The 56968-nt window shown below is 71.5% G+C and carries 51 protein-coding genes and 1 pseudogene (1 of these 52 cut by a window edge); 39 read left to right on the top strand and 13 right to left on the bottom strand.

The genetic code is table 11. The features are described 5' to 3' along the window. Window positions 1–104 precede the first annotated feature (104 nt). Window positions 105–1289, top strand: coding sequence for a molecular chaperone DnaJ (dnaJ, locus tag ACWCPY_RS20815; protein ID WP_451266983.1), 1185 nt, complete (start codon window positions 105–107; stop codon window positions 1287–1289). A 1-nt stretch (window position 1290) separates the two neighbouring features. Next, window positions 1291–1737 (top strand): heat shock protein transcriptional repressor HspR, encoded by a 447-nt coding sequence (locus ACWCPY_RS20820; RefSeq protein ID WP_072487850.1) that lies wholly within the window; start codon window positions 1291–1293, stop codon window positions 1735–1737. Window positions 1738–1899: 162 nt separating this feature from the next. Here the strand turns inward: ACWCPY_RS20820 and ACWCPY_RS20825 are convergent, their stop codons facing one another. Further along, window positions 1900–2886, bottom strand: a complete 987-nt coding sequence (locus tag ACWCPY_RS20825; RefSeq protein WP_451266986.1) for a helix-turn-helix transcriptional regulator — start codon at window positions 2884–2886, stop codon at window positions 1900–1902. A 128-nt stretch (window positions 2887–3014) separates the two neighbouring features. On the opposite strand from ACWCPY_RS20825, the gene ACWCPY_RS20830 reads away from it, so the two are divergent. Together ACWCPY_RS20830 and ACWCPY_RS20835 are read left to right on the top strand one after the other, a co-directional pair. Beyond that, complete coding sequence (locus tag ACWCPY_RS20830) at window positions 3015–3350, top strand: hypothetical protein (protein WP_451266988.1); 336 nt, start codon at window positions 3015–3017, stop codon at window positions 3348–3350. Further along, the gene (locus tag ACWCPY_RS20835; RefSeq protein WP_072487853.1) at window positions 3347–3667 is read left to right on the top strand and encodes a Rieske (2Fe-2S) protein; all 321 of its coding nucleotides are present in this window, start codon (window positions 3347–3349) and stop codon (window positions 3665–3667) included. Before ACWCPY_RS20830 ends, ACWCPY_RS20835 begins: the two co-directional genes overlap by 4 nt. 146 nt (window positions 3668–3813) lie before the next feature. Here ACWCPY_RS20835 and ACWCPY_RS20840 read toward each other — a convergent pair whose 3' ends face one another. Beyond that, window positions 3814–4218 (bottom strand): pyridoxamine 5'-phosphate oxidase family protein, encoded by a 405-nt coding sequence (locus ACWCPY_RS20840; protein WP_451266990.1) that lies wholly within the window; start codon window positions 4216–4218, stop codon window positions 3814–3816. A 249-nt stretch (window positions 4219–4467) separates the two neighbouring features. Between ACWCPY_RS20840 and clpB the strand changes: the two genes are divergently transcribed. The 3 genes from clpB to ACWCPY_RS20855 all read left to right on the top strand — a co-directional run bounded on the left by clpB (window position 4468) and on the right by ACWCPY_RS20855 (window position 9335). After that, the gene (gene clpB / locus ACWCPY_RS20845; protein WP_451266992.1) at window positions 4468–7089 is read left to right on the top strand and encodes an ATP-dependent chaperone ClpB; all 2622 of its coding nucleotides are present in this window, start codon (window positions 4468–4470) and stop codon (window positions 7087–7089) included. A 363-nt stretch (window positions 7090–7452) separates the two neighbouring features. Then, a complete protein-coding gene (locus ACWCPY_RS20850) occupies window positions 7453–8706 on the top strand; it encodes an MFS transporter (protein ID WP_451266994.1) in 1254 nt (417 codons plus the stop codon). Between the two features lie 68 nt (window positions 8707–8774). Further along, window positions 8775–9335, top strand: a complete 561-nt coding sequence (locus ACWCPY_RS20855; protein ID WP_451266996.1) for a YbjN domain-containing protein — start codon at window positions 8775–8777, stop codon at window positions 9333–9335. 72 nt (window positions 9336–9407) lie between these two features. On the opposite strand, the gene ACWCPY_RS20860 is transcribed toward ACWCPY_RS20855, so the two are convergent. Next, window positions 9408–10586 carry a pyridoxal phosphate-dependent aminotransferase gene (locus tag ACWCPY_RS20860; protein WP_451266998.1) on the bottom strand — a complete coding sequence of 393 codons (1179 nt, stop codon included), beginning with the start codon at window positions 10584–10586 and terminating at the stop codon, window positions 9408–9410. A gap of 726 nt (window positions 10587–11312) precedes the next feature. Here ACWCPY_RS20860 and ACWCPY_RS20865 point away from each other — a divergent pair. The 15 genes from ACWCPY_RS20865 (at window position 11313) to ACWCPY_RS20935 (ending at window position 27627) form a co-directional block, all read left to right on the top strand. After that, entirely contained in the window at window positions 11313–11855 is a 543-nt protein-coding gene (locus ACWCPY_RS20865; protein WP_451267000.1) for a DUF2617 family protein, read from the top strand. 63 nt (window positions 11856–11918) lie between these two features. Beyond that, window positions 11919–13517, top strand: coding sequence for a polyamine aminopropyltransferase (locus ACWCPY_RS20870; protein ID WP_451267002.1), 1599 nt, complete (start codon window positions 11919–11921; stop codon window positions 13515–13517). 158 nt (window positions 13518–13675) lie between these two features. Beyond that, window positions 13676–14623, top strand: a complete 948-nt coding sequence (locus tag ACWCPY_RS20875) for a carbon monoxide dehydrogenase (RefSeq protein ID WP_451267004.1) — start codon at window positions 13676–13678, stop codon at window positions 14621–14623. An 85-nt stretch (window positions 14624–14708) separates the two neighbouring features. Continuing rightward, window positions 14709–15509: an aldose epimerase family protein gene (locus tag ACWCPY_RS20880; protein WP_451267005.1), complete on the top strand. Its 801-nt coding sequence runs from the start codon at window positions 14709–14711 to the stop codon at window positions 15507–15509. A 41-nt stretch (window positions 15510–15550) separates the two neighbouring features. Further along, window positions 15551–16090 (top strand): orotate phosphoribosyltransferase, encoded by a 540-nt coding sequence (gene pyrE / locus ACWCPY_RS20885; RefSeq protein WP_266731675.1) that lies wholly within the window; start codon window positions 15551–15553, stop codon window positions 16088–16090. A 225-nt stretch (window positions 16091–16315) separates the two neighbouring features. Beyond that, complete coding sequence (gene fbaA / locus ACWCPY_RS20890; RefSeq protein ID WP_451267007.1) at window positions 16316–17338, top strand: class II fructose-bisphosphate aldolase; 1023 nt, start codon at window positions 16316–16318, stop codon at window positions 17336–17338. A 90-nt stretch (window positions 17339–17428) separates the two neighbouring features. Beyond that, on the top strand, window positions 17429–18604 hold the full coding sequence (locus ACWCPY_RS20895) for a MalY/PatB family protein (RefSeq protein WP_451267009.1): 1176 nt from the start codon (window positions 17429–17431) through the stop codon (window positions 18602–18604). 418 nt (window positions 18605–19022) lie between these two features. Then, window positions 19023–20549: an MFS transporter gene (locus ACWCPY_RS20900; RefSeq protein ID WP_451267011.1), complete on the top strand. Its 1527-nt coding sequence runs from the start codon at window positions 19023–19025 to the stop codon at window positions 20547–20549. A gap of 56 nt (window positions 20550–20605) precedes the next feature. Further along, a complete protein-coding gene (locus ACWCPY_RS20905; protein WP_072487865.1) occupies window positions 20606–21019 on the top strand; it encodes a DUF3151 domain-containing protein in 414 nt (137 codons plus the stop codon). Window positions 21020–21171: 152 nt separating this feature from the next. Next, on the top strand, window positions 21172–22020 hold the full coding sequence (locus tag ACWCPY_RS20910) for a tryptophan 2,3-dioxygenase family protein (RefSeq protein WP_451267013.1): 849 nt from the start codon (window positions 21172–21174) through the stop codon (window positions 22018–22020). Continuing rightward, the gene (gene kynU, locus ACWCPY_RS20915; protein WP_451267015.1) at window positions 22013–23224 is read left to right on the top strand and encodes a kynureninase; all 1212 of its coding nucleotides are present in this window, start codon (window positions 22013–22015) and stop codon (window positions 23222–23224) included. Before ACWCPY_RS20910 ends, kynU begins: the two co-directional genes overlap by 8 nt. Window positions 23225–23349: 125 nt before the next feature. Beyond that, the gene (locus ACWCPY_RS20920; protein ID WP_451267017.1) at window positions 23350–24225 is read left to right on the top strand and encodes an alpha/beta hydrolase family protein; all 876 of its coding nucleotides are present in this window, start codon (window positions 23350–23352) and stop codon (window positions 24223–24225) included. A 118-nt stretch (window positions 24226–24343) separates the two neighbouring features. Beyond that, window positions 24344–25672, top strand: a complete 1329-nt coding sequence (locus tag ACWCPY_RS20925; RefSeq protein ID WP_451267019.1) for a sensor histidine kinase — start codon at window positions 24344–24346, stop codon at window positions 25670–25672. Continuing rightward, window positions 25669–26346 (top strand): response regulator, encoded by a 678-nt coding sequence (locus tag ACWCPY_RS20930; protein ID WP_451267021.1) that lies wholly within the window; start codon window positions 25669–25671, stop codon window positions 26344–26346. Before ACWCPY_RS20925 ends, ACWCPY_RS20930 begins: the two co-directional genes overlap by 4 nt. A gap of 51 nt (window positions 26347–26397) precedes the next feature. Beyond that, entirely contained in the window at window positions 26398–27627 is a 1230-nt protein-coding gene (locus ACWCPY_RS20935; protein ID WP_451267023.1) for a cytochrome P450, read from the top strand. A 45-nt stretch (window positions 27628–27672) separates the two neighbouring features. Here the strand turns inward: ACWCPY_RS20935 and ACWCPY_RS20940 are convergent, their stop codons facing one another. The 3 genes from ACWCPY_RS20940 to ACWCPY_RS20950 form a co-directional block, all read right to left on the bottom strand. After that, a complete protein-coding gene (locus ACWCPY_RS20940; RefSeq protein ID WP_451267025.1) occupies window positions 27673–28002 on the bottom strand; it encodes a hypothetical protein in 330 nt (109 codons plus the stop codon). 68 nt (window positions 28003–28070) lie between these two features. Continuing rightward, entirely contained in the window at window positions 28071–29705 is a 1635-nt protein-coding gene (locus ACWCPY_RS20945) for an ABC transporter permease (RefSeq protein ID WP_451267027.1), read from the bottom strand. Further along, a complete protein-coding gene (locus ACWCPY_RS20950; RefSeq protein ID WP_451267029.1) occupies window positions 29702–30634 on the bottom strand; it encodes an ABC transporter ATP-binding protein in 933 nt (310 codons plus the stop codon). The genes ACWCPY_RS20945 and ACWCPY_RS20950 overlap by 4 nt, the downstream gene beginning before the upstream one ends. 101 nt (window positions 30635–30735) lie before the next feature. On the opposite strand from ACWCPY_RS20950, the gene ACWCPY_RS20955 reads away from it, so the two are divergent. Further along, window positions 30736–31299: a GbsR/MarR family transcriptional regulator gene (locus ACWCPY_RS20955; protein WP_451267031.1), complete on the top strand. Its 564-nt coding sequence runs from the start codon at window positions 30736–30738 to the stop codon at window positions 31297–31299. 190 nt (window positions 31300–31489) lie between these two features. Here the strand turns inward: ACWCPY_RS20955 and ACWCPY_RS20960 are convergent, their stop codons facing one another. Next, window positions 31490–32347 (bottom strand): diacylglycerol kinase family protein, encoded by an 858-nt coding sequence (locus ACWCPY_RS20960; RefSeq protein WP_451267033.1) that lies wholly within the window; start codon window positions 32345–32347, stop codon window positions 31490–31492. 186 nt (window positions 32348–32533) lie between these two features. Here ACWCPY_RS20960 and ACWCPY_RS20965 point away from each other — a divergent pair, with 186 nt between their 5' ends. The 3 genes from ACWCPY_RS20965 to ACWCPY_RS20975 all read left to right on the top strand — a co-directional run bounded on the left by ACWCPY_RS20965 (window position 32534) and on the right by ACWCPY_RS20975 (window position 36120). Next, entirely contained in the window at window positions 32534–33817 is a 1284-nt protein-coding gene (locus ACWCPY_RS20965) for an adenylosuccinate synthase (RefSeq protein ID WP_329197109.1), read from the top strand. A gap of 257 nt (window positions 33818–34074) precedes the next feature. After that, a complete protein-coding gene (locus ACWCPY_RS20970) occupies window positions 34075–34926 on the top strand; it encodes a glycoside hydrolase family 19 protein (protein ID WP_451267035.1) in 852 nt (283 codons plus the stop codon). Between the two features lie 306 nt (window positions 34927–35232). Beyond that, a complete protein-coding gene (locus ACWCPY_RS20975; protein WP_329820295.1) occupies window positions 35233–36120 on the top strand; it encodes a glycoside hydrolase family 19 protein in 888 nt (295 codons plus the stop codon). An 84-nt stretch (window positions 36121–36204) separates the two neighbouring features. On the opposite strand, the gene ACWCPY_RS20980 is transcribed toward ACWCPY_RS20975, so the two are convergent. Then, window positions 36205–37683, bottom strand: a complete 1479-nt coding sequence (locus tag ACWCPY_RS20980; RefSeq protein WP_451267182.1) for a helix-turn-helix domain-containing protein — start codon at window positions 37681–37683, stop codon at window positions 36205–36207. A gap of 336 nt (window positions 37684–38019) precedes the next feature. On the opposite strand from ACWCPY_RS20980, the gene dnaN reads away from it, so the two are divergent. The 4 genes from dnaN (at window position 38020) to ACWCPY_RS21000 (ending at window position 41668) form a co-directional block, all read left to right on the top strand. Then, the gene (dnaN, locus tag ACWCPY_RS20985; protein ID WP_451267037.1) at window positions 38020–39153 is read left to right on the top strand and encodes a DNA polymerase III subunit beta; all 1134 of its coding nucleotides are present in this window, start codon (window positions 38020–38022) and stop codon (window positions 39151–39153) included. 8 nt (window positions 39154–39161) lie between these two features. Then, window positions 39162–39992: a phosphotransferase family protein gene (locus ACWCPY_RS20990; protein WP_451267039.1), complete on the top strand. Its 831-nt coding sequence runs from the start codon at window positions 39162–39164 to the stop codon at window positions 39990–39992. Window positions 39993–40142: 150 nt separating this feature from the next. Next, on the top strand, window positions 40143–41075 hold the full coding sequence (locus ACWCPY_RS20995) for a CPBP family intramembrane glutamic endopeptidase (RefSeq protein WP_451267041.1): 933 nt from the start codon (window positions 40143–40145) through the stop codon (window positions 41073–41075). A 131-nt stretch (window positions 41076–41206) separates the two neighbouring features. Beyond that, complete coding sequence (locus ACWCPY_RS21000) at window positions 41207–41668, top strand: GNAT family N-acetyltransferase (RefSeq protein WP_451267043.1); 462 nt, start codon at window positions 41207–41209, stop codon at window positions 41666–41668. Window positions 41669–41826: 158 nt separating this feature from the next. Here ACWCPY_RS21000 and ACWCPY_RS21005 read toward each other — a convergent pair whose 3' ends face one another. The 4 genes and pseudogenes from ACWCPY_RS21005 to ACWCPY_RS21020 all read right to left on the bottom strand — a co-directional run bounded on the left by ACWCPY_RS21005 (window position 41827) and on the right by ACWCPY_RS21020 (window position 46242). Continuing rightward, complete coding sequence (locus ACWCPY_RS21005; protein WP_451267045.1) at window positions 41827–43815, bottom strand: Ig-like domain repeat protein; 1989 nt, start codon at window positions 43813–43815, stop codon at window positions 41827–41829. A gap of 141 nt (window positions 43816–43956) precedes the next feature. Further along, entirely contained in the window at window positions 43957–44193 is a 237-nt protein-coding gene (locus tag ACWCPY_RS21010; RefSeq protein WP_451267047.1) for a DUF397 domain-containing protein, read from the bottom strand. Beyond that, window positions 44190–44279, bottom strand: a pseudogene (locus ACWCPY_RS21015) (transcriptional regulator); the annotation flags it as partial. The pseudogene ACWCPY_RS21015 and the gene ACWCPY_RS21010, both read right to left, overlap by 4 nt. A 97-nt stretch (window positions 44280–44376) precedes the next feature. Continuing rightward, window positions 44377–46242, bottom strand: a complete 1866-nt coding sequence (locus tag ACWCPY_RS21020) for a serine/threonine-protein kinase (RefSeq protein ID WP_451267049.1) — start codon at window positions 46240–46242, stop codon at window positions 44377–44379. A 259-nt stretch (window positions 46243–46501) separates the two neighbouring features. Here ACWCPY_RS21020 and ACWCPY_RS21025 point away from each other — a divergent pair, with 259 nt between their 5' ends. The 3 genes from ACWCPY_RS21025 to ACWCPY_RS21035 all read left to right on the top strand — a co-directional run bounded on the left by ACWCPY_RS21025 (window position 46502) and on the right by ACWCPY_RS21035 (window position 49562). Continuing rightward, window positions 46502–47866, top strand: a complete 1365-nt coding sequence (locus ACWCPY_RS21025; protein ID WP_329820303.1) for an aspartate aminotransferase family protein — start codon at window positions 46502–46504, stop codon at window positions 47864–47866. A gap of 162 nt (window positions 47867–48028) precedes the next feature. Next, complete coding sequence (locus tag ACWCPY_RS21030) at window positions 48029–48784, top strand: GntR family transcriptional regulator (RefSeq protein ID WP_451267051.1); 756 nt, start codon at window positions 48029–48031, stop codon at window positions 48782–48784. A gap of 127 nt (window positions 48785–48911) precedes the next feature. Beyond that, entirely contained in the window at window positions 48912–49562 is a 651-nt protein-coding gene (locus ACWCPY_RS21035; protein ID WP_451267184.1) for a hypothetical protein, read from the top strand. Window positions 49563–49655: 93 nt separating this feature from the next. Here the strand turns inward: ACWCPY_RS21035 and ACWCPY_RS21040 are convergent, their stop codons facing one another. Continuing rightward, on the bottom strand, window positions 49656–50417 hold the full coding sequence (locus ACWCPY_RS21040; RefSeq protein WP_451267053.1) for an SLATT domain-containing protein: 762 nt from the start codon (window positions 50415–50417) through the stop codon (window positions 49656–49658). A 357-nt stretch (window positions 50418–50774) separates the two neighbouring features. Here ACWCPY_RS21040 and ACWCPY_RS21045 point away from each other — a divergent pair, with 357 nt between their 5' ends. The 6 genes from ACWCPY_RS21045 to ACWCPY_RS21070 form a co-directional block, all read left to right on the top strand. Then, complete coding sequence (locus tag ACWCPY_RS21045; protein WP_072487886.1) at window positions 50775–51110, top strand: YbaB/EbfC family nucleoid-associated protein; 336 nt, start codon at window positions 50775–50777, stop codon at window positions 51108–51110. An 82-nt stretch (window positions 51111–51192) separates the two neighbouring features. After that, complete coding sequence (gene recR / locus ACWCPY_RS21050; protein ID WP_072487887.1) at window positions 51193–51792, top strand: recombination mediator RecR; 600 nt, start codon at window positions 51193–51195, stop codon at window positions 51790–51792. A gap of 131 nt (window positions 51793–51923) precedes the next feature. After that, a complete protein-coding gene (locus ACWCPY_RS21055) occupies window positions 51924–52583 on the top strand; it encodes a DUF5063 domain-containing protein (protein WP_451267056.1) in 660 nt (219 codons plus the stop codon). A 101-nt stretch (window positions 52584–52684) separates the two neighbouring features. Next, complete coding sequence (locus tag ACWCPY_RS21060; RefSeq protein ID WP_451267058.1) at window positions 52685–54802, top strand: LamG-like jellyroll fold domain-containing protein; 2118 nt, start codon at window positions 52685–52687, stop codon at window positions 54800–54802. A 320-nt stretch (window positions 54803–55122) separates the two neighbouring features. Beyond that, on the top strand, window positions 55123–56394 hold the full coding sequence (locus tag ACWCPY_RS21065) for an aspartate kinase (protein WP_072487889.1): 1272 nt from the start codon (window positions 55123–55125) through the stop codon (window positions 56392–56394). Further along, window positions 56391–56968 carry the 5' portion of an aspartate-semialdehyde dehydrogenase gene (locus tag ACWCPY_RS21070; RefSeq protein ID WP_451267061.1) on the top strand. Its footprint extends 487 nt past the window's final position, so 578 of the gene's 1065 nt are visible here — the first part of the coding sequence; its start codon is at window positions 56391–56393; its stop codon lies off the right edge, out of view. Before ACWCPY_RS21065 ends, ACWCPY_RS21070 begins: the two co-directional genes overlap by 4 nt.

Consider the following 56968-nt stretch of genomic DNA (forward strand, 5'->3'; position numbering starts at 1 on the left):
GTGTTTTTTAGTGTGGGGCTGTTGACATGAGCCCAACCCCGGCCGGCATCCCCCCGGCCCCCGGGGCCGGTCGCATGGCCGATCGTCCGGAAGGAGGGACGTCGATGAGCACGAAGGACTTCGTCGAGAAGGACTACTACAAGGTCCTCGGCGTCCCCAAGGACGCCACCGACGCCGAGATCAAGAAGGCGTACCGGAAGCTCGCCCGCGAGTTCCACCCGGACGCCAACAAGGGTGACGACAAGGCGGAGGAGCGCTTCAAGGAGATCTCCGAAGCGAACGACGTCCTCGGTGACAGCAAGAAGCGCAAGGAGTACGACGAGGCGCGCGCCCTCTTCGGCAACGGCGGCTTCAGGGCCGGACCCGGAGGCGCGGGAGGCAACTTCAACTTCGACCTCGGCGACCTCTTCGGAGGCGGCCAGGGCGGTGGCCAGGGCGGCGGAGCCGGCGGTTTCGGCGGCGGCGGTCTGGGCGATGTCTTCGGCGGCCTGTTCAACCGGGGCGGTACGGGGACACGGGTGCAGCCGCGCCGCGGCCAGGACATCGAGTCCGAGGTGACGCTCAGCTTCACCGAGGCGGTCGACGGGGCCACGGTCCCGCTGCGGATGTCCAGCCAGGCTCCCTGCAAGGCGTGTTCCGGCACCGGCGACAAGAACGGCACCCCCAGGGTCTGCCCGACCTGTCTCGGCACCGGCCAGGTCTCGCGCGGAACCGGCGGCGGCTTCTCGCTCACCGACCCCTGCGTGGACTGCAAGGGCCGGGGCCTCATCGCCCAGGACCCCTGTGACGTCTGCAAGGGCAGCGGACGGGCGAAGTCCTCCCGGACCATGCAGGTCAGGATTCCGGCGGGCGTCTCCGACGGCCAGCGGATCCGGCTGCGCGGCAAGGGCGGTCCGGGCGAGCGCGGTGGACCGGCCGGCGATCTGTATGTCGTGGTCCACGTCGGCGCCCACCCGGTCTTCGGCCGCAAGGGCGACAACCTCACGGTCACCGTGCCCGTCGACTTCACGGAGGCGGCGCTCGGCGGCGAGGTGAAGGTGCCCACGCTCGGCGGACCGCCGGTCACCCTGAAGCTGCCCGTGGGCACCCCCAACGGGCGCACGATGCGCGCCCGCGGCAAGGGCGCGGTACGCAAGGACGGCACCCGGGGCGACCTGCTGGTCACCGTCGAGGTGGCGGTCCCCAAGGGCCTCAGCGACGAGGCCAGGGACGCACTGGAGGCCTACCGGAAGGCGACCGCGGGCCAGGACCCGCGGGCGGAACTGTTCCAGGCGGCGAAGGGAGCTTGAGGTGGACGGCCGACGACGTAATCCGTACGAACTGACCGATGAATCCCCGGTGTACGTGATCTCGATCGCGGCCCAGCTCTCGGGCCTGCATCCGCAGACGCTGCGCCAGTACGACCGCCTCGGCCTGGTCTCGCCCGACCGCACGGCCGGGCGCGGCAGGCGCTACTCGGCCCGCGACATCGAGCTGCTGCGCACCGTGCAGCAGCTGTCGCAGGACGAGGGCATCAACCTCGCCGGCATCAAGCGCATCATCGAGCTGGAGAACCAGGTCGCCGCGCTCCAGCAGCGCGTCGCCGAGCTCTCGGCGGCCGTGGACGGCGCGGCACAGGCGATGCAGCAGCGCGAGGCCCAGGTCCACGCCTCGTACCGGCGTGATCTGGTGCCGTATCAGGACGTGCAGCAGACCAGCGCGTTGGTGGTCTGGCGGCCGAAGCGTCCGAAGGACTGAGCGGGGCGGGCGGCCGGGCCGGGCGCGGCTGACGCCCGGTGGACCGCCCGCCCGCGCGCAGAAGGGCCGGGGAGCCGACTCACGGGTCGGTTCCCCGGCCCTTTGCCGTACACCGACGCGAAGACGAGAAGACGAGAAGCCGCTCGCGGGGCGGGCGGGGCCTCAGCTCTGCTCCTCTTCCAGGATTCCCGACCGGGCTATCAGATAGCCGAGCTGGGCCCGGCTGTTGCTGCCGAGCGCGGCGGCGAGTTTGGCGACGTGGGCCCGGCAGGTGCGGACGTTCATGCCGAGACGGCGGGCGATGGAGTCGTCCACGTGGCCCTCCACGAGGAGCTGGGCGATGGAGCGCTGGACCCCGCTGATGCCCAGGGAGGTCGGTTCGTACTTGACCTCCTCACGCAGTGGAGCCGCTCTGGTCCAGAAGTGCTCGAACACGTTGGCCAGGTACTGCACGAGCCCGGGGTGGCGCAGTTCCAGGGCGACCTGGTCGTCGTCGCTGGCCGGGATGAAGGCGACGGTCCGGTCGAACACGATCAGGCGGCCGATGAGCTCTTCGAGCGTGCGTATCTCCACGTTGTCGTCGGTCATGCGTTCCGCGTACGCGAGTGTGCTGGGGCTGTGGCGCGCGGTGTGCTGGTAGAGGGTGCGCATGCTGACGCCGCGGTGGATCACGGACAGGCCGCGTTCCAGCGACTTGCTGAGACGATGCTCGGTCCGGCCGCCGCCGGGCTGGACGGTGAGCACTTCGGTGCGGCACTCTGCGGTGGCGAGATCGAGGGCCGCGTTGATCCGGTTCCCGCCCTCCAGCACGGTGATGGCGTGGGTGCTGGGCGGCCCCAGAGTGCTGATGTCCATGAACGGCTCGAACGACTCCGTCAGTTCGACCGAGTGCCGGCGCCGTTCCAGGATCTCGCGCTCGATGGGATGCAGATGTTGCGCAAGAGCGGTGGACGGCGGAACGGGCCGGAGCCAGGCCGCGTCGTCCGGATCGGGATGCAGCAGCGCGAACTCCATCAGGCAGGGCGCCGGTTCCACTTCGGCGCGGGCGATGCGTCCCAGCCGCAAAGCGCTGGCGTAAAGGTGTGCTCCCGCGTCGCACAGTTCGGTGATCCCGTGAGAATGTGTCGGCTTTGTGTTGCTTGTGGTCATATCGTCACCCCCCAGGTTCCTGAACATGCAGGAACATGATGCATCTACTCAGTGGTGCTGGCGTGCCCAGGTGAGACATCGTCTTAGGTGCGGGGGAGAAGAATCCACAAGTGAGGACGAAGCCGACTATGTATAAGCGAATGCATCGCTCGGCGCTTGCCGTCTCGTTCGTCGCGGCCCTGGGCATCGGGCTGCTGGGCGGCAGCGACATTGGCTGGAGCGAGGACAGTGTTGCCGGTGGCGACATCGGGTGGGCTGTCCAGGCCGCGGCCGACGGTGACATCGGGTGGCCGGTCGCACCTGCCAAGTCGTCCGACATCGGGTGGGTCGTCCAGGCCGCGGCCGACGGTGACATCGGGTGGCCGGTCGCGCCCGGCAAGTCGTCCGACATCGGCTGGGTCTCGCCCACCGACATCGGCTGGGTCTCGCCCACCGGCTCCGCCGCGGCCCGCACAGGCGCATGACCATCCCGCCGGACGACCGGACCTTCCGGCGAGAGATGGCCACGGCCTACCGATCAGGCTGGCATTTCATCGATCTCGTCACTGCCATCCCCCACTGTGGCGACTCGTTGATGGTCACTCTGTTCGGCGACCCCATCGTTGTCGCACGTGAAGAAGACGACGAAGTACGTGCCTACCGTTGCCTGCGCAAGCCGCGTGGAGCCCCGCAGCCCGTTCGCTGTGCGATTCGGTACGACATGATTTTCGTCAACCTCGACCGGCGGGACCACCAGCTGTTCGAGCCAGAGACTATCTCCGCCACCCCCCGCAGTGCCTGAGCGATCCCCCGTCGTTCCATGTCGCTCAGTCACTCCCCCACACAACGGCGCCATCGTGACCTGAACACGATGGCGCCGTTGTGCTTTTCCCGGCCGTGCCCGCCGCGCCCTTCCCGGCCCGGCGCGATCCCCGGCCGACGGGCCGCTCAGGCCCTGCCGAGCGCCCGGTCCACGGTGATCTCGATGACGATCCGGTCCGGGTTGGGCTTCGGCGTGCGCTCGTAGCGTTCCGTGTAGCGGCGTACCGCGTCGGCCACCGCCTCCGGCTCCGTGCGCACCGTCGCGCGCCCCTCCAGCGTCGCCCAGCGCCGCCCGTCGATCTGGCAGACCGCGACCCGTACGCCGTCCGGGCCCGCGGCCAGGACGTTGGCGGCCTTCCGGGTGTTCTTGCCGGTGATGACGCGCGCCAGCCTCGTCTCGGGGTCGTACGTCACGCCCACCGGCACCACGTGCGGTGTGCCGTCGGGGCGGGGCGTGGTCAGGGTGCACACATGGCGTGCGCGCCAGAAGGCGAGGTACTCGGGGCCGGGGTTCGTCACGTCTACTGCCATGGGGACAGCGTAGGCAGCGCGGACGCGGCGCCGGCCGCGCCGTGGGCCCGCTGCGGTGGCGGAGGGCCGGTGCGGCCGGTTCACTCGAAGCACCGGGACAAGGGGCGGGACTGGCGCGGACAGCTCCCGGCATCAAGTTGAGTGGAGTAGACTCAACATTGGCTTGAGTGGAATAGACTCAACTTTATGCACGTTGACTAAGTCAGTGTTGTGGAGAGGGCAAGTCGCCGCAAGGAGGAGAAAGCGCACGTGGACGCCGAGCTGACCAACAAGAGCCGGGACGCCATCAACGCGGCCACCAGCAGGGCCGTGAAGGACGGGCACCCCGATCTGACCCCCGGGCACCTGCTGCTCGCGCTGCTCGCGGGCGAGGACAACGCGAACATCACCGATCTGCTCGCCGCCGTCGAGGCCGACCAGATCGCCGTACGCACCGAGACCGAGCGGCTGCTGGGCGCGCTGCCCAGCGTCACCGGGTCGACCGTCGCCCCGCCGCAGCCCAACCGCGAGCTGCTCGCCGTCATCGCCGATGCCGCGCAGCGCGCGAAGGAGCTCGGCGACGACTACATCTCCACCGAGCACCTGCTGATCGGCATCGCCGCCGAGGGCGGCCGCGCCGGTGAGATCCTCGGTGGGCAGGGGGCCAGTGCGAAGAAGCTGCTGGACGCATTCGAGAAGAGCAGGGGAGGGCGCCGGGTGACCACACCCGACCCGGAGGGGCAGTACAAGGCGCTGGAGAAGTTCGGTACGGACTTCACCGCGGCCGCACGCGAGGGCAAGCTCGACCCGGTCATCGGGCGCGACCAGGAGATCCGTCGCGTCGTGCAGGTCCTGTCCCGCCGCACCAAGAACAACCCCGTGCTCATCGGTGAGCCCGGCGTCGGCAAGACGGCCGTCGTCGAGGGCCTCGCCCAGCGCATCGTCAAGGGCGACGTCCCGGAGTCCCTGAAGAACAAGCGGCTCGTCTCGCTCGACCTCGGCGCGATGGTGGCGGGTGCCAAGTACCGCGGTGAGTTCGAGGAGCGACTGAAGACCGTCCTTTCCGAGATCAAGGACAGCGACGGGCAGATCATCACCTTCATCGACGAGCTGCACACCGTCGTCGGCGCGGGCGCCGGCGGCGACTCCGCCATGGACGCCGGCAACATGCTCAAGCCGATGCTGGCCCGCGGCGAGCTGCGCATGGTCGGCGCGACGACGCTCGACGAGTACCGCGAGCGGATCGAGAAGGACCCCGCCCTGGAACGCCGCTTCCAGCAGGTGCTGGTGGCCGAGCCGAGCGTCGAGGACACCATCGCGATCCTGCGCGGGCTCAAGGGCCGCTACGAGGCCCACCACAAGGTCTCCATCGCGGACTCCGCGCTGGTGGCCGCCGCGACCCTGTCCGACCGCTACATCACCTCCCGCTTCCTCCCCGACAAGGCCATCGACCTGGTCGACGAGGCGGCGTCCCGGCTGCGCATGGAGATCGACTCCTCGCCCGTCGAGATCGACGAGCTCCAGCGCGCCGTCGACCGCCTCCACATGGAGGAGCTGGCCCTCAAGAACGAGACCGACCCCGGTTCCCGGCAGCGCCTGGAGAAGCTCCGCCGCGACCTCGCCGACAAGGAGGAGGAGCTGCGCGGCCTCAACGCCCGCTGGGAGAAGGAGAAGCAGGGCCTCAACCGCGTCGGTGAGCTGAAGGAGCGCCTCGACGAGCTGCACGGCCAGGCCGAACGCGCCCAGCGCGACGGCGACTTCGACACCGCGTCCAAGCTTCTGTACGGGGAGATCCCGGGCCTGGAACGGGAGTTGGAGGTGGCGTCGGAGGCGGAGCAGGAAGCGGCCAAGGACACGATGGTCAAGGAGGAGGTCGGCCCGGACGACATCGCCGACGTCGTCGGCTCCTGGACCGGCATCCCCGCCGGACGCCTGCTGGAGGGCGAGACCCAGAAGCTGCTGCGCATGGAGGACGAGCTCGGCAGGCGCCTCATCGGGCAGAGCGAGGCCGTGCGTGCGGTGTCGGACGCGGTACGCCGTACCCGCGCCGGAATCGCCGACCCCGACCGGCCCACCGGATCGTTCCTCTTCCTCGGCCCGACCGGTGTCGGCAAGACGGAGCTGGCGAAGGCCCTCGCCGACTTCCTGTTCGACGACGAGCGGGCCATGGTCCGCGTCGACATGAGCGAGTACGGCGAGAAGCACAGCGTGGCGCGGCTCGTCGGCGCCCCGCCCGGATACGTCGGCTACGAGGAGGGCGGCCAGCTCACCGAGGCGGTCCGCCGCCGCCCGTACAGCGTGGTGCTGCTGGACGAGGTCGAGAAGGCCCACCCCGAGGTCTTCGACATCCTGCTCCAGGTCCTCGACGACGGCCGGCTCACCGACGGACAGGGCCGGACGGTGGACTTCCGCAACACCATCCTGATCCTGACCTCCAACCTCGGCAGCCAGTTCCTGGTCGACCCGCTGACCAAGCCCGAGGAGAAGAAGCGCCAGGTCCTGGAGGTCGTCCGGGCCTCCTTCAAGCCGGAGTTCCTCAACCGGCTCGACGACCTGGTGGTCTTCTCCGCGCTCTCCGGTGACGAGCTGGCGCACATCGCCCAGCTCCAGATCGACCGGCTCGCCGGCCGTCTGGCCGACCGCCGGCTCATCCTCGACGTCACGCCCGAGGCCCTGGCCTGGCTGGCCGAGGAGGGCAACGACCCGGCCTACGGGGCACGGCCGTTGCGCCGCCTCATCCAGACGGCCATCGGCGACCGGCTGGCGAAGGAGATCCTCGCGGGCGAGGTCAACGACGGGGACACCGTCCGGGTGGACCGGGTCGGGGACGACCTGCTCGTCGGCCGCGCGACCTCGGACGCCGGCGCGGCGGCCCCGGGCAGCACCGTGTAGAGGGCGCACGGACCGTTCGATGCGTTCGCCCCTTGCCGTGCGGAAGGCCGCCGTGCAAGGGGCGGCGGATTGCGATTATTTCGGGAGAAAGCGAAAGCGTCCGCCGCCGTCGATGATCCATCGTTCAACATCGATATCGAGCCAAACGCATAGCTGCGCAACGAGGGGCGACAACTCCTGGACCGGCTCCGCTCCGGACCGCATCACCCGCCCCTGACAAGGGACTTCTGCGCGGGTGTGGGCAGTGTTCGCCCGGTGGTGAGGGAATAATCAGGACACCTCGGCGCGCCCGTCATGACCTGCTCGCAAGCAGGGTTGGGGGTCGAATTGGGCAGTCGGTAGCGTGCCCGTATGAACGAGCGGATGGGCGATGAGATAAATCCGGGGCCAAAAAAGCCCAGATCTGACAATCTCTTTCACCTTGGCGAATTCCGTACCCTTTGGGCTGCTTATGCTCAGTCGATCCTGGGTGACCAACTGGCGCGCGTGGCCCTGTCGTTGCTCGTGTTCGAACGCACCGACTCGCCGGGGTGGACCGCGGCGACGTACGCGCTGACCACCCTGCCCGCTCTGCTGTCCGGGGTGCTCCTGTCGGGACTGGCGGACCGGTTCCCCCGACGTACGGTCATGATCAGCTGCGACCTGGTGCGGATGGTGCTGGTCGGGCTGATGGCCCTGCCCGGGATGCCCTTGCCGCTGCTGGCCGGGCTGCTGGTGCTGGCGCAGCTGGCCGAGGCGCCCTTCGGTGCCGCCCAGGGCGCACTGCTGCCCACCGTGCTCGGCGCGCAGCGGTACGAACGCGGCCAGCGGGTCATGCAGATCACCCACCAGACCGGACAGCTGGTCGGCTTCGCCGGTGGCGGTCTGCTGGCCGCGTGGCTGGGCAGCAACCTGTCCCTGGGCGTGAACGCGGTGACCTTCCTCCTCTCGGCGACCCTGATCAGGTTCGGCGTGAAGGCCCGTCCCGCGGCGAGTGGCGACGCCCGCAAGGCGCGGCTCGGCGCACAGGTCGGGGGCGCGGCCGCACTGATCTGGTCGGACCGCAGGCTCCGGTCGCTGCTCGGACTGGGGTGGCTCGCGGGCTTCGTGGTCCTGCCGGAGGGGCTGGCCGCCCCGTTCGCGGACGAGGCCGGCGGCGGCGCCTACTCGGTGGGACTCCTGCTCGCCTCGCATCCGGCGGGAATGGTGCTGGGAGCGGCCCTGCTGGGGCGGGCCAAGGTCGGCGACGAGTCGCGGCGCCGCCTGCTGGGGCCGCTGGCGATCGGTGCGAATCTGCCGCTGCTCGGCTACTGGCTGGACCCCAGCGTGGGCGTGGCGATGTGCCTGCTGCTGGTGGCCGGGGTGTGCTCCGCGTACCAGATCACCGCCGGGGCCACCTTCGTGCTTCTGACCCCGGTCGACCGGCGTGGCCAGGCGCTGGGGCTCGCCAGGTCGGGGGTGACCGCCATGCAGGGGATCGGCGTCGCCCTGGGGGGTGTGGCGACGGAGCTGACCGGCTCGTCGGCGAACACCATCGGCGCGTCCGGGCTCCTCGGAGTGCTGTGCGCGATTCTTGCCGCCACTGCCTGGGCGCGGGCGCGGGGAGCAGATGCGCAGATGATTACCCGTAGTGCGTAGGGCCTGGCGGCGAAACGCGGCTAGGGTCGTCGGCAGGAAACCACGTGCGATCCACAGGAGTACCAGCGATGTCTATCGATCCGTCCTCGATTCCGAATTTCGGGGGCCAGCCCGAACCGCAGGCGGCAGGACCCGAGGGCCCCGTTGTCCCTGACCAGGACCTCGTCAAGCAGCTTCTCGAACAGATGGAACTGAAGTACGTCGTCGACGACGAGGGCGACCTCGCGGCGCCGTGGGAGGACTTCCGCACGTACTTCATGTTCCGGGGCGAGGACGAGCAGCAGGTGTTCTCGGTCCGTACGTTCTACGACCGCCCGCACGCCGCGGACCAGCGTCCGGTCCTCCTCGACGCGATCGACGACTGGAACCGCCGCACCCTGTGGCCCAAGGTCTACACGCACACCCACGAGCCCGAGGAGGGCTCCGAGGACACCGAGGTCTCGGTCCGTCTGATCGGTGAGGCGCAGATGCTCATCGGTACGGGCGTCAGCCTGGAGCACTTCGTCTCCTCGACGGTCAGCTGGGTGCGCGCCTCGATCGAGTTCGACAAGTGGCTCCAGGAGCGTCTGGGCCTGGCCCCGGCCGAGGAGAAGACGGACGGCGAGGACCCGGTCCCGCCGGGCGCCTGAGCCCTCGTACGGCAGTGACACCCCACCCCGGGGCGGCGGTCTCCACGACCGTTGCCCCGGGGTGCCGCCGTTTCAGGGCGCCAGGCGTCGCAGGCGGGCGACCGCCTCGTGCAGGACGTCGTCCTTCTTGCAGAAGGTGAAGCGGACCTGGCTGCGGCCGGCGTCTGGGTCGTCGTAGAAGACGGAGTTGGGGATGGCGACGACGCCGCAGCGTTCGGGGAGCGCGCGGCAGAAGGCGTAGGCGTCCTTCTCGCCGAACGGGGTGATGTCGGTGGTGATGAAGTACGTGCCCTGCGGGCGGTGCACCTCGAATCCGGCCGCGCTCAGCCCCTCGCCGAGCAGGTCGCGCTTGCGGCGCAGGTCCGCGCGGAAGTCCTCGAAGTAGGTGTCCGGCAGCCGCAGCGCCTCGGCGACGGCGTACTGGAACGGGCCCGCGCTGACGTAGGTCAGGAACTGCTTGGCCGTCCGGACGGCGGCGACCAGCGGAGCGGCCGCGACGACCCAGCCGACCTTCCAGCCGGTGTACGAGAAGGTCTTGCCGGCGGACGAGATGGAGACGGTGCGCTCGCGCATGCCGGGCAGCGAGATCAGCGGGATGTGTTCGCCCTCGAAGACCAGGTGCTCGTACACCTCGTCGGTGACCACCAGGAGGTCGTGCTCCACCGCCAGTGCGGCGATCGCGGTCAGTTCCTCGCGGGTGAGGACCATGCCCGTCGGGTTGTGGGGGCTGTTCAGCAGCAGCAGCCGGGTGCGGGGTGTGATCGCGTCCCGGAGGGCGTCCAGATCGGGGCGGAAGTCCGGGGCGCGCAGGGTCAGCGGGACGCGGACGCCGCCGGCCATGGCGATGCAGGCGGCGTACGAGTCGTAGAAGGGCTCGAACGCGATGACCTCGTCGCCGGGCTCCAGCAGGGCCAGCAGGGTGGCGGCGATGGCCTCGGTGGCGCCGGCGGTGACCAGGACCTCGGTGTCGGGGTCGGTGGTGAGGCCGTAGCGCCGCCGCTGGTGGTCGGCGATCGCGGTGCGCAGTTCGGGGACGCCGGGGCCCGGCGGGTACTGGTTGCCGCGCCCGTCGCGCAGCGCCCGGACCGCGGCCTCCCGGATCTCCTCGGGGCCGTCGGTGTCGGGGAAGCCCTGGCCGAGGTTGATGGAGCCGGTCCGTACGGCAAGCGCCGACATCTCCGCGAAGATCGTCGTACCGAACCCGGCGAGGCGGCGGTTGAGCAGCGGTCGTCCCTGTGTCATGGCTGCCATCCTGCGCGCAAGCTCTGGAGTTGCTCAAGTCTGCTTTGGCCCTTCGGGGGCGGGGGCATCCCCCACACACGCGACAGGCGCGGGGGAAGCGGGGGACCTCGCTTCGGGGGACGGAAGGACGTGGGGTCGGTGTCGATCTTCATAGGTGTGGTGATCGCGGTCGGTCTGGTCGTGCTGTTGGTCTCGGTCCTGAGGGGCGGGAGCAGGGCGAAGGCCGGCCGGCGCGGCAGGCGGCGGGGGGCCGGCGGCAGCTCGTCCGGGGGCAGCTCGTCCGGAGGCGGCTGGTGGGCGGGGGGTGACAGCGGCGGCGGTACGTCCTGCGGAAGCAGCAGTGGGCACTCCGGAGGCCATTCGTGCGGCGGCGGCCACTCCTCGTGCGGCGGCGGATCGTCGTGCGGCGGCGGGGGCGGATGCGGCGGGGGCAGCTGACCCGGACGGCTGGTTCCGCAGGTGTCCGGCGGGTGAACTCCCGCCGGACACCTTTTTGTTGGGGCTTTTTGCGAGTTGCCGGTGAACAGGTGATCCGAGAGGCCCCCGAGCGGATGGAAACCACGGCAAGTTGGGTAAAAACCCTGTGGATGCGACTTATTCGTGGTTCCCTCGGTTGAGAGAACATTCAGCCCTCGGACCCCAGTTGGACCTGATCGGGCGCTACCCACCTCCCACGTGCGTCACGTCGGGGGCGTCCCCTGTCCATGCGTCCATGCTTGCTTGCGGAGCCGACTCATGCTCACGACCCTCCAGACGGCCTATTCCGACACCCGTGCGGCCGACCTGGCCTGGACGCTGGGGCGTGAACCGCTCCCCGCCCTGGCCGTGCTCGATCTCGATCTCGCGGGTGCCCGGCTGCAGATGCGCCTGCTCGGCGCTTCCCATCAGGTGCTCCTCGAGGAGGAGCGCGGTACCTGTTCCGAGACCGTGGCGTGCATCCCCGGCAGCAGTACGCCGCTGCCGCTCGGTGTCTCCAAGCGACTCGGTGAATGGGAGTACGAATTCGCGGCGCGCGTCGAGACGCTCTCGGCGGGCTCGTTCGCGGGGCGCGCGCAGGAACTCCTCGCGCTGGTGGCCGACCATCCCCAGGGTCTGGCCGGGACGTTCCCCGGCAGCCCGCACGCCTTCACCGCCATGCTGGCCCAGCGGGCCGAGGGGCAGGTGCGGTGGCGCACCTGGCACGCCTACCCGCAGGAGGGGCAGTTGGTGGTGACGCGCACCCGAGTGGGGGTGCGGACGCCGGCGGCAGCACTCCGAGAAGTCCCAACTCCGTTGTGAGCACGCCACTTACACCCTTGTGGGTGACAGGCTGCCATGTGATCGTGACGTAGCGTTCGCATCATGATCGACCAGCAGGTGTCGCTGCGAGGGGGCGCGGCGTGTCTTCCCGTACGGCCGAGGACCGGTCGGTGTCTCGTGCTGGCCGCAGTCTTCGTCTGTGCTGCCTGCGGTCTGGTGTACGAGCTCGAACTGGTGGCGCTCGCTTCCTACTTGATCGGTGACTCCGTCACCCAGGCATCCGTCGTGCTCTCCGTGATGGTGTTCGCGATGGGTGTCGGGTCGCTTCTCGCGAAACGTTTACGCAGCCGTGCCGCAGTGGGTTTCGGGCTGATCGAGGCGGCTCTCGCGCTCGTCGGCGGCTCCTCGGCGCTCGTGCTGTACGCGTCGTTCGCCTGGATCGGGGAGTCGCGGTACGCCCTGGTCGGGTTCTCGCTCACGATCGGCATCCTGATCGGTGCGGAGATCCCGCTGCTGATGACCCTGATCCAGCGCGTCGACCGGCAGGACGCGGGCGGCGCCGTCGCGGATCTCTTCGCCGCCGACTACGTGGGCGCGCTGGTCGGCGGGCTCGCGTTCCCCTTTCTGCTGCTGCCGGTGCTCGGGCAGCTCACCGGGGCGCTGTGCACCGGTGCGGTCAACGCGGCGGCGGGCGGGGCGCTGGTGCTGTGCGTCTTCCGGCGCGATCTCACCCCGCGCTCGCGCTGGCTGCTGATCCTGGCCAACGTGGCGGTGATCGCCGTGCTGGCCGTCGCCGCCGCCCTGGTCGACGACTTCGAGCAGGTGGCGCGGCGGGCGGTGTACGGGGACGGGGTGCGGGTCGCGGTGCAGACCGAGGTCCAGGAGGTGGTGCTGACGGGGGCGGGCCGCAGCTCCCTGGACCTGTATCTGGACGGACGGCTGCGGGTCAGCGCCCGCGACGAGTACCGCTACCACGAGGCGCTGGTGCACCCGGCGATGAACGGGCCGCACGCCCGCGTCCTGATCCTGGGCGGCGGCGACGGCCTCGCCGCCCGGGAGGTGCTGCGCTACCCGGACGTACGCGCCGTCACCGTGGTCGAGATCGACCGGGGTGTCACCCGCCTGGCCCGTACCGACCGGGCGCTCTCGGAGCTGAACGGCCACGCGCTCCGTGACCCGCGGGTCACGGCCGTCACCGCGGACGCCTTCAACTGGTTGCGGGAGGCCCACGGCCGCTACGACGTGGTGATCTCCGATCTGCCCGATCCGGGGATCTCCACCAGTACGAAGCTCTACTCGGCGGAGTTCTACGGCCTGGTCGCGGAGTCGCTCGCGCCCGGCGGCCGGCTGGTGGTGCACGGGGGCCCGCCGGTCTCCCGGCCGCGTACGTTCTGGACGGTCGAGGCGTCGATGCGGGCGGCCGGCCTGCGCACCCGCGCGTACCGGATGAGCGGCAGGCTCACCGACTCCGCGGCCGGCCCCGACCGGACCACGCACCGGGCGCGCCCCACGCACGGCTGGGGCTTCGTCCTCGCCGGCCCGGGGCGACGGCCGGAGCTCGGCCTCGCCACGAAGGCGCCGGAGCTGCGGTCGATGACGGAGCCCGCGCTGCTGGACGCGGGGCGGCGGGCGGAGCGGGCCCGGCTGCCGGGACTGCCGCCGTCGACGCTGGTGCATCCGCGGTACTGGGAGGACCGGTGAGCCCTAGGGTCTTTCGTTTGGATCATGCCAGGCCCCGCGAGCCTGGCATGATCCAAACGAAAGACCCTAGCGCGCCGCGGTACGTGGCCGGGGTGCCCGGTGGCCTCGCGGGGCCGAACCGCTGACGTGACGGCCGGGGCTGAGTAGGCTCGGTTTCCATGGAGCATGAGGTGTTCGTTCCGGTTCCGGTCCCGTCCCTGCGGCGGACGCTGGGTGACCCCGCCCGCGTGGCGCGATGCGTGCCGGGGCTTCAGCAGGACGCCGACGCGTCCGCGGGCCCGCTGTCCGGCCGGCTCAGGATCCGGGTCGACGGCCACACGATCACGTACCGCGGCACGCTCGGGCTCACCGCTGCGCCGCAGGACGGCCCGGAAGGGGCGCGCGGAGAAGCGGTCCTGGTGACAGGCGAGGGCTCCGAGGCGAGAGGCAGCGGCTCGGCGCGACTGGCCCTGACGATCACGCTGACCGAGCGGGACGGCGGCACGGTGATCGGGTTCGCGGGTACGGCGAGCGGTGACGGCCGACTCCTGGAGCTGGACGCGGCGGCGGCGCTGGCCGCGGCCCGCCGGCTGCTGGACCGCTTCGCCCAGCAGCTGGTGACGGAGACGCTGGGGGCCGGCGCGGAGGACGGCGCCGAGCCGGGGGAGGCGCTCGGGGAGGCCGAGAAGTCCGTCGGGGAAGCCGTGGAGCAGGCCATCGAGGAGGCGGCGGAGGAGGCCGACACGACCGGCGCGGCCGCCGCCGACGACGCGGCGCCCCCTGCGGGAAAGCCCGAGGAGCCCGAGGCGTCCCAGGAGCCCGGGAACCCCCCGGACACCGGCTCCGTCTTCGACGCGCCCGTTCCCCCGCCCTCGCTCGACCCGGTCTCCGAGGTGGAGTTCACCGTCCCCGACGGCCCCCCGGCGGAGGCCGCGCACGCCAGGCGCACCATGATCGGCCGCAGCGCCGAGGAGGTCGACCACGCGCCGCCGCGCGGCCGGTACGCGCCCGTCCCGTCACCCGATTCGACCACAGCGGGTGCCACGCTCCGCTGGGTCGCCCCGGCCGCCGCGCTCGCGCTGGCCTCGGCCGTGGTGGTGAGCCGGGCACTGAGGCGGCGGCGGTAGGGGCTGCACCGTGACCCCCGGCGGGCGTGCGGCGTCCAGGGATCACGGGACGGCCCTCGGCCGTCGCGCCAGTAATCTCGGTCGGGTGAGTAGCAGCGAGAAGGATGTCCGGCTGTCCGTCGGCGACACAGAGTTGACCGTGAGCCCCGCCCACGGCTGCCGCATCGGCAGCCTGCGGATCGGTGGCACCGAGCTGCTGCGGCAGGGGGAGCGGTACGGCTGCTTCCCGATGGTGCCGTGGTGCGGGCGCACCGGGAACGGCCTGTTCCACAACGGCGGTGTCCCGCACCGGCTGCCGCTGAACTCCCCGCCGCACGCCATCCACGGCACCGGCCGGGACAGCGTCTGGCGCACCGCCCGACTGGGCGAGCGGGAGGCGGCGTTCTACTACGACCTCGCCGACCCCTGGCCCTATCCCGGCCGGGTGACCCAGACCTTCGAGCTGGGCGAGGACTCGCTCACGCTCGCCTTCGGCATCGAGACGTACGGTGACTCGTTCCCGGCGCAGGCCGGCTGGCACCCCTGGTTCCTGCGCAACCTCGGCGACGGCGGCAAGGACGTGCAGCTGGCCTTCGACCCGGCCTGGCAGGAGGAGCGCGGCGAGGACCATCTGCCGACCGGCCGCCGCATCCCGCCCCTGAGCGGCCCCTGGGACGACTGCTTCGGGATGCCGGACGGGGTCGAGGTGACGCTCACCTGGCCGGAGCAGCTGGAGCTGACCGTGAAGAGCCGGGACGAGTGGGTCGTGATCTACGACGAGCAGGACGAGGCCGTCTGTGTGGAGCCGCAGTCCGGCCCGCCGAACGGGCTGAACACCGCGCCCCGCTACGTCACCCCGATCGACCCGCTGGAGATCTCGACCACGTGGAGCTGGCGCAGGCTCTGACCCCGGCGGTGGTGCGCCGGGCAGGCCCTAAGCTCGTAGCCATGAGTGACGTACGTGCTGAGCTGCTCCAGCAGATCAAGGACAAGGCCGTGGTACACGGCAAGGTGACCCTCTCCTCGGGTCTTGAGGCCGACTGGTACATCGACCTGCGCCGCATCACGCTGGACGGCAAGGCCGCTCCGATGGTCGGTCAGGTCATGCTCGACGCCACCGCCGAGCTGGACTACGACTGCGTGGGCGGGCTGACGCTGGGTGCCGACCCGGTCGCCACGTCGATGCTGCACGCCTCCGCCGCGCGCGGGCAGGAGCTGGACGCGTTCGTCGTCCGCAAGGCCCAGAAGGCGCACGGGATGCAGCGCCGCATCGAGGGCACGGACGTGAAGGGCCGTCGCTGCCTGGTGGTCGAGGACACCTCGACCACCGGCGGTTCGCCGCTGACCGCCGTGGAAGCGGTGCGCGAGGCCGGTGGCGAGGTCGTGGCCGTGGCCGTGATCGTGGAGCGGGGTGCGGCCCCGGCCATCGCCGAGGCGGGCCTCCCGTACGTCCACGTCTACTCGGTGGCCGATCTCGACCTGGCCTGAGACCTGGCCTGACGTCTGGCTTGACCTGCGGCTTTTTCCGGGGGTGGGCCGTTTCACGTGAAACGGCCCACCCCTTTTGCATGTCTGCCGCGCGGCTGAGGGACCGGCCCGGCGAAGGGCCGGGTGGAGCCGGAACGAGAGTCTGGGAAGATAGGGGCGACGATGACGTCGCCCCCAGGTCAGGGAACCAGCAACGCACACCCGCATATCCCAAGGAGCGGTCAGATGCCCATCGCAACCCCCGAGGTCTACGCCGAGATGCTCGACCGGGCGAAGGCAGGCAAGTTCGCCTACCCGGCCATCAATGTGACGTCGACCCAGACCCTGCACGCTGCACTGCGCGGCTTCGCGGAGGCGGAGAGCGACGGCATCGTCCAGATCTCCACCGGTGGGGCGGAGTTCCTGGGTGGTCAGTACAACAAGGACATGGTCACCGGCGCCGTCGCCCTGGCCGAGTTCGCGCACATCGTCGCCGCCAAGTACGACGTCACGGTCGCGCTGCACACCGACCACTGCCCCAAGGACAAGCTGGACGGCTATGTGCGTCCGCTGCTCGACATCTCCGCCGAGCGCGTCGCCCGGGGCGAGAACCCGCTGTTCCAGAGCCACATGTGGGACGGTTCGGCCGAGACGCTGGCCGACAACCTGGCCATCGGCCAGGAGCTGCTCGCCAAGGCCGCCGCCGCCAAGATCATTCTTGAGGTCGAGATCACCCCGACCGGTGGCGAGGAGGACGGCGTCACGCACGAGATCAACGACGAGCTGTACACCACCGTCGACGACGCGCTGCGCACCGCCGAGGCGCTCGGCCTGGGCGAGAAGGGCCGCTACCTGCTGGCCGCCTCCTTCGGCAACGTCCACGGTGTCTACAAGCCGGGCAACGTCGTGCTCCGCCCCGAGCTGCTGAAGGACCTCCAGGAGGGCGTCGGCGCCAAGTACGGCAAGAAGTCCCCGTTCGACTTCGTCTTCCACGGCGGCTCCGGCTCCACCGAGCAGGAGATCGCCACCGCGCTGGAGAACGGCGTCGTGAAGATGAACCTCGACACCGACACCCAGTACGCCTTCACCCGCCCGATCGTGGACCACATGTTCCGCAACTACGACGGTGTGCTGAAGGTCGACGGCGAGGTCGGCAACAAGAAGGTCTACGACCCGCGCAGCTGGGGCAAGTCCGCCGAGGCGGGCATGGCCAAGCGCGTCACGGAGGCCTGCGCCAACCTGCGCTCCACCGGCACCAAGCTGAAGTAGCAGCCGGTACGAAGTGTGGCCGTGGGCCCGGTACCCCGTGGGGTGCCGGGCCCACGTCATGTCCGACAGACATATACGTAAGGGGTCGCTGTGGGTTCCAGCGCGCGCTATGACTTCGACACCGTCGTCGACCGCCGGGGCACCTGGTGCGTCCAGTGGGACGGGGTCGCGGACCGGTTCGGGGTGGACGGGCTGCTGCCGTTCACCATCTCCGACATGGACTTCGAGACCGCCCCACAGGTGCTGAGCGCGCTGCGCTCCCGCCTCGACCACGGGGTGTTCGGCTACACGGACTGGCGGCAGGACGACTTCCGCTCGGCGATAGAGCACTGGTACCGGACCCGGTACGGCACCGAGGTGGACACCGGCCGGCTGGTGTACGGGCCCTCCGTGCTCAGCCAGCTCTCGCAGCTGCTGCAGATGTGGACGTCGAGGGGCGAGGGCGTGGTCGTCCACACCCCCACGTACGACGGTTTCCGCAAGGCGGTCACCGGGCTCGGGCGGGAGCTGCGGGGCGTGCCGGTGGGGGACGGGGCCGCGCTGGAACGCGAGCTGGCCCGCCCCGACAGCAAGGTCCTGATCCTGTGCTCGCCGCACAACCCGACGGGCCGGGTGTGGACGGAGACCGAGCTGGGCACGATGGCCTCGCTCGCCGCGCGGTACGGGGTCGCGGTGATCAGCGACGAGATACACGCGGACTTCGTGCACGAGGGACATACGCACGTGCCGTGGACGAGGGTCGCGGGCGAGGGGCGCTGGGCGCTGGTCACCTCCGCGTCGAAGGCGTTCAACTTCCCCGCGCTGACCGGTTCGTACGGGCTGATCGGCGATCCGGCCGACCGGGCGGAGTATCTGCGCCGGATGGAGACGGCCGAGGGGCTCGCCTCTCCGGCCGTGCTGTCGCTGACCGCGCACATCGCGGCGTACCGCGAGTCGGAGACCTGGCTGGACGAGCTCCGGGCGTATGTCGCCGGGAACCTGGCGCTGGTCGCGCGGCGGCTGGACGAGGCGTTCCCGGAGCTGGGATGGCGGCCGCCGCAGGCCGGCTATCTGGCGTGGATCGACCTGCGGCCCGCGGGTGTCGACGGCGACGAGGCCCTGCAACGGGTGCTGGTGGAGCAGGAGAAGGTCGCGGTGATGCCGGGCGGGGTGTACGGCGCGCCGGGCTTCGTGTGGCTGAACGTGGGGTGCCCGCGCTCCAAGGCGGAGGCCGGGGTGGAGGCGCTGATCAGGGGCGTACGGGCGGTGACGGGGCGGGTGTCGTAGGGGTGCCGCCGCTGGACGCCTTCGAAGCCGCATGCGACGGCGACCTCGCCGCGGTACGAGCCCGCCCCGGACGCCGGAGCACCCGTCGGGCGTCCGGGCGGTGACGGGCGCACCGCCCTCTGCCCCGCCGCCGAGTGCTCGCAGTCGCCCGAAGCCGTCGAGCCGCTGATCGCCCGCGGGGCGGATCCCGATGTCACCGACGGCCACGGCAACCATGTCACCGTCACCCCGGACGGCAGCACCCGGAAGAGGGAACACACCGGTGAACTCGTCGTCCGGGCGTTCCGCGCCGCCGGGTTCGCCGTGCGCCGGAACGGCGCGGGAGACAGCCGGCGCCCCGTCGACCTGACGGGCTGACCCCGCCGGCCGGGTGCCCCGCCCGATGGCCCTACCGGCGCGGAGCGGGGATGCTGCTCGTATGCCTGACGCAGCCGAGACGGGCGCCATCCGCGTCGCCTCCGCCACCGGACGCTGGGTCGTCCTCACCACCGTCCTCGGCTCCAGCATGGCCATGCTGGACTCCACCGTCATCAACGTCGCCCTGCCCCGTATCGGCAAGGACCTCGGCACCGACCTGGCCGCCCTCCAGTGGACCGTCAACGCCTACATGCTGACCCTCGCCGGGCTGATCCTGCTCGGGGGAGCCCTGGGCGACCGGTACGGGCGGCGGCGGGTCTTCGTCGTCGGCGTGGTCTGGTTCGCCACCGCGTCCGTGCTGTGTGGTGTGGCGCCGAACGCCGCCGTCCTGATCGGCGCCCGCGCCCTCCAGGGCATCGGCGGGGCGCTCCTGACGCCCGGTTCGCTGGCCCTGATCCAGGCGAGCTTCCACCCCGACGACCGGGCCCGCGCGGTCGGGCTGTGGTCGGGGTTCGGCGGGGTCGGGGCCGCCGTCGGGCCGTTCGTCGGCGGATGGCTCGTCGACGGGCCGGGCTGGCGGTGGGTGTTCCTGCTCAATGTGCCGCTCGCCGCGGTCTGTGTGCCGGTGGCGCTGCGCCACGTACCGGAATCGCGCGACCCGCACGCGCACGGGCGCTTCGACGTCCTGGGGGCCGTGCTCGCGGCGCTCGCCCTCGCCCTGGTGACCTATGCGCTGATCGAGGCGCCCGGGCAGGGGGCGTCCGCCGCGGTGATCGGGGCGGCCGTCGCCGGGGTCCTGCTCGGGGCTGCCTTCGTACGGCTGGAGCGGACCCGCAAGGAACCGATGCTGCCGCCCTCGGTCTTCGCGTCCCGGCAGTTCACCGCGGTCAACGTCATCACCCTCTGTGTGTACGCGGCGCTCGGCGGCTACTTCTTCCTCGCCGCGATCCAGCTCCAGGTGGTGGCCGGGTTCTCGGCGCTCGGCGCGGGCACGGCGCTGCTGCCGACGACCGTCCTGATGCTGCTCTTCTCGGCCGCCTCGGGCGAACTGGGGCAGCGCATCGGGCCCCGCATCCCGCTCACCGCGGGCCCGCTGGTCGCCGCCGCGGGCATGCTGCTGATGCTGCGGGTCGGGCCCGGGTCGAACACCGTCTCCGGCTACCTCACCGATGTGCTGCCCGCGGTCGCCGTCCTCGGCGTCGGGCTCGTCACCCTGGTCGCACCGCTCACCGCGACCGTGCTGGCCTCCGTGGACACCGCACGGGCCGGCCTCGCCAGCGGGATCAACAACGCGGCCGCCCGCGCCGCCGGGCTGATCGCGGTGGCCGCGCTGCCGCTGCTCGCCGGAATGGGCCCGGAGGCCTACCGGAACCCCGACGAGTTCGCCTCGACCTTCCGCCGGGCGATGCCGATGTGCGCCGGGCTGCTCGTGCTGGGGGCGGCGATCGCCTGGGCGACGGTCCGCACACCTCTGCCCGCGGCCGACGAGGAGGAGCAGGCACGCCCCGAGTGCACGGTGCACTGCGGCATCGCGGCCCCGCCCCTGGAGCCCGCGCACGAGGAGCCGGAGAACCCGGGCACGGGCTGACCGCGTGCCCGGAGCCCGGGTACCCCGGCACGCATGTGCCAGGCACACTTGAACCCATGTCGATCCACGAGAACCTGCTCGGGGGCCCTCCCCCGACCCATCTGCCCGACGACCCGGAGCCGCGCGAACTGCTCGCGAACGGCACGGCCCCCGCCGATGTCGCCGCGAAGTACCCGACCTCCTCCCTGGCCTGGGCGCAGCTCGCCGACGAGGCCTTCGACGGCGGCCGCGTCGTCGAGTCGTACGCCTACGCCCGCACCGGCTACCACCGCGGCCTCGACGCCCTGCGCAGGGCCGGCTGGAAGGGCCACGGCCCCGTACCGTTCGAGCACGAGCCGAACCGCGGCTTCCTGCGCGCCCTGCACGCCCTGGCGCGGGCCGCCCAGGCCATCGGTGAGCAGGAGGAGTACGAGCGCTGCTCGGCCTTCCTGCGCGACTCCTCGCCCACCGCCGCCGAGACCCTCGGCTAGCGCATCGCCCCGGACCCCGTGGACAGGTGGTACGTCCGCGGGGTCTGCGTGCTCCTGGGGCGTCCGTCTAGGATGCGGACAGGGGACCGGAGCTCCACCACCTCACGGAAGGGGCGGACCGCTACCCGGAAGCTTGTGTCGAGGAGACAGCAATGTCGACGATCCACCCCGACCCCGAAGCCACCGGTGCGCAGACCCCGCACCTCGACTTCGCGGGAACGACTCCGTACGAGGACTATGTCCAGGCGGATGTCCTGACCCATCTCCAGCACCCTCGCTCCGACGATCCGGGCGAGATGGTCTTCCTGGTCACCACCCAGGTCATGGAGCTGTGGTTCACCGTCATCGTCCACGAGTGGGAGACCGCCGCGCACGCCCTGCGCGAGGACCGGCTGACCGTCGCACGCGACGCGCTCAAGCGGTCGGTCCGGGAGCTGGAGGCGCTCAACGCCTCCTGGACCCCGCTCGCCCAGCTCACTCCCGCCCAGTTCAACTCCTACCGTTCCGCCCTCGGCGAGGGCTCCGGATTCCAGTCGGCGATGTACCGGCGGATGGAGTTCCTGCTCGGCGACAAGTCCGCGTCCATGCTGGTCCCGCACCGGGGCGCGCCCCGCGTCCACGCCGAGCTGGAGAAGGCGCTCGGCGAGCCGGGGCTGTACGACGAGACGCTCGCCCTGCTCGCCCGGCGCGGGTTCGCCGTGCCGCGGTCCGTGCTCACCCGGGACCTCACGCGGAAGTACGAGCCGTCCCCCGAGGTCGAGGCGGTCTGGGCGGAGATCTATGCCGCCCCGGAACAGCACGAGGACCTGGTCCGGTTCGGCGAGGCGCTCACCGATGTCGGCGAGCTGGTGTGGCGCTGGCGCAACGACCATCTCGTCGCCACCCGGCGCGCGATGGGCTCCAAGACCGGGACCGGCGGCTCCGCCGGGGTCGCCTGGCTGGAGAAGCGGGCCACGAAGAACGTCTTCCCCGAGCTGTGGACGGCGCGCAGCCATGTCTGAGACCTTCGCTGCCATGTCCGAGTCCCTCGCCGCGCAGGCCGCGGCGCTCGACGCCGCCGACCCGCTCGCGGACCGGCACAAGCTGTTCACCCTCGACGACACCGTCTACCTCGACGGCAACTCGCTCGGCGCACTGCCCGCGCACGTGCCCGCCCGGGTGCAGGAGGTCCTCACCCGCGAGTGGGGCGAGCTGCGCATCCGGTCCTGGGACGAGAGCGGCTGGTGGACCGCGCCGGAACGGATCGGTGACCGGATCGCCCCGCTCGTCGGAGCCGCCGCCGGGCAGATCGTCGTCGGCGACTCGACCAGCGTGAACGTCTTCAAGGCCGTCGTCGCCGCGACCCGGCTGGCGCCGCAGGGGCGTGACGAGATCCTCGTCGACGCGACGACCTTCCCCACGGACGGGTACATCGCCACATCGGCGGCCCGGATGACCGGCCACCGGATCGTCCCGGTCGCCCCCGCCGAGGTGCCCGGCGCGCTGGGCCCCCGGACCGCGGCCGTGCTGCTCAACCATGTCGACTACCGCACCGGCAGGCTCCACGACCTGCCCGGGCTCACCGCCGCCGTGCACGGGGCGGGCGCCATCGCCGTCTGGGACCTGTGCCACAGCGCCGGCGCCCTGCCCGTCGGCCTCGACGAGCACGGCGTGGACCTGGCGGTCGGCTGCACGTACAAGTACCTGAACGGCGGCCCGGGTTCGCCCGCCTACATCTATGTCGCCGAACGCCACCAGGCGGTCTTCGACTCGCCCCTGCCGGGGTGGAACTCGCACGCCGACCCGTTCGGCATGACCTCGGAATACACTCCGGCCGACGGGGCGGTACGGGGCCGGGTCGGCACCCCCGACATCGTCTCCATGCTGACGCTCGAAGCATCGCTGGACGTGTGGGACGGGGTGTCCATCGATGAAGTACGGGCCAAGTCCCTGGCGTTGACGGACTTCTTCCTGGTCTGCGTCGCCCGGTACGCGCCCGGGGGCCGGGTTACCTCCATCACCCCCGCAGGCGAGGAGCGCGGCAGCCAGGTCGCGCTGCGCTGCGAGGACGCGGAACAGGTGATGAGCGAACTCATCGCCCGGGGCGTCGTCGGGGACCTGCGCCGGCCGGACGTGCTGCGGTTCGGATTCACGCCGCTGTACGTCGGGTTCGCGGACGTGGAGCGGGCGGCGCGGGTGCTGGGCGAGGTGCTGGCGGAGAGGTAGCGGGATCCTCCGCGGGAGCCGGTCTCCCGCGGGGATCCTCAGCGGGGACGGAGGCCTTCGGTACTGGTACCGTCCCCGCAGGTCAGGCCAGTTGGGCTCAGCAGCTGAAGGACGGTTGGAGCAGCATGTCGGATTCTGCCGCGCGCGATCGGGACGCCGCCGAGAACGAGTCGGCCTTCTCGCATCCACCGGTCGCCCCCGACGCGTCCGCCCCCTACGGCAGCCACCCCGACCAGCTGGTCGACTTCTACGCCCCGCGTGACGGGCGGACCGGAGCGCCGGTCGTGGTCGTCCTGCACGGCGGGTCGTGGCGGGCGCCGTACGACCGGCAGCATGTGTCGCCGTTCGCGGACTTCCTGGCCCGGCGCGGATTCGCCGTCGCCAGCGTCGAGTACCGGCGCGGCGGCGGGATCCCGCAGCAGCGGGGTGCCGATCCCGTGGCGGGCCGCTGGCCGGAGACCTTCGACGACGTCGCCGCGGCGATGGACGCGCTGCCGGAGCTGCTGGCCCGGGAGCTCCCTCAGGCCGATACCCGGCGGATCGTCCTCACCGGGCACTCGGCGGGCGGGCAGCTGGCGCTGTGGGCCGCCGCCCGGCACGTACTGCCCGAGGGTTCGCCGTGGCGGCTGTCCGCACCGCCGCAGCTGCGGGGCGTCGTCGCCCTGGCTCCGATCGCCGACTTCGCCACCGCCGTGGCGCTGGACGTGTGCTCCGGGGCGGTCGGCCAGTTCCTCGGCCGCGCGGAGGACTTCGAGGAGCGGGCGGCGCACGCCGACCCGGCCGTACTGCTGCCCACCGGCATCGCGACCACCGTGGTGCAGGGCACCACCGACCTCGATGTGCCGCAGGCGGTCGCGGAGGCGTTCGTCGACGCGGCGGCGAAGGCGGGCGAGACGGTGGGGCTGACACTGCTGCCCGAGGTGGGGCACTTCCCGCTGATCGACCCGGCGGCGGACGCGTGCGCGGTGGTCGCGGAGGAGCTCGCCCAACTGGCCTGGTGAGCGCGGGGACGCGGCGGGACGGCGCGGTGCGGAGGAGGCCGTAGTACTTGCGACGGACGGCGCAGGATCCGTATCACTGCTGACGACCGGGCCCCGGACCGCCCCCTACCGTGGAGGCGTGACCGAGACCAAGAGCAGAAGTCCGGAGTACCGGATGGCAGCGGGGGTGGTGGGCGGCCTCCGGCAGGCCCTCATGCACGACGCGTTCGCCTACCGCCCGATGCCGCAGCTGCGGACCGACGGGCCGCTGATCCGTCGGCTGCCGAAGCGGATACAGGCGCGTGCCGTATGGGCACCGCACGCGCTGGTGGTGGCCGCGGCGCTCCTCACCTTCCTGACGGGGATCGCGGTGACGACCTCCCCTCTCGCCGAGCTGCTCGCGGTGCTCCCGGCCGTCAGCGTCCTGATGACGCTGGTCAGGCCGGTGGGGGCGTTCTGGATGTCGCTGCTGCTGACCCCGGTGACCGCGGTGGTCGGGCACGGCGGGTGGCCGTGGGGGCCCAGCTCGTTCTTCGCGCACCTGGTCGTGCTGGTCGTCGTCGCGGCCCGGACCGGGCCGCGTACCGCCGGCTGGATGTGGGGCCTGACCGTGCTGCTCGGCACGTTCATGGAGAACGCCGTCTGGCGGCCCGGGACCACCACCGTGGGCATGGCCGTGGTCTCCGCGCTCGCCCTGCTCGTGGTCGCCGTGGTGCAGATCCGCCAGGACGCGGAGCGCGAGGTGACCGTGCAGCGCACCGTGACCGCCGTCGAACGCGACCGGCGCACGCTGCTGGAGGAGCGCACCACCATCGCCCGGGAGCTGCACGACGTGGTCGCGCACCACATGTCGGTCGTCGCGATCCAGGCCGAGGCCGCCCCGTACCGGGTGGAGAACCCGCCGCCCGAGCTGGAGCAGGCCTTCGTCACGATCCGGGAGAACGCCGTCGCCGCCCTCACCGAGCTGCGCCGGGTCCTCGGTGTCGTACGGGCCGAGGACTACCAGGCCCCGGACGCCCCGCAGCCCACCCTCGCCCAGCTCGACGGGCTCCTCGCCAATGTCCGCGAGGCGGGCCTGGAGACGGAGAAGACGGTCACCGGCGCGATACGTGAACTGCCTCAGGGCGTCGAGCTGTCCGCGTACCGGATCATCCAGGAGGCCCTGAGCAACACCTTGCGGCACGCGCCGGGCGCCACCGCCAAGGTGGAGATCGGCTATGTGCTGGGCGGGCTCGGCCTGCGGGTGGTCAACGGGCCGCCCACCGGTCCGGTGAAGCCCTCGCCGGGGGCCGGGCACGGGATCACGGGGATGCGGGAGCGGGTCGCGATGCTGGACGGGGACATGACGGCCGAGGCGACGGGCGAGGGCGGTTACGAGATCGCCGCGTTCATCCCCGTACAGGCCGGTTCCGAGCCCAAGGAAAAGGCGGACCGGGCGGAGCCCGGGGAAAAGGCGGACCGGGCATGAGCACTTCCACCGCCCCTTCCATCCGGGTGCTGATCGTGGACGACCAGATGATGGTCCGCGAGGGCTTCTCGGTACTGCTCAACGCCATGCCGGGGATCGAGGTCGTCGGCGAGGCGGTCGACGGCCGGCAGGCCGTCGCACAGGTCGCGGCGCTCCGCCCCGACGTGGTCCTGATGGACATCCGGATGCCGGAACTCAACGGCATCGAGGCCACCCGCGAGATCGTCGCCGCCGACGCGGACGCCAAGGTGCTGGTGCTGACCACCTTCGACCTCGACGAGTACGTGTACCAGGCGCTGCGCGCCGGGGCGTCCGGCTTCCTCCTCAAGGACGCCTCCGCGCGCCAGCTCGCCGACGGGGTACGGGTGGTGGCCTCGGGCGAGGCGCTGCTCGCCCCGACCGTCACCAAGCGGCTGATCAACGAGTTCTCGAAGCTCGCACAGGCCCCGCGCACGTCCGCCCTCGCCCGGATCGGCGACCTCACCGAGCGCGAGACGGAGGTGCTCGTCCTGATCGCGCAGGGCCGGTCCAACGCCGAGATCGCCTCGCATCTGGTGGTCGCCGAGTCCACCATCAAGACGCATGTGAGCCGCATCCTGGTGAAGCTGGGGCTGCGCGACCGCACCCAGGCGGCCGTCTTCGCGTACGAGGCCCGGCTGGTCACCCCGTCCTGAGGGCGCCGGGGCGGGTGGCCGGTGGCGGTGGGGTGCGGTTAGCGTCCGGCCATGCACCCGACTCACCGTTCCGCGGCCGATGCCCGCTTCGACCCCTGGTCCCCGGCCTTCGTCGCCGACCCGTACCCCGCCTACGCCGCGCTGCGCGCCACCGGCCGGGTGCACCGCTTCGAGCCGACCGACCAGTGGCTCGTCCCGCACCACGCCGATGTGTCCGCGCTGCTGCGCGACCGCCGCCTGGGCCGCACGTATCTGCACCGCTTCACCCACGAGGAGTTCGGCCGGACACCGCCGCCCGCCGGGCACGAGCCCTTCCACACCCTCAACGGGCAGGGGCTCCTCGACCTGGAGGCCCCCGACCACACCCGGATCCGGCGCCTGGTCTCCAAGGCGTTCACCCCGCGCACGGTCGAGCAGCTCGTCCCGACCGTGCGGCGGCTGGCCGCCGAACTGGTCGACTCCTTCGTCGAGGCGGGCGGCGGCGATCTGCTCACGGCGGTCGCGGAGCCGCTGCCGGTGGCCGTCATCGCCGAGATGCTCGGCATCCCGGAGTCCGACCGGGCCCCGCTGCGGCCCTGGTCCGCGGCGATCTGCGGAATGTTCGAACTGAACCCGTCCGAGGAGACCGCCCGCGCCGCCGTCCGCGCCTCGCTCGACTTCTCCGCGTATCTGCGCGAGCTGATCCAGGAGCGGCGCAAGAACCCCGGTACGGATCTGATCTCCGCGCTCATCGCCGCCCACGACGAGGGGGAGCGGCTGAGCGAGCAGGAGATGATCTCCACCTGTGTGCTGCTGCTGAACGCCGGCCACGAGGCGACCGTCAACACCACCGTGAACGGCTGGTGGACCCTGCTGCGCCACCCCGGGCAGCTGGCCGCGCTCCGCGCCGACCACGGGCTGCTGCCGACGGCGATCGAGGAGCTGATGCGGTACGACACCCCGTTGCAGATGTTCGAGCGCTGGGTCCTGGACGACATCGAGATCGACGGGACGGTCATTCCGCGCGGCTCGGAGGTGGCCCTGCTCTTCGGCTCCGCCAACCGCGACCCGGCCCGCTTCACCGCCCCGGACACGCTGGACCTGGCCCGGCGGGACAACCCGCACATCACCTTCGGGGCGGGCATCCACTTCTGCCTGGGCGCCCCGCTGGCCCGGGTCGAACTGGCCGCTTCCTTCGGCGAGCTGCTGCGCCGCGCCCCGGGCATGCGGCTGTCGGCCGAACCGGAGTGGAACCCGGGCTATGTGATCAGGGGGCTGAAGGAACTCCGCGTGGAGCTGTGACGGGGCCGCGGGCCGGGACCCGCGGGCGTCCGGCCGCCCCGCGGCTCAGCATCCCGGTCCGCAGGCCAGGGGCGGGCCCTCCAGTACGTCGAAGGCCACCCCGAAGCCGGTGATCGCGGCGAGCACCGCCGCCGCCCCGAGCGCCCGCCGCCACTTCCGCCCCGCGAGGGCGACCAGGGTGAGCCCGGCCGTGATGCCGCCGAGCGTCATCACCGGCAGCCCGAGCCAGAGCACGTTCCACTCCGTCGCGCCCTCGAAGCCGCTCACGAGGCCATGCCTGCCGTACGGCGCCCAGGCGAGCGTGCCGGCGGCCCCGCCCGCGGCGACGACGAGGCATCCGGCGATTCCACGGACGGCTTCGCTTCGGTTCTCCATGGACAAAGTGACGCGGGGGCACCGCTGCGGGGTTGCACCCGCCGGGGCTCCCTGCCCCCGCGCCACCGTCAGGTCAGGACATCGCGTCTGCGCAGTGCCCCCACTCCGGCCCCGGTCAGCACCGCCGCGACGGCGGTGAGCGCGAACACCGGCCCCCATTCCATTCCCGTGCCGCCCGGCAGCTTCGGCAGGTGTGTGAACGGCGATACGTCCATCACCGCCTGCGGCATGTCCACGGCGGGCCCGATCCACCCCAGGGCCAGACAGACCCCGGCGACCCCCCAGGCCGCCACCGCCGCCCTGGGGAACGCCCCGTACAGCAGGACCGCCACCCCGCCCAGCAGCCAGATCGCCGGCAGCTGCGCCAGCGAGGCCCCGAGCACGGCCGGGAGCTCGTGGCCGTACCCGACGGCCAGGCCGAGGCCGCCGGCCGTCATGAGCAGGGCCGCGCCGCCGAACGCGATGACCAGATGACCGGCCGCCCACCTGGTCCGGCTCACCGCACCCGCCAGCACCGGCTCGGCGCGCCCGGCGGTCTCCTCGCCGTGCAGCCGCAGCACCGACGCGACGATGTACAGCGCCGCGACCATCCCGAGGACGGAGACCATCGCGGCGAGGAACGCGTCGGTCAGGCCCGCCTGACCGCCCATCCGCTCGAAGATCTCCCGGGTCCTGGCGTTGTCGCCGACGAGATCGGCCGCCCCGCCGGTCAGCCCGCCGAAGGCGACACCGACCACGGCGAAGGAGAGCGTCCACCCGGTCAGCGCACCGCGCTGGAGCCGCAGCGCGAGACCGAACGCCGTGGCGATCCGCCCCTGCGGGGGCCCCGGTCTCGTGGCCAGGAAGCTCATGCCGACGTCACGCCGCCCGGCCAGGCCGTACGCGAGGACGGCCTGGACCGCCACGGCCGCCGCGAGGACGAGCAGCACCCACCAGCGCTCGTCCGCGTACGCCCGTACGTTCTCCGCCCAGCCGACGGGGGAGAGCCAGGTCAGCACGGACGAGCCGTCGTCCGCCGCCGAGTCGCCCGCCGCCTTCAGGACGAACGCGGCACCGATCACCGCCGCCGTCAGCCCCTTGGCGAGCCGGGCGCTCTCGGTGAACTGCGCGGCGATCGCGGCCGTACAGGCGAACAGCACACCCGTCCCCGCGACCGCGAGGGCGAGGGCCACCGCCCCGGCGCCGCCCGCGCCGGCCCCCGCCAGGCCCGCAGCGACCACCAGTGCCAGGGCCGCGTTCGCGATCACCGCGGTGAGGAGCGCGGCGGTCAGCGGGGCGCGGCGCCCCACCATCGCGGCGGAGAGCATCTCCTGACGACCGGTCTCCTCTTCCTCCCGGGTGTGCCGGACGACGACGATCAGGCTCATCACGGCTGCCAGCACCGCACCGAAGGCGGCCATCCGCCAGCTCACGAGCCCGCCGACCGAGTCGTCGAAGACCGGTCCGTACATCGCCCGGAGCGAGCTGTTGCCGTTCATCGACGCGGCGAGTCCGGCGCGTTGGGCGGCGGTGTCGTACAGGGAGGCGATGGAGCTGCCGACGGAGGAGAAGGAGCCGCCGAGGGCGAGCACCCAGATCGGCAGCATGACGCGGTCGCGCCGCAGCGCGAGCCGCAGCAGGGTCCATGTCCCGGCGAGCTGTCCGGTCGCGGCACCGGGCCGGCGCCGGGTGCCGGCCGGGGCGGTCGTGGTCACGGCGGTCATCGCGCCGCCACCTCCGCGTCCTCGCCGGTCCCGGGGGCGTCCGCCGCGTCGGTCGCGTAGTGGCGCAGGAAGAGCTCCTCCAGCGTGGGCGGGGTGCTGGTCAGCGTCCGTACGCCCGAGGCGGTGAGCGACTTGAGCACGGCGTCCAGCTTGTCCGTGTCGACCTGGAGCGTGACCCGCAGGCCCTGGACGTCGAGGTCGTGGACGCCGGGCAGACGGGCGAGCCCGTCGGGCGGTCCTGCCAGCTCGGCGCGGATGTTCGTACGCGTCAGATGGCGCATGTCGGCCAGCGAACCGGTCTCCACCGTCCGCCCCTGGCGGATGATGCTGACCCGGTCGCAGAGCGTTTCGACCTCGCTGAGGATGTGGCTGGAGAGCAGGACCGTCCGTCCACGCGCACGCTCCTCGGCGACGCAGTCCTGGAAGACCTCCTCCATCAACGGGTCGAGCCCGCTGGTGGGTTCGTCCAGGATCAGCAGATCCACATCGGAGGCGAAGGCGGCGACGAGGGCGACCTTCTGGCGGTTGCCCTTGGAGTACGTACGCCCCTTCTTCGTCGGGTCGAGCTCGAACCGGTCGACGAGGTCGGCGCGCCGGGTCCGGTCGAGGCCGCCGCGCAGGCTCCCGTACAGGTCGATCACCTCGCCGCCGGAGAGGTTGCGCCACAGCGTGACGTCACCCGGGACGTAGGCGACCTTGCGGTGGAGCTCCACCGCGTCGCGCCACGGGTCGCGGCCGAGCAGCTGGGCGGCGCCGGAGTCGGCCCGCAGCAGGCCCAGCAGCACCCGGATGGTGGTGGACTTCCCGGAGCCGTTGGGCCCGAGGAAGCCGTGGACCTCGCCGGCCTCGACGGTGAGGTCGAGCCCGTCCAGCGCGTGTGTCCGACCGAACGACTTGTGCAGTCCGGCCACCGTGATTGCCTTCGTCATGATTCTGAACGTACGCTACTTTCACAAATTTGTGAAGTTAAGGAAGCGTATAAAGTTGGTGTTACGGCGGGGGCCGGGAAAACAGGGGAGACGATCGGGCGATGACCAGCGAAACCGGGACCGAGGCTGAGACCGTGAGCGGCGAAACCGGACGGAGCGCGAGCTCCGGGCGCGATGCGGAGGCCGTGTCGCGGTTCGTGGAGCGCTTCGCGTCGGAGATGACCGAGGCGGGGATGCAGCGGATGGCGTCGCGGGTCTTCGCCGCGCTCCTCGCGGACGACGACGGCTCCATGACCTCCGCCGAGCTCGCCATGGCGCTGCAGATCAGCCCGGCGGCCGTGTCCGGCGCGGTCACCTACCTCACGCAGGTCAGCATGGTCGGCCGCGAGCGCGAGCCGGGCTCGCGCCGTGACCGCTACCGCCTGCTCGACGAGGTCTGGTTCACCACCTTCGCCAGCCGCGACCGGGTGCTCACCCGCTGGGAGAGCACCCTCAAGGAAGGCGTCCGCATCCTGGGCGAGGACACCCCGGCCGGCGCCCGGATCGCCGAGACGGTGGCGTTCTTCGAGTTCCTGCAGGCGGAGCTGGTCGGGATGATGGACCGCTGGCACGAGCACCGCAAGACGCTCGACTTCCCGGCCCGCGAAGGCCGCGCGAACGCCTGACGGGCCGCGCGAACGCCTGACGGGGGCGCTGGGCCGTACTCGGGCGCCCGGTACCGCTCCAGCGCGTCCGCCGTCCCCGGCAGCTCCCGCGCCACCCGAACGGCCGCTCCCGCCTCCCCGCGCCCGTCCGGGCCCGGTCCGTCCGCGTTCCCCGGGGCGTCCGACATCCCTCGCCCCCCTCGGCCGGAGGCTATCCCTCGCCCACCGGCAGCATCAGTCCCCAGGCCCCCGCACGCACCGTCCAGGTCCGCGTCCGCACCGGGCCGCCGACCTGTATGTCCGCCCGGTAGCGGAAGTCCGCGCCCGAGACCGTGACGGCCTTCGCCTCCGCCGTCACCGGATCGGCCGACGGCGGGCGGATCACCACCTCCGCGAGGCCCCCGTCGCCGCCCTGAGAGGTCACGGTCACCGATTCGACCGGGCGGTCCAGATCGTTCAGCAGGACACCGTCGGCCTCGACCCGCAGCCGGTGCGTCGGCAGCGGGGCGGCAGGCGTCGCGGGGGTGGGGCGCACCAGGGTGCGGACCAGGTTGCGGCAGGTGTCCCAGACCGCGGTGACCCCCGTGTGCCCGGACGCCGCGCCCGGCAGCGTGCTCGGGGCCGGGATGCGCAGCGCGCCCAGGACCACGCCGTCGCTGTCGTCGACCAGCAGGTCGAACCTGCGCGCGGCACCGTCCAGCGCGGTGCGCGCCGCCGCCACCGCGCCCATCGGCACGCCGAGCGACCGCGCGAGTTCCAGCGCGGCCGCGGTGCCGACCGGGATCAGCGAGAGCACGCTCCCGGCCGGCTCGCGCCCCCGGTGCAGCTGGGCCACCGCCCGCCGCAGCGCGCGGTCGTCGCCGACCACCACCGGCCGCCGACTGCCCCGGCGGGCCAGGGCCCGGGCGAATTCCTCGGGCCCGTCGGGCAGGCAGATCTTGGCGTGCGAACCGGCGCTCAGCACGTCCTTCGCGATACGAACGGACTCGCCGTCGGTCCGGCGGGCGACCGGGTCGATGACCACCAGCAGCTGGTGCGCACCGTCGCCGGGGGGCTGGGCAGCCGACACCTCGGTCCTTCCTCGGGTAGCATCTTGGTGCAAGAGCCCCTTGCGCTATTGCGCCAGGGGCTTCGTCTATTCCGGGGCACCCGGTTCGACGGTTCAGGCCTTGTCGTACATCGTCGTACGGCATGTACGGCGTTTACGTACGCCCCCTGACCTTGGACATGCCCCGCCCGGAAGGGGTGTACGCCTGTGCCCGCACTTGTGCTGCTCGGTGCTCAGTGGGGTGACGAGGGCAAGGGAAAGGCCACCGACCTCCTCGGTGGATCCGTGGACTATGTGGTGCGTTACCAAGGCGGCAACAACGCCGGCCATACGGTGGTCGTCGGTGACCAGAAGTACGCATTGCATCTCCTCCCCTCCGGAATCCTTTCGCCGGGATGTACCCCGGTCATCGGAAACGGTGTCGTCGTCGACCCGGCCGTCCTGCTCTCCGAGCTGAGTGGGCTGAACGACCGCGGCGTGGACACGTCCAAGCTGCTGATCAGCGGCAATGCCCATTTGATCACCCCGTACAACGTCACGATCGACAAGGTGACGGAACGGTTCCTCGGGAAGCGCAAGATCGGCACGACCGGTCGTGGCATCGGCCCGACGTACGCCGACAAGATCAACCGGGTGGGCATCCGCGTCCAGGACCTCTACGACGAGTCGATCCTGGAGCAGAAGGTCGACGCGGCCCTGGAGCAGAAGAACCAGCTCCTCGCCAAGGTCTTCAACCGGCGCGCGATCGAGTCCGGCAGGATCGTCGAGGAGATGCTCCAGTACGCGGAGCAGATCAAGCCCTACGTCGCCGACACGACGCTGATCCTGAACGACGCCATCGACGCGGGCAAGGTCGTCCTCTTCGAGGGCGGTCAGGGCACGCTGCTCGACGTCGACCACGGCACGTACCCCTTCGTCACCTCCTCGAACCCGACCGCGGGCGGCGCCTGCACCGGTGCCGGCGTGGGCCCGACGAAGATCAGCCGGGTCATCGGCATCCTCAAGGCGTACACCACCCGCGTCGGCGCCGGCCCGTTCCCGACGGAGCTGCTCGACGAGGACGGCGAGGCGCTGCGCCGGATCGGTGGCGAGCGCGGTGTCACCACCGGCCGCGACCGTCGCTGCGGCTGGTTCGACGCGGTCATCGCGCGGTACGCGACCCGGGTCAACGGTCTCACCGACTTCTTCCTCACCAAGCTGGACGTGCTGACCGGCTGGGAGCAGATCCCGGTGTGCGTGGCGTACGAGATCGACGGCAAGCGCGTCGAGGAACTCCCGTACAGCCAGACCGACTTCCACCACGCGAAGCCGGTCTACGAGATGCTGCCGGGCTGGTCCGAGGACATCACGAAGGCCAAGACCTTCGGTGACCTGCCGAAGAACGCGCAGGCGTACGTGAAGGCGCTGGAGGAGATGTCCGGCGCCCCGATCTCCGCGATCGGTGTCGGCCCCGGCCGCACCGAGACCATCGAGATCAACTCCTTCCTCTAGGAGCGGCGGACGCCAGGAGGGCCGGGACGGCGAGTCCCGGCCCTCCCCACCTTCCGGCCCTCTCGGCCTTCCGGCTGCCGGTGCTCCGGCATCCCCGGCAGTCGTCCTTCCGGAGCGCGCGGGTCAATGGTCCAGACCTTGACAGGTTCAGACCATTGGGTTTTGAGTGGCGGGACGTCCAGACGGCCCGCTGAGGTGTTCGGCGTGCCCTGTCGAAGGAGTGAGCAGCGCTGAAACGCATCAAGAGCCTTCTGATCGTGCTGAGTTCCGTCGTCGCGGCGGCCGCGTTCCTCCCCGCCGCATCCGCATCCGCCGCCTCCGGTCCGGCCGCGCGGTGTGCGCCCGTATGGAGTTCGTCGACCGCCTACACGCAGGGCGGAACGGTCTCGCACCACGGCCGCAACTGGACGGCCAAGTGGTGGACGCGGAACGAGAATCCGGGTGCCACGACCGTCTGGGCCGACCAGGGGGCCTGCACCGGAGGGGTCTCGGACTTCGTCATCAGCGAGGCGCGGTTCGACGAGATCTTCCCGGACCGCAACCCCTTCTACACGTACCAGGGCCTGATCGACGCCCTGCACGCCTACCCGCGCTTCGCGAACACCGGCACGCCGACCACCCGGGCCCAGGAGGCCGCGGCGTTCCTGACCCACGCGGACTTCGAGTCGGTCGGTCTCCAGTACGTGAAGGAGATCAACGAGGACAACTACTGGCGCAAGTGCGACTACAGCCGGCCGTACGGCTGTCCGGCGGGACAGAAGGCGTACTACGGCCGGGGCCCGATCATGTTCAGCTGGAACTTCAACTACAAGGCCGCGGGCGACGCGCTCGGCCTCGATCTCCTCGACGATCCCTGGCTGGTCGAGCGGGACCCGTCCGTGGCCTGGCAGACGGCCCTTTGGTACTGGAACACCCAGAACGGCCCCGGCACGATGACCTCGCACGAGGCGATGGTCGGCGGTGCGGGATTCGGCGAGACGATCCGGTCGCTCAACGGCGCCCTGGAGTGCGACGGCGGGAATCCCGCCTCGGTCGCGGCCCGGGTCGCCACGTACGAACGGATCACCGGCATCCTCGGCACGGCACCGGGCTCCCGGCTGGGCTGCTGACGGTTCGCCGCCGGGCCGGCCGGGTCCGGCGTTCCGCATGCTGGACGGGGCCGGAGGTTTTTTTACCTTCGGCCCCGTCCGCGCTGCGGGGCGTGATCCGGATGAACTCACTCCGGAATCACCGCTGTTGAGGGCGGGAGTGATGGTGCGAACGAGCCGTCGGCCCGACCGTGAGCGCTCCGCAGGGAAGGGTTCCCGTTGTTGGTCCAGACCTTGACAGGTCCAGACCAGCAGCGCTTGAGTGACCGTCACCCCCCATTGCGGTGCACCGCCCGGCTCGCTGCGCCGCACCGAAGGAGTGATCGCATGATCAGACGCATCATGGGCCTGCTGGCCGCGCTGGGCGCGGTCGTCGCAATGGTCGTCGTTCTCCCCGCCACCACCGCCGCGGCAGCCGACTGCGCGGCGCCCTGGAACTCCTCGTCCGTCTACACCGGCGGTGGGACGGCCTCCTACAACGGGCACAACTGGACCGCCAAGTGGTGGACCCAGAACGAGACCCCCGGCAGTTCCGACGTCTGGGCGGACCAAGGCAGTTGCGGCGGTGGCGGCGGCACGGACCCGGGCAACCCGTCCGGCTTCGTCGTCAGCGAGGCGCAGTTCAACCAGATGTTCCCGAACCGGAATCCGTTCTACACGTACAGCGGGCTGACCGCGGCCCTGAGCGCCTACCCGGGCTTCGCCAACACCGGGAGCGACACCGTCAAGCGCCAGGAGGCGGCGGCGTTCCTCGCCAACGTCAGCCACGAGACGGGCGGTCTGGTGTACGTGGTCGAGCAGAACACGTCCAACTACCCGCACTACTGCGACAGCAGCCAGCCCTACGGCTGCCCGGCCGGCCAGGCCGCGTACTACGGCCGCGGGCCGATCCAGCTCAGCTGGAACTTCAACTACAAGGCAGCCGGTGACGCCCTCGGCATCGATCTGCTGGGCAACCCGTACCTGGTCGAGCAGAACGCCTCGGTCGCCTGGAAGACCGGCCTCTGGTACTGGAACACCCAGAACGGCCCCGGCACCATGACGGCCCACAACGCCATGGTGAACGGCGCGGGATTCGGCGAGACGATCCGCTCCATCAACGGTTCCCTGGAGTGCAACGGCGGCAACCCCGCCCAGGTCCAGAGCCGTATCGACCGCTACCAGGCGTTCGTGGCGATCCTCGGCACCACACCCGGCTCCAATCTGAGCTGCTGACCCGCATTCCGCGGGTCCGCGGTTGCGGACCCCCCACCCGACGGGGGCGTGCCCGGCTCCGGCCGGACGCGCCCCCTCTTCGGTTCACCGGGCGATGTCCGCTCCCGCGACGTCCAGGGACCGGAACGCGAGCCACAGGTCGTAACGGGCGCTGGGCGTCTGGAGCAGTGAGCGGCCGAGCGCCGATTCGAGCCGGGTGAGACGCTTGCGCACCCCCGGCACCGAAATGCCCAGGGCCGCTGCCGTCGGGGCGAGTTGGGCTTCGCAGCGCAGCCAGGCGCGGAGGGTCTCCCGCGGGTCGGCGGCGCTCCTGGGGGTGTCGGATCGGGTGAGCGGGCGCAATTGCTGGACCGCCCATTCCCGCACGGCCGGGACGCGCAGGATGTCGTCCAGGCCGAGGGGCGGCCGGTCCGCCCTCTCGTCCCGGCGGGCCTCGCCCGCACAGGTGGGGGTGGCGCGGATGCGCAGGGCGAGGTCGAGGGCGGCCTGGTCGCCGACCCGGTTCAGGTCGAGGCCGAGCAGTTCGCCGATCAGCCGGAGCCGGGCGGCCAGGGTGTTCCGGTGGATCTTCAGATGCTGGGTCGCGTGCGAGGAGAACGCGAGCCAGGAGGCGAGCGTCGCCGCGAGTTCCTGGCTGCCCGGGTCCTGGCTGCGCCGGGGCAGGTACGTGAGCAACGGGTGCAGCAGCTCGTCCGCCCACCGCGCGCCGGACGCCCCGGCGACCACGGCCGGGTCCGGCGCCGAGCCGAAGCGGGCATGCCGGTCCGGCAGCCCCCGGGCCACGGCCAGCGCGTGGAACGCCTGGCGGTAGCCGGTCGCCGTGTCGGGCAGCGGCAGGTTCTCGCTCACCCCCACGACGCACTCGGTCACCACCTCGGCGACCCGGAGGCCGAGCCGCTGTTCGGCCACATCCGCGTCCGCAGGCACGACGAGGATCAGATGGCGCGCGTAGACCGGGCAGCGGACGATCCAGGACCGCCCGCCGGAAAGGTCCGTGCAGATCCGGGCCACCTCGTCGCGTCGGCCGGCCGGGCACTCCACGACGTACACCCGCACGGGGTCGGGCAGTGTGGGCCGCAGGGCGCCCGCCACCTGGTGCGCGATGGACAGCTGACCCGTCATCAGCAGATGCAGCACCGCCTCCCGGCTGCGGGACTCCGCGAGGTCGACGCGGCGCCGCTTGCGCTCCACGGCCTCCGCGGCCCAGCACATGGCGAGCGGCATCGCCACGTCGGAGAGCAGGATGGCCAGCCCGTCCGGCAGCGGGCGCGGCGCGACCACGGCGAGGATCGGGGCGGCGGCGTCCGGCGGGCCGTCCAGCGGGAAGAGCAGCGCGGTGTGCGGGCCCCGGTCGAAGGCGAAGGAGCGCGCGTCGAGCCCCGACAGGACCTTCGCGTACTCACCCGCCAGCGCGGCCGCCTGGACGCCCGTACCGTCCGGGCTGCGGGTCACGCCGTGCAGCACGGTGCCGTCCCCGTCGAGGAGCCCGGCCCAGCCCGCCGCCCGGCCGGACACCCAGTGCAGAAGCTCCCGCGACCCGCCGGACCGGGCCAGCCGGTACATCCGCAGTACGTCATCGGCCCGTTCCCGCGCGTGCACAGATCCTCCACTCCTGCCAAAAACCGGAATGCAGGGTACCGGTTTGATTGTGCGGACTGATACCCGTCGCAGCCCACACCGTGCGAATTGAAGCTTTCGAGTACCTACCCGAGGACCTAGAGTCCGAACACGGTTGCGGCACCCTCGGGGGAGGGGTACGGGGGCGACAGCAGCGGCTCACGGGGGTGGCCGCTGTCGCGTCGGCCGCAACCGTTCTTCTTCTTCCGTTGTCAGTGGCGGCCCCTAGTGTCGGCGCGGGATCACGACCGTGATCGGAGCCGACCGGGAGAGGCCGCCGCCATGGAATTCCGCATCGAGCGCGCCGCACTGACCGATGCCGTGGCCTGGGCCGCCCGGGTGCTGCCCACCCGCTCACCCGTTCCGGTGCTGGGCGGGCTGCTGCTGGAGGCGGCGGACGGCCGGCTGCGCATCTCGGGGCTGGACTACGAGGCGTCCGCCCGCATCGAGGTGGAGGCGGAGACCGTACGGGCCGGGAAGGTGCTGGTCATGGGCCGCCGACTGCTCGATGTCTGCCGGGTGCTGCCCGAGAAGGTGGTGGAGTGCGCGGTCGAGGGCTCACGGTTCTCGCTGGCGAGCGACGGTGCCCGGTTCGGCCTCTCGGTGCTGCCGTTCGACGACTACCCGGCGCTGCCCTCGCTGCCGGAGGTGCTCGGCGAGGTGGACGCGGAGGAGTTCGCGGCCGCCGTGGCACAAGTGGCGGTGGCGGCGGGCCGGGACGACACGCTGCCGACGCTGACCGGCATCCGGCTGGCGCTGGACGGCGACACGATGACCCTCGCCGCCACGGACCGCTACCGGTTCGCGGTGCGCACCCTCGCCTGGAAGCCCGGCGTGGACGGTGCCCCGGCCGGTGTTCCGGCCGATGTCGTGGTCTCCGCCCGCAGGCTCACCGAGATCGTCCGCTCCTTCGGCCGGGGCGGCACGGTCCGGCTCGCGCTGGACGCCGGCTCGGCCGGTTTCGAACTGGCCGGGACGCGTACGACGGTGCGTCTGCTCGACGGCCGGCTGCCGCGTCACGACAAGCTGTTCACGATGACCGGCGCGGTCACGGCGCAGACGGACCGGGCGCCCCTGGTCGAGGCCGTCAAGCGGGTCGCCGTGGTCGCGGAGGGCGGCAGCCCGCTCCATCTCACGTTCGCCGAAGGCTCGGTGCTGCTCCAGGCGGGCTACGAGGACGACGTGGCCTCCCAGCGCCTGCCCGCCGTCCTGGAGGGCGCCGACGACCTGACGGTCGCCTTCAACCCCGCGTACCTGATGGACGCCCTGGGCTCGTTCGACACCCCTGCGATCAGGTTCGAGCTGATGGGCCCGGGACAGCGCGCGATGGTCACCGGCCTGACGCCCGCCGAGGACCCGGAGGCCTCCCGCCCCGCCCACCAGCACCTGCTGATGTCGGCCAAGCCGCTGGTATAGAGGGGGGCATGAACTCCGCGCTGTGGAGCACCCATGCGATCGAGATCCGCGACGACGCGGTGACGAAGCGGTACCGGAAGGGCGATGCCCGCGCCCAGCTCGACCGTGAGTGGCGGGCCCTGACCCTGTTGGACGCCCATGCACCGGGGCTCGCCCCCGCACCGATCGCCGTCGATCGTGACGCCTTCCCGCCGACGGTGGTGATGTCACGCGTGCCGGGGGTCCCGTTGCGGGGGTCACCGGTGGACGCGGCGAGGGCGGCGGCGCTGGCCGAGACGCTCGACGCGCTGTACGGGGCGATCCCGTACGACCGTCTTTCCCGGGTGCCGATGCGTCCGGACCACCAGGCCGGGCTCGTCGCGCGGCTGCGCACCTGGCACGGCCGCGATCCCGGAACGGCTGCCGCAGCCGTGGTGCGGGCGGCGCTGCGCAAGGGCATCGCCTGGCTGGACCGGTCGGGCCTCGCCGCCGGGCCGGACGCCCCCGGCGCACCGGTGTTCGGCCCCGGTGACGGAAACCTCGCCAACTACCTCTGGGACGCGCGTGCTTCCCGGGTCCGGGTGGTCGACTTCGAGGACTCCGGACGCAGCGACCGGGCCTTCGAGCTCGCGGAGATCACCGAGCATGTCTCCGGCTGGGTCGACGGAGGCTTCGACGCCACGGCCTTCCTCGACTGCTTCGACCTGACCGCCGAGGAACGCATCCGGCTACGGGAGTGTCGTCGACTGCTCGCGCTGACCTGGCTGTTCATCCTCTCGTTCGAGGACTCCGCGCATCGCAGGAACCCGCCCGGTACGGCCGAGAGGCAGGCGGACCGACTGCGTGAACTGCTGGGCTGAGGCGAACAGCCCCGCCACGGGCCGCACTTCCTCGCCCTGAGCGACGAGAGGGGTGGAGAGGGATCCCATGCGGGGGTGGAGCAGGCTCCACCGCCGATGCACGTGCCGGCTGGATTCCTCGCCGCTGCGCCGATCCGTAGGTTCCATGTCATGACACTCCCAACCAGGCTTTTGCCGCCCGTCAACCGGCGACGTGGTCTCTTCATCTACCTCGGTATCGCCTACATCGGCATGTGGGCGGCCATGTCACCACTCCTGGCCGACGGTTACCGGCGCGGCGACGCACGCGAGGAGGCCGGTGCACTGGAGCAGGTGTGCATCGCGGCCGCGATGCTGGCGCCCGCCCTCGCCGCGATCCTCGTCGTCCGCTTTGTCGAGCGCAGCGGACGGGTGCGGGACACGCTCGCCCTGCGCTGGACGAAGCCCTGGGGGCGTGGCGTACGGGCGTGCCTGCTGGCCTTCGCCGTCCCCGCCGGCCTCACCACGGCTGCTCTTGTCATCGGAACCGTCGCGGGCAGCTACCCGTTCGGTGGGGTTCATTGGAACGGGCTCGGCGGGTGGGCGGTCACGGCGGTGCTGAGCATGCTGGTGTCGCTGCCGCTGTTCTTCGGCGAGGAACTGGGCTGGCAGGGCTACCTTTTCCCGCGCCTCGCACAGGACGGTGACCGCCGGAGCCTGATACGGGCGTACGCGATCACCGGCGCGGCCTTCGCCCTGTGGCACCTGCCCACACTGCTGATGGGCGGCCAGTACCCGGGTCGGCCCTGGTACGTGTCGGTGCCGGCCATGCTGGTGAGCTGCCTCCTCATCCTGCCGGTCTTCACCTGGCTGCGGCTGCGCTCCGGCTCGGTCGTACCCGCCGTCATCGGCCATGCGTTCGTGAGTTCGGTGAGTGTCGGAATGGTCACGGAGTTCGCCGATCCCGAGGCCGCGCTGGATCCCCTGCACATGAGCATGGCCGGATGGCCCGGATGGATCGCCACAGGCGCGTTCGTCACCTTCCTGACGCTGACCGGCCGGCTCCGGCCGTCCTACTACACGGCCCGGACCACCCCTCGCCCCGCATCGGCCCGCGGACGGTGAGAGCTCCCGACGGACGGGCGGGTCAGGTCCGTCGAGCGTGACGTCCTCGCTGTCGGACGCCCTTCGGCCATGGGCGTGGGCGGCGAGCAGTCGCCCCGGGTCTGTCAGTGGCCGGTGTCAGACTCCGTGGCATGAGTGACCAGGTGCGTTTGAGAGATGTTGGACTGGCCGACCTGGAGGTGTTCTTCGCGCAGGAGCATGACCCGGAGGCCGCGCGGCGGTCGAATTTCCCGCCCCGGGAACGAGATGCCTTCATGACCCACTGGACGACCAGAGTCCTCGGAGATCCGACTGTCTTCGTACAGGCTGTCACCGTCGACGGGGCGCTGGCGGGCAACCTTGTGGCGTGGTGGGACGAGGACCGGCGCTTCATCGGGTACTGGCTCGGTCGGCAGCACTGGGGCAGGGGCGTCGGCACGCGGGCGCTCGGGCTTTTCCTGGAGCGGGAGAAGGCCCGCCCTCTGCACGCCGATCCCTTCCTCGGGAACATCGGCTCGGTGCGGCTGCTGGAGAAGCACGGCTTCCGGCGTACCGAGACGGTCTGGTATGCCGAGAACGAGCACATCATGCTGGTGCTCGACGAGGACCGCTGACGGATCTCGGATGTCCAACGCGATGACGCGAGCCGTCTCCGGCAGATGAGTGCGCATCCGAGGGTCCCGGGCGGAGGGTCCGGGTACGGGTGCGGGGCCGGGCGATCCGCCCGGCCCCGCACCCGTGCCGCCCACGCGTGGGGCAGCCCGCTGTCCGGTTACTTGGTGAAGATGAAGTACTGCCACGCGCCGTGCGTGGTGGAGTTCACCGAGTCGCCCGAGGTGCCGTTCACGTACGAGGCACGGACGCGCATCCGGTAGCCCGTGTCATGGGTGCCCTTCAGCGTCACGAGGGACTTCCCGCCGGTGCCGAGCATGAAGTACTGCGAGCCCGCGTCGTACCACTTGCCCTGGTAGTACAGCTCCAGGGACAGCTTGTGCGAGCGGTTCTTGTAGTACGTCATCGTCGTCGTGAAGACCGGGTCGGTCTTCTTGTGGAAGTACCGGTACGACGTCTTGCCGATCTTCGCCGTCTTGTACTGCTTCGAGATGGAGGTCGAGACCTTCACCTTGGCGAACGCGGTCGACGTGACCTTCTTCGAGGCGTACCGGCCGTCGCCCTTGAAGACCGCGGTGACGGTGGTGTCCCGGGTCATGTCCACCGTGGTCGACAGGTTGCCCTTGGAGTTGACCTTGCCGGTCTTCACCAGCTTGTTGGGCTTGTCCGACCCGAACGGGTCCACCCACAGCTCGACGGTGCGGTTCTTGTACGTCTTGCCGAGGTGCGCGGTGAACGACACATCGGCGCCGTAGGAGTACAGCGCCTTGTTGTGGTTCAGGGTCAGCGAGGTGGCCGTACGGGACACGGCGACCTTGTCGGAGCCGGAGGCCGCCGAGTGGGTCGCGTCGCCCGCGTACGACACCTTGTAGGTGACGTCGCCGCCCGCGGTCGGGGTGTCGGTGAAGGAGAAGCTGCCGTCCGACTTGAGCGTCACCGAGGGCAGCGACTTGCCCTTGGGCGACTCGATGTCGGTGCGCGTGACCGTGGCCTTCGAACCCGCCGGGAAGGCGCCCGCGGACTTCACCCGCCCGGTGACGGTCAGCTTCTTGTCGAGCGCCGACTTCTCCGGGGCGTTCACCGTGACGGTGGTCGGGGACTTCACGGCGTCGGTGAGCACCCGCAGCGAACGGACGCCCGCGCTGTTCTCGGTGACGGCGAAGAGCCGGCTGGTGTCCGGTGCCCAGGCCAGCCCGGCCGGCACCAGGAGGTCCGATCCGCTGCTGGTCCCGGTGTTGGGGAAGTCGTACGTCCGGATCGGTGTGGTGGTGTCCTGCTTGTAGACGTACACGTCCGGCTCGTACGACCCGTCGATGCCCGCGGCGACCGTGCCGTCCGGCGCGATGTCGACGGCGTTGGGGTACGCGTCGGAGGGGTACGAGGTCCCGGTGGTGAGGTCGGACGTCCGGTACGCCTGGTGGCGGTACGGGGCCCCGCTGGCCACCACGACCTGCGAGCCGTCCGGGGTCAGCGCCAGGTCACGCAGGTTGCTGCCGTCGGTGCGGACCTGCGCGGTGCGCGTGGCCGTCCCCGAGGCGACGTCGTACACGGCCAGCTGGACGGGGCTCTGCCCCTCGATCCCGGCGGCCAGCGTGCCCGGGGCGCCCGGCGTGGACGCCAGGGTCGGGGCCGAGTACCAGGTGCGGTCCGGCTCCTGGTCCAGGGTGACGACCGGCTCGGCGCCGGACAGGTCGATCGACCCGATGTTGCCCTCGGTCGCCGCCCCGTAGCCGAACCAGAGCTTGCCGCCCGCCAGCGCCGGGTACGCGGGCCCGGTGTGCGCGCCGGTCGCGTAACGCGCGGACTCCACCAGGGCGGAGGTGTCGATCGCCGCGATGGCGTCGGCGCCGCGCACGCCCGCGTACAACGTGCCGGAGTCGGCGGAGAGTTCGAGGCCGGTCACACCGGGCAGCGACGGGATGGTTCCGACGACGTTGCCGCTGTAGTCGGTGGCGAGGACCTTGCCACCGGTCGGGTCACTGATGAAGACCCGCTTGTGCACGCCGTCCGCGACGACGTCGCCGACGGAGGCGGCGGGAAGAATCCTGGAGGAGTCGGCAGCGGCCGGATTCGCCGCCCCGCCGACCAGAACCACTGAGCTGAAGAGAACCGCGAGCGAGGTCGCGGTCGAGATTCTGCGCGTACGCAAAATGATTTACCCCCACGGTAAGAGAGGGCCGCATGGCACCCGGAGATGAGTCAGGGGTGCGGCCCAGGAACGCAGGGTATGTCATGGCGTCCACAAGTCGTACACATTTGTGGGGCCGGACGCCTCCGGCCCCGCGCATGGTCAGCTCGCCCAGGTGAGAAATGCCGCCCAGGCGCCGGGGGCAACCGCGCAGGTGGGGCCTTCGGGCACCTTGGAGTCCCGGACGTGGACGGCGTGTGTGCAGGTGGCGACCTCGATGCACTCGCCGCCGCTGTCGCTGCTGTACGAGGACTTGCGCCAGTCGAAGGCCACCTCGATGCAGTTGCCGCCGCCGCTGTCGCTGTAGCTGGACTCGAACCACCGCAGGGTGTTGCTCATTCCTCTACTCCTGCCAACCGCTCGACGAGGCCCAGCGATTCACGAGGACCCGTGGCCCGTGATCGGATCTTCGCATAGCGCTGGGCGCGATGGTGCTTCCCGCCCACCGTGCCGGGCGGGTTCGCCCATGCGCTGCTGCTGCTCAACGCGGCATCCGCGCTGCTGGGGTGAACGCCCGTCCCGCTACTGGTCCTTGGTGTACGTGAGCTTCTCGCCGCTGTCGTTGTTCTCGCGGCTCAGGGTGCCGTCCGGGAGGAGCGTGAGCGTGGTGGCGCCGCCCGGGGTGCAGGACGTCATGGGCTCGCCCACCGTGACCGTGGAGGGGCCGATCTCGACCGGACCGCCCTGCGAGGGCTCCGAGGACAGGCTCGCCCGGAAGACGCAGTGGTAGGAGCCACCGGTGTCGAGCGGGCCGTCCGCGGTGAGGGTGAGAACGCTCTTGCCGACCGTGCCCTGCTGGATGACGAGCTTCCGGGTCGAGTGGCCGGCCGCGTTCTCGATGGATCCGGACCAGGTGCCGATGTAGCCGGAGGGGATGGGGCCGTCGCCGTTCTTCTGGCCGGCACTCGGGGAGGGGTCCGGCGATGACGGGTCGCCGGTCGAGGCGCCCGAGGAGCCCGAGGCGGACGAGGAGCCGGTGGGGCCCGGCGTCGGGCTCGGCGTCCTGCCGTTCATGAGCGCGTAGACGGAGCCGCCCGCGCCGATGGCCACGAGCACGGCGACGGTGATGAGCGCGATGGTCGAACCCCTGCCGCGGCGGGCGGGTTCGGGCTCGGTCTGCGTGGCGGTGGGGAAGGCGGGGCCGTACGGGGGAGTGGGGCCGAACCCGTTTGGCTGGTACGGCTGTTGCTGCTGCGGCGGATATCCGTACCCGGCCTGGCCCTGCTGGGGGCCGAAGCCCTGGCCGGGGTGCGGCCGGCCGGACAGCGGCGGGTAGCCGTAGGCGGGGGATGCGTGCGGCGCCGGTGCGGCGGTCTGGGTCGGGGTCGGGGTGACGGCCGCCGGGGACGGCGGGTGCAGGAGGTAGTCCGCGGGAGGCGTGGACGGGGACGTGGGGGTGGGCGTCGGGGGTGTCGGGTCCGGTGCGGGGGACTGCTCGGCCGCCGTCACCTCCTCCGGATCCTCGGAGTCGAGCAACTCCACCGCATGGCGCCCGAGTTGGGCGATCAGCGCGCCCGGGAGCCAGGGTTCCACCGTGTCTCCGTCGACCAGGCGCTCCAGGATCGCGTCCGTCGTCGGGCGGGCGGCCGGGTCCTTGTGCAGGCAGTCCCGGATCAGCTCGACGAGGTCCACGGGGACGCCGGTCAGGTCCGGGTCCTCCTTCGCTATCCGGAACATCTGCGCGGCCGCACCGCTGTCGGACGCCCCGAACGGAAGCCGGCCGGTCGAGGCGTACGCCAGTACCGAGCCCAGACAGAACACGTCGCACGCCGGGGTCACCCGCTCGCCCCGCACCTGCTCGGGCGCCATGAAACCGGGCGATCCGACCAGCGCCCCGGTGCGGGTGACACTGCCCCCGGTGACGGTGTCGAGTGCCCGGGCTATGCCGAAGTCGATGACGCGCGGCCCGTCGATCGTCAGCAGGATGTTGGAGGGCTTGAGGTCGCGGTGAATGATCCCGGCGGTGTGGATGGCCCGGAGGGCGTGGGTGAGACCGGCCCCCAGGATGTGGACCGAACGCTCCGGCAGGGGGCCGTACGCACCGGAAGCCGCCGACCCGGGGGTGCCCGGGCGGCCGGTGACGGTGGCGTGCAACGAGGGGCCGGCGACGTATCCCGTGGCGACCCAGGGCACGGCGGCCTCGGTGTCGGCGTCCAGCACCGGGGCGGTCCAGGTGGAACCGACCTGGCGGGCGGCCCGCACCTCGTGGCGGAACCGGTCGCGGAACTCCTGCTGCTCGGCGAGTTCGCCACGGACCAGCTTGATCGCGACGGTGCGGCCGCGCTCGGACCGGGCCAGATAGACCTGGCCCATGCCGCCCGCGCCGAGCCGGCCCAGCAGCCGGTACGCGCCGATGGCGCGCGGATCCTGTGGCGTCAGGCTCTGCATGGCGCTGACACGTCCTTCCCCCGGGATTCAACTGACCGTGCCTGGCGTGGCTCGCTCGATCATAGGGATCCACGCGGCGCACGGCCGGGCCGGTTGCGGCTTCGGGAGTATTGGGGAGTTCCGGAGGCGTGGGGCCCGACCCCCTGCGCCGACGGGCCGACCCGGTACGCCGACGACCCGACACCCTGCCCACCAGAGCGCGCCACGCCATACAAGGTGGCCATGTCGGACCGCTCCGGGCGCCGCCTACGCTCGCCGCATGACCCCTCATGCCCCTCATGTCGACCCCGCCGCCGGTGCGGCCGTGAAGGCCGCCGACCGCGCGCACGTGTTCCACTCCTGGTCCGCCCAGGGTCTGATCGACCCGCTCGCCGTCGCCGGCGCCGAGGGGGCGTACTTCTGGGACTACGACGGCAACCGCTACCTGGACTTCACCAGCGGCCTCGTCTACACCAACATCGGCTACCAGCACCCCGTCGTCGTCGCCGCGATCCAGGAGCAGGCGGGCAAGCTCGCCACCTTCGCCCCCGCGTTCGCGATCGAGGCGCGCTCCGAGGCCGCACGCCTCATCGCCGAGCGCACCCCCGGCGACCTGGACAAGATCTTCTTCACCAACGGCGGTGCCGAGGCCGTCGAGAACGCCGTCCGGATGGCCCGGCTGCACACCGGCCGCTCGAAGGTGCTCTCCGCCTACCGCTCGTACCACGGCGCCACCTCCACCGCGATCAACCTGACCGGTGACCCGCGCCGCTGGCCGTCCGACAACGGCTCGGCGGGCGTCGTGCGGTTCTGGGCGCCGTTCCTCTACCGCTCGCCGTTCCACGCCGAGACCGAGGCCGAGGAGTGCGCCCGCGCGCTCCAGCACCTGGAGGACACCCTCGCCTTCGAGGGCCCCGGCAACATCGCCGCGATCATCCTGGAGACCATCCCGGGCACCGCGGGCATCATGACGCCGCCGCCCGGCTACCTCGCGGGCGTCCGCGAGATCTGCGACCGGTACGGCATCGTCTTCATCCTCGACGAGGTCATGGCCGGCTTCGGCCGCACCGGCAAGTGGTTCGCCGCCGACCACTTCGACGTGGTGCCGGACCTGATGACCTTCGCCAAGGGCGTCAACTCCGGCTACGTACCGCTCGGCGGCGTCGCGATCTCCGCCGAGATCGCCGCGACCTTCGAGACCCGCGCCTACCCGGGCGGACTGACCTACTCCGGTCACCCGCTGGCCTGCGCGGCGGCCGTCGCCACCATTCACGTGATGGAGGACGAGAAGGTCGTCGAGCACGCCGCCCACATCGGTGAGACGGTCCTCGGCCCGGGCCTGCGCGAACTCGCCGAGCGCCACCCGTCGGTCGGCGAGGTCCGCGGCCTCGGCGCGTTCTGGGCGCTGGACCTGGTCCGCAACAAGGAGACCCGCGAGCCGCTGGTCCCGTACAACGCGACGGGCGAGGCCAACGCGCCGATGGCGGCCTTCGGCGCCGCGGCCAAGAAGAACGGCCTGTGGCCCTTCATCAACATGAACCGCACGCACGCCGTTCCGGCCTGCAACGTCACCGAGGCCGAGGCGAAGGAGGGCCTCGCGGCTCTCGACGCGGCGCTGTCCGTCGCGGACGAACACACAGTGTGACCCGGAGCCGCGCGGCCCCGACCCACGCGGTCCGGAGCCGCGCGGCCCGGCAGCACAGTCGGTGACGCTGTCCGAAAGTGCGACGCGCTCCTCCCCTGCCCGGATCCGGGCACAGCGGCCCTGGCTTAAGGTGACCGCAGGCAAAAAATGGGGAGGGGCGCCATGTGCGCGAGCGGAGCTGTGACCCGCAGTACGCTGCGGCAGCAGATCGCGGACGCGCTGCGTGACGAGGTGCTCGCCGGGCGTCTGCAGCCGGGGCGGGAGTTCACGGTCAAGCAGATCGCCGAGCAGTACGGCGTATCGGCGACACCGGTGCGTGAGGCGCTCTTCGACCTCTCCGCGCAGGGACTGCTGGAATCGGACCAGCACCGGGGCTTCCGGGTAAGGGAGTTCACCGTCGCCGACTACCGCTCCCTGGTCGAGGCACGCTCCCTGGTCATCGACGGAGTCGTCCGCGGGATCTTCTTCGGCGCCGGGCTCCCGACCGTGCAGTCCGCCGGGTACCGGGACTGCCTGGTCTCCCTGCGCCGCAGGGCCCAGGAGGCCGCACGGGCGGCGCGGGGCGGCGACCTCGACATCCTCATCGGCTACGACCTGCGGTTCTGGCGCGAGCTGGGCACGCTCGTGGGCAACCCGTACATCAACGACTTCCTGCACCGACTGCGCGTCCAGGCCTGGGTGTTCGCGGTGCCGTACCTGCGCCACGAACCGGCCGCCCGGGACTGGCTCTGGCACGGCCATCAGGACCTCGTCGCGGCGATCACCCTCGGCGAACACGACGCGGTGCGCGCGGTGCTGGACGACTACCGGACCCACGCGCTGAACTGGGCGGACCGGCTCGCGGCCGGTGAGCTCGCACATCCGCTCCGCGACGGCCGCCCGGCCGTTCGGTCCCCGGACCCCGGGGCGCCGCGGTAGCAGCCCCCGCTCCGCCCCGCCGGACGGGCCCCGCCCGCCGACGGCCACTGTGCGCAACGCGCCCACCGCATTACGCTGTCCCGACCATCCCGAACATCCGATGCGCACCGTGGGAGAGCGAGACTTCGTGGCCTGTGACCTGTGGCTGGTCCCCCTCGTCGATGTGCTGTGCCACAGCCCCGACAACCCGTTCGCCGAAGAGATAGCCGTCTACGACAAGGCGTTGGGCGAGGCCGGACTGCCGCCCGTCCCCGTGTACACCTACATGCCGGGGCTGACGGGCGATGTCGCACCGGTCGCGGGCTTCGACTACGACGCCCTGCACTTCCTGCGCCGCGCCTTCCTGCTCCAGCTCAGCGGCCTCGCCGTCACACCGGTCGGCGAACTGGGCGGGGACTACGAGCAGTTGCTGGAGATGTTCGAGGCGACGGCCCGTCAGTCCCACCTGGTCTGGCACTACGACCACGCCGGGGCGTACGTCCCGCTGGACTTCGCCGCCCCGCTCTCCGACGACGACCTGCTGGAGGGCGGCGGTCCGCTCGGCTCCTCGCACGGGCTGCTGCGGGAGTTGCAGTACGTCGCCCCGTCCATCGGCATCGACCCGGCGAACCCACCGGCCGCCCCGCTGCCGCCCGCCGCACCGACCTCCCTGGAGGAACCGGCGGCCCCGATCCCGTACGACAACAGCCCGTTCGCCCGCGAGCGGCACGTCTGGCTGGGGCTGCACGCGGCGGCCACCCGCAGCCTCGCCCAGGGCTCGATGATCATCTTCGGCTAGGGCCTGTCCGGCCCCGGGGCCCGTCCGGCTCCGGCGCCCCGCGGGCGCCCGTCCGGGAACGGGCGCCCGCCTCCCCGACGGGCGCCCGCGAGGTCACCGGGGGGACTCCGGGGGGCGCTGGCGCGGCATGTTCGGCCGGGTCATCGTCTGCAGCGGGAACCGCCCCGACAGCACCCCGTGGTCCGTACGCCCACCGGTGCCGGCGTTCGACGACAGCGTCTGCATCCCCATCGGTGCGGGACCGGCCCGGAACTCCACCATCCAGTCCGCGGTCTCGGTGCGCACCAGCTCCGTGATGTCCTCCGAGAACCGCCGCAGCACCCCCAGGCACCGCTCGGCCGCCTCGCTGGCCGTCCCCTCGGTCGGGCCGAGCACCTCTCGTACGCACTCCGAGGCCCAGTCGAACTGGAGCACCTGGAGGCGCCGCTGCACGGCCTGCGCGGTGGCGAGATTCCTTATCCAGCCGGAGGTGAGGCCGAAGTACCGGTCGAACGCCATGCTCGCGGCACCCAGCAGCAGCGACAGATAGCCCCAGCCCGCCGCCCCGTGCAGCGCCCCGGTCAGATCGAGCAGCGGCAGCGCGGTGCCCGCGACCGCCCCGAACGCGGTGCCGATCCGCAGCGCCCTGGCCCCGCGGCGTTTCCCCACCCGGTCGTTCAGATACCAGTCGGCGGTGCGCAGCGCGTCGGTCTCGACCCAGCGGTACAGCTCGTCGAGGCGGTCGGCGGGTTCGCCCCAGTCGCCGAGCGGGAACGGGGTACCGGTCAGATCCCGGCCCCGTGCGCGGGAGTCCGAGCCGGCCGGGCCGGGCTCGTTGCGGGGCGGCCCTTCGGGCTGCATCTCCGGCTGACTCACCGGGTACTCCTCTGCATTCTGCGTAGCGACGCCTGATGTGGCGATGTGTTTCGAGGCGGCGGGGTGCTCACTGCTTTCCGGCGTGGCCGACAGTCCCGCAGAGGTAACTTTGCGTGACGGGCGGTGGGCCTGGGTGTCCTGATGTGCATGCCCTTCCTACCGCCGAATGGTGGGCCATGGGGCAGAAAACGCGGTATTCCCGGGTGTGCGGAGCCTGTGATCAGGTATAGGAGCCCGGCAAGGGCTGCCTGAAACTCACTCGAAAGAGTTGCTCGCCAGTGGGTGGGGCGAGCTGCCCGGTGACCACGTAGGCTCGGCATACCGAAACATTTTGTCGTCGAAATGCCAGGAGTGACCGTGATTCCCGGTGGTGGTCAGCCCAATATGCAGCAACTGCTGCAGCAGGCCCAGAAGATGCAGCAGGATCTCGCCGCGGCCCAGGAGGAACTGGCCAGGACCGAGGTCGAGGGCCAGGCGGGTGGCGGTCTCGTGAAGGCGACCGTGACCGGCTCCGGCGAGCTCCGCAACCTGGTGATCGACCCGAAGGCGGTCGACCCGGAGGACACCGAGACGCTCGCGGACCTCGTCGTCGCCGCGGTCCAGGCGGCGAACGAGAACGCGCAGCAGCTCCAGCAGCAGAAGCTGGGCCCGCTGGCCCAGGGCCTGGGCGGCATGCCCGGCCTCCCCTTCTGACCCGCTGACCCCCCCCGGCCCGGCCCGCCGGGGACAGCGCTCGGCTCACCCGGAACAGAAGCAGGAAAGGAAGGCGTTCCCGTTGTACGAAGGCGTGGTTCAGGACCTCATCGACGAGTTGGGCAGGCTGCCCGGCGTCGGGCCCAAGAGCGCGCAGCGGATCGCCTTCCACATCCTGCAGGCCGAGCCGACCGATGTGCGCCGCCTCGCCCATGCCCTCCTGGAGGTCAAGGACAAGGTCCGGTTCTGTTCGGTCTGCGGCAACGTCGCCCAGCAGGAGCAGTGCAACATCTGCCGGGACGCGCGCCGGGACCCGTCGGTGATCTGTGTGGTCGAGGAGCCGAAGGACGTCGTCGCGATCGAACGGACCCGTGAGTTCCGGGGCCGGTACCACGTGCTCGGCGGCGCGATCAGCCCGATCGAGGGCGTCGGCCCGGACGATCTGCGCATCCGCGAGCTGCTCGCCCGCCTCGCCGACGGTTCGATCACGGAGCTGATCCTGGCGACCGACCCCAACCTGGAGGGCGAGGCCACGGCGACGTACCTGGCGCGGATGATCAAGCCGATGGGCCTGCGGGTCACCAGGCTGGCCAGTGGCCTGCCGGTGGGCGGCGACCTGGAGTACGCGGACGAGGTCACCCTGGGCCGCGCCTTCGAGGGGAGGCGCCTTCTCGATGTCTGACGCCTTCACGTCGTCCGATGTTCTTCCGACGACCGTTTCCACGACCGTTCCCGCGACTCACGGCGGCTTTACGTTCAGCGACGCTATGTTCTACTCACCGTTCGCGACCGTGCCCACGGGAGGTCCCCTCGATGTCTGACGCCACGCTGAACTCCGTCACGCAGGACCCGGACGACTTCGCCGTCCAGATCGCCGACCAGATCAAGACGTTCATCGTCGCGGTCACCGAGGTGTCCAAGGTCGAGGAGCCCGAGGAAGCCGTCCCCGTCCTGCTGCTCCAGATCTCCCAGCTCCTGCTGGCCGGCGGCCGGCTCGGCGCGTACGAGGACATCGTCCCCGACGAGCGCTACGAGCCGGACCTGGGCGCGGAGCCGGACGCCGACGGGCTGCGCGAGCGCTTCGCCGCCCTGCTGGAGCCGATCGACGTCTACTCCGAGGTCTTCGACCCGTACGAGCCCCGCAAGGCCCCGGTCCCGGCCCGGATCTCGGACGACCTGGCCGACCTGGTCACCGACCTGCGCCACGGCCTGGCCCACTACGAGGAGGACCGCACCACCGAGGCCCTGTGGTGGTGGCAGTTCTCCTACTTCTCCAACTGGGGCTCCACCGCCTCCGCCACCCTGCGCGCCCTTCAGTCCCTGATCGCCCACATCCGCCTCAATCAGCCCCTCCAGGAACTGGACGGCCTGGACACCGACTCGGAGACCATCGACGACGACCTGGCCGAGGAGGCCGGCCGCGTCATGGCCGAGGAGATCGCGGGACCGCTGGGGCTGCGGCCGGTGCAGTAGCGGCGCGGCGGTGGCCGCGCGTAAAGCCCGCGACGTTGTCGGTGCGCATTGTTAGCCTCCCCTCGGCCTGTGATGATCACGGCCGGTCAAGGGGAGGGAACATGCGAGTGACCAGAGGTGCGTCGGGGCGGCGAAGAGCCGGATGGCTGGGAGTGTCGTCGGCGGTCGTGGGGGCGATGCTGGCGACACCGGGCACGGCGGCCGCGGCCGGAAACCTGCCGCCGTACCAGCCGGCGGTCTCGGACCTGAAGAACTCGGGCCGGGGATGCGCGGCGGGGGAGGACCGGCCGTACGTGCGGTTCGCACCGGAGCTGACCGCCGTGCTGTACGACCCGGACGTCCGGCCGGGCGAGGTGAGCCGGGTCAAGGGCGAGTTCGAGGCGTGGTGGCAGGACGGCGACGGCACCGGGCAGCGGCTGACGTTCACCACCGACGCACGGCAACAGGGCGGGTCGTTCTCCTGGAAGCTGCCGGACGGTGTCCCCGCGGACACCGTGATCTCGTGGCGGGTGCGTGCCGATGACGGGGAAGCGGTGTCGCCGTGGAGCTCCGACGGCGCGGGCACGGTCTGCGAGTTCGTGTACGACAAGGACGCGCCCGACAAGCCCGCGGTGTCGTCCGGCGACTATCCGGACGGCGATGCCTGGACGGACGGCGTCGGTGTGCACGGGACCTTCCACATCACTTCGCCGTCCGAGGACGTCGAGTTCTATCACTACAGCTTTCTGGGCGGCCGGCAGCTGACCGTCCGGGCGTCGGGCCCGGACCGTGCGGCGGACATCGACTACCTCCCGGGGTCGCCGGGCCTCCACGGCCTGGAGGTCCAGGCGTTCGACCGCGCGGGCAACGGCAGCACGCCCACGAACTACCAGTTCCGGGTGGGCTCCGGCCGGGCACCGGCCGCGCGCTGGAAGCTGGCCGACGCGGCGGGCTCGCGCACAGCGGCCGCGGAGGCCGGTCCGGCGGCCCGCGTCGGAGCCGGCGCCGCGTTCGGCGCGGGGGCTCCGTCCGGCACGGACGTCACGTCCTCGGTGAGCCTGGACGGGACGGGGCACGGTTTCGTGACGCCGGACGCCCCGGTCGTCGCGGCGGACGGGACCTTCTCGGTGGGGGCCTGGGTGCGTCCCGCCGCGGTGGACGGCACCCGGACCGTCGTCAGTCAGGACACCGGTCAGGGGCCCGCGTTCACGCTGGGTCTCCGGCAGGCCGACGGCAAGCCGGTCTGGTCGTTCGCGGTCGGCGGTACGCCACTGACCGGAGGCCTGCCCGAGACAGGTGAGTGGGCGCATGTGCTCGGGCGGTACGACGCGCGGACGGGCAGGGCCCGGCTGTACGTCAACGGCAGGGCGGTGGGCGAGGAGCAGGCCGTGACCCCGGCGGCGGGCGACGGGAGCTTCCAGATCGGCCGGGCGCAGGGTGCGGCCGGTTACCGCGACCGCTGGCAGGGCGAGGTCGGCGATGTCCGGGTCTACGACCGTGTGGCCGTGCCGGACGAGGTCGCGGAGCTCGGTACCCGTAAGGCGCAGCTGCTCGGCCACTGGGCGCTGGAGACGGCTCCCGGCGGCATCAGCGCCGAGTCGAACGGCGGGCAGCCGCTGAAGCTCGGCCAGGGTGCCTCGATCTTCCGGATGGACGAGCCGTGCGATCCGCTGGACGCCGACTGCGACCCCGGGGACTGGCCCCTCGCGGACGAGGGCCATCTGAGCCTGGACGGCGTCTCGGGCCATGCGGCCACGGAGAAGCCGGTCGTCGACACCGGTGACAGCTACACGGTGAGCGCGACGGTGCGGCTGGCCGACCGGGAGCCGGACCGCCCGATGACCGTCCTCTCCCAGGGCGGGGCGCACGGTGACGCCTTCAAGGTCCGCTACGAGCCGTCCACATCCAGCTGGGAACTGGTGGTGACCGACGCGGACGGGCCGGGAGCCGCGGAGACGGTGGTCGCCCGGTTCGAGCAGCCGGACGGCGGCCAGGGCGCGGGGCACCGGATCGCGGTCGTCCGCGACGACGCGGCGGACCGGATCACGCTCTACGTGGACGGCTACGCCGAGACCGCGGGCACCGCCGGGTTCCGTGGCGGCTGGACGAGCGGTGGCGGCCTCCAGGTCGGCCGCGGACGTACGGCCGACGGGTGGGGCGAGTACCTGCACGGGGCCGTGGACCAGGTCCGGGCCTTCTCCGGCGCACTGACCGACAGCGAGGTCAGTGCTCTCTGGTAGCGGGCGCGGGGTGAGGTGAGGGGGCGCGCCGGGCATCGGGCTTCGCCCGGCACGCCTCCGAAGGGCGGATGGCCGGGTTCCGGTCCACGCTGGAGGGGCAGGCCGCCGGATCGTGGCCCCCGGGCCGCCGGGCGTGTGGGCCGGACCACACACGGGAGTGCGGGTCCGCGCGGCGGGCAGGAACGTGTACGAGCAGTCCGGGCGACACGCCGATGATCACGTGCTGAGCGGGACATCTCACCATGTGATATCAGCGGGGCGTTTCCGGACTGCTCGTTAAACTGAGTCGACCGCAGTAATGGACTGAGCGAGGAGCGCACGTGGGCCTTGTCGTGCAGAAGTACGGAGGCTCCTCCGTAGCCGATGCCGAGGGCATCAAGCGCGTCGCCAAGCGAATCGTCGATGCCAAGAAGAACGGCAACCAGGTGGTTGTCGTGGTGTCAGCGATGGGCGACACGACGGACGAGTTGATCGATCTCGCCGAGCAGGTATCCCCGATCCCTGCCGGGCGTGAGTTCGACATGCTGCTGACCGCCGGAGAGCGGATCTCCATGGCCCTGCTGGCGATGGCGATCAAAAACCTGGGCCACGAGGCCCAGTCCTTCACCGGCAGCCAGGCGGGCGTCATCACCGACTCGGTCCACAACAAAGCGCGCATCATCGATGTGACGCCGGGCCGTATCCGTACGGCGCTGGACGAGGGGAACATCGCGATCGTCGCGGGGTTCCAGGGTGTGTCCCAGGACAAGAAGGACATCACCACCCTCGGCCGCGGCGGGTCCGACACCACCGCCGTCGCCCTCGCGGCCGCGCTGGACGCCGAGGTCTGTGAGATCTACACCGATGTGGACGGTGTCTTCACCGCCGACCCGCGGGTCGTGAAGAAGGCCCGGAAGATCGACTGGATCTCCTTCGAGGACATGCTGGAGCTGGCCGCGTCCGGCTCCAAGGTGCTGCTGCACCGGTGCGTGGAGTACGCACGCCGCTACAACATCCCGATCCACGTCCGCTCGTCCTTCTCCGGACTGCGCGGAACCTGGGTCAGCAACGAGCCGCAAGGGGACCAGAAGGTGGAGCACGCGATCATCTCCGGAGTCGCCCATGACGTCTCCGAGGCCAAGATCACCGTCGTCGGCGTGCCCGACAAGCCGGGCGAGGCCGCCGCGATCTTCCGCACCATCGCGAACGCGGAGATCAACATCGACATGGTGGTGCAGAACGTCTCCGCCGCGTCGACCGGGCTGACCGACATCTCGTTCACGCTGCCGAAGGCCGAGGGCCGCAAGGCCATCGACGCCCTGGAGCGCAACCGCGGCAGCATCGGCTTCGAGTCGCTGCGCTACGACGACCAGATCGCGAAGATCTCCCTGGTCGGCGCCGGTATGAAGACCAATCCGGGGGTCACGGCGGGCTTCTTCGAGGCGCTGTCGGACGCCGGTGTGAACATCGAGCTGATCTCGACGTCCGAGATCCGCATCTCGGTGGTCACCCGCGCGGACGACGTCATCGAGGCCGTGCGCGCCGTGCACACCGCCTTCGGCCTGGACAGCGACTCCGACGAGGCCGTCGTCTACGGGGGCACCGGCCGATGACCGCGCGCCGTCCTTCGCTCGCGGTCGTCGGAGCGACCGGGGCGATCGGCGGCGTCATGCTCCAGATCCTTTCGCAGCACGCGGATGTCTGGGGCGAGGTGAAGCTGATCGCCTCGCCGCGTTCGGCCGGCCGCAAGCTGGTCGTGCGCGGCGAGGAGAGCGAGGTCCTCGAACTCACCGAGGACGTCTTCGACGGCGTGGACGTGGCGCTGTTCCTGGTGCCCGACGAGGTCTCCGCGCAGTGGGCGCCGATCGCCGCCGCCAAGGGCACCGTCGTCATCGACGACTCCGCCGCGTTCCGGCTGGACGCGGACGTCCCGCTGGTCGTGCCCGAGATCAATCCGCACGCCGCACGGATCAGGCCACGTGGCATCGTCGCGAGCCCGAACTGCACGACGCTCGCGCTGATCGTCGCGGTCGGTGCGCTGCACGCCGAATTCGGCGTGCGGGAACTGGTCGTCTCCTCGTACCAGGCGGTGAGCGGGGCGGGCCGGGACGGTGTCGCCGCGCTGCGCGAACAGCTGTCGATGGTCGCCGGTACGGAACTGGGCACGAAGCCGGGGGACGTACGCAG

The organism is Streptomyces sp. NPDC002403, assembly GCF_053593015.1.

Excerpts from the sequence above, each read along its gene's own strand:
- ACWCPY_RS20905 (WP_072487865.1), top strand. The coding sequence starts at position 20,606 with ATGTCGATCCACGAGAACCTGCTCGGGGGCCCTCCCCCGACCCATCTG.
- ACWCPY_RS20980 (WP_451267182.1), bottom strand. The coding sequence starts at position 37,683 with ATGTACCGGCTGGCCCGGTCCGGCGGGTCGCGGGAGCTTCTGCACTGG.
- ACWCPY_RS20920 (WP_451267017.1), top strand. The coding sequence starts at position 23,350 with ATGTCGGATTCTGCCGCGCGCGATCGGGACGCCGCCGAGAACGAGTCG.
- ACWCPY_RS21030 (WP_451267051.1), top strand. The coding sequence starts at position 48,029 with ATGTGCGCGAGCGGAGCTGTGACCCGCAGTACGCTGCGGCAGCAGATC.
- dnaN (WP_451267037.1), top strand. The coding sequence starts at position 38,020 with ATGGAATTCCGCATCGAGCGCGCCGCACTGACCGATGCCGTGGCCTGG.
- pyrE (WP_266731675.1), top strand. The coding sequence starts at position 15,551 with ATGAGTGACGTACGTGCTGAGCTGCTCCAGCAGATCAAGGACAAGGCC.
- ACWCPY_RS20995 (WP_451267041.1), top strand. The coding sequence starts at position 40,143 with ATGACACTCCCAACCAGGCTTTTGCCGCCCGTCAACCGGCGACGTGGT.
- ACWCPY_RS21010 (WP_451267047.1), bottom strand. The coding sequence starts at position 44,193 with ATGAGCAACACCCTGCGGTGGTTCGAGTCCAGCTACAGCGACAGCGGC.
- ACWCPY_RS20955 (WP_451267031.1), top strand. The coding sequence starts at position 30,736 with ATGACCAGCGAAACCGGGACCGAGGCTGAGACCGTGAGCGGCGAAACC.
- ACWCPY_RS20825 (WP_451266986.1), bottom strand. The coding sequence starts at position 2,886 with ATGACCACAAGCAACACAAAGCCGACACATTCTCACGGGATCACCGAA.
- ACWCPY_RS20860 (WP_451266998.1), bottom strand. The coding sequence starts at position 10,586 with ATGGCAGCCATGACACAGGGACGACCGCTGCTCAACCGCCGCCTCGCC.
- ACWCPY_RS21025 (WP_329820303.1), top strand. The coding sequence starts at position 46,502 with ATGACCCCTCATGCCCCTCATGTCGACCCCGCCGCCGGTGCGGCCGTG.
- ACWCPY_RS20850 (WP_451266994.1), top strand. The coding sequence starts at position 7,453 with ATGGGCGATGAGATAAATCCGGGGCCAAAAAAGCCCAGATCTGACAAT.
- ACWCPY_RS20840 (WP_451266990.1), bottom strand. The coding sequence starts at position 4,218 with ATGGCAGTAGACGTGACGAACCCCGGCCCCGAGTACCTCGCCTTCTGG.
- ACWCPY_RS21060 (WP_451267058.1), top strand. The coding sequence starts at position 52,685 with ATGCGAGTGACCAGAGGTGCGTCGGGGCGGCGAAGAGCCGGATGGCTG.
- ACWCPY_RS20990 (WP_451267039.1), top strand. The coding sequence starts at position 39,162 with ATGAACTCCGCGCTGTGGAGCACCCATGCGATCGAGATCCGCGACGAC.
- ACWCPY_RS20875 (WP_451267004.1), top strand. The coding sequence starts at position 13,676 with ATGGAGCATGAGGTGTTCGTTCCGGTTCCGGTCCCGTCCCTGCGGCGG.
- ACWCPY_RS21055 (WP_451267056.1), top strand. The coding sequence starts at position 51,924 with ATGTCTGACGCCACGCTGAACTCCGTCACGCAGGACCCGGACGACTTC.
- ACWCPY_RS20900 (WP_451267011.1), top strand. The coding sequence starts at position 19,023 with ATGCCTGACGCAGCCGAGACGGGCGCCATCCGCGTCGCCTCCGCCACC.
- dnaJ (WP_451266983.1), top strand. The coding sequence starts at position 105 with ATGAGCACGAAGGACTTCGTCGAGAAGGACTACTACAAGGTCCTCGGC.
- ACWCPY_RS20930 (WP_451267021.1), top strand. The coding sequence starts at position 25,669 with ATGAGCACTTCCACCGCCCCTTCCATCCGGGTGCTGATCGTGGACGAC.
- ACWCPY_RS20975 (WP_329820295.1), top strand. The coding sequence starts at position 35,233 with ATGATCAGACGCATCATGGGCCTGCTGGCCGCGCTGGGCGCGGTCGTC.
- ACWCPY_RS20865 (WP_451267000.1), top strand. The coding sequence starts at position 11,313 with ATGCTCACGACCCTCCAGACGGCCTATTCCGACACCCGTGCGGCCGAC.
- kynU (WP_451267015.1), top strand. The coding sequence starts at position 22,013 with ATGTCTGAGACCTTCGCTGCCATGTCCGAGTCCCTCGCCGCGCAGGCC.
- ACWCPY_RS20835 (WP_072487853.1), top strand. The coding sequence starts at position 3,347 with ATGACCATCCCGCCGGACGACCGGACCTTCCGGCGAGAGATGGCCACG.
- ACWCPY_RS21000 (WP_451267043.1), top strand. The coding sequence starts at position 41,207 with ATGAGTGACCAGGTGCGTTTGAGAGATGTTGGACTGGCCGACCTGGAG.
- ACWCPY_RS20950 (WP_451267029.1), bottom strand. The coding sequence starts at position 30,634 with ATGACGAAGGCAATCACGGTGGCCGGACTGCACAAGTCGTTCGGTCGG.
- ACWCPY_RS20945 (WP_451267027.1), bottom strand. The coding sequence starts at position 29,705 with ATGACCGCCGTGACCACGACCGCCCCGGCCGGCACCCGGCGCCGGCCC.
- ACWCPY_RS20830 (WP_451266988.1), top strand. The coding sequence starts at position 3,015 with ATGTATAAGCGAATGCATCGCTCGGCGCTTGCCGTCTCGTTCGTCGCG.
- ACWCPY_RS20940 (WP_451267025.1), bottom strand. The coding sequence starts at position 28,002 with ATGGAGAACCGAAGCGAAGCCGTCCGTGGAATCGCCGGATGCCTCGTC.
- ACWCPY_RS20910 (WP_451267013.1), top strand. The coding sequence starts at position 21,172 with ATGTCGACGATCCACCCCGACCCCGAAGCCACCGGTGCGCAGACCCCG.
- ACWCPY_RS21020 (WP_451267049.1), bottom strand. The coding sequence starts at position 46,242 with ATGCAGAGCCTGACGCCACAGGATCCGCGCGCCATCGGCGCGTACCGG.
- ACWCPY_RS20935 (WP_451267023.1), top strand. The coding sequence starts at position 26,398 with ATGCACCCGACTCACCGTTCCGCGGCCGATGCCCGCTTCGACCCCTGG.
- ACWCPY_RS20855 (WP_451266996.1), top strand. The coding sequence starts at position 8,775 with ATGTCTATCGATCCGTCCTCGATTCCGAATTTCGGGGGCCAGCCCGAA.
- ACWCPY_RS20870 (WP_451267002.1), top strand. The coding sequence starts at position 11,919 with ATGATCGACCAGCAGGTGTCGCTGCGAGGGGGCGCGGCGTGTCTTCCC.
- fbaA (WP_451267007.1), top strand. The coding sequence starts at position 16,316 with ATGCCCATCGCAACCCCCGAGGTCTACGCCGAGATGCTCGACCGGGCG.